The organism is Tropicimonas aquimaris (assembly GCF_042676185.1).
Classification (GTDB): domain Bacteria; phylum Pseudomonadota; class Alphaproteobacteria; order Rhodobacterales; family Rhodobacteraceae; genus Tropicimonas; species Tropicimonas aquimaris.
The window spans coordinates 122,545-176,071 of record NZ_JBHTJT010000002.1 but is presented as its reverse complement, the minus strand read 5'-3'; the positions used below and the strand labels follow the sequence as shown (position 1 = coordinate 176,071).

The following is a 53,527-nucleotide window of genomic DNA, read 5'->3' as shown; positions in this document are numbered from 1 at the left end:
ATCCGCCGCCGTCTCCTGCTCGGATCCGGATGCGCGCACGCGCGCCTGCGCCTTGCGACGATGCAGATTGGCCTTCAATGCCTGTTTCAAACGCTGGTCCCGCTCGGTGCGGGGTCCCGACGTTCCGCTTTTGCTGCCCATGGGGCGCAAATACGCGAGCGCATCTTTCAGGTCCAGCCTCCTGTCGGTCGCCGGAGGTCATATCCTGCGCATTTTGCGAGAATCTGCTTGCGCTCCCCGTCTCGCCCTGTATATCCCCGCCCACGCTTCGGCGCCGCAGTAGCTCAGTGGTAGAGCGCACCCTTGGTAAGGGTGAGGTCGGGAGTTCAATCCTCCCCTGCGGCACCAGAAAACAAGACCTTCCCTGAACAACCGTGAATAGATTTCGAGGCTCGATTGCGATCGGGGCAACGTCAATACTACGTTCCGGTGTGCGATGCCGTCGGCGGGGCGCTCACCGGTCAGTCCATGGGGCCCGGCAGGTCCGCACGGGCAGAGTGCTCTAGTCGGCCGCGACGGGCGAGGAAGCGGGCGACCAGCAGGCAGAGCGCTGCCCAGACCGCGCCGATGATCCAGCCAGCCAGAACGTCTGTCGGCCAGTGCACGCCAAGGTAAACCCGGCTTATCCCGACCAGCATGGCAAGAGCCGCCGCCAGCGACAGCACATAGGCCTTGAGCCGGAACCCGGGCAGGCTGCGCGCAACGATTACGCCGAGGGTGAAATAGACCACCGCCGCCATCAGCGTGTGGCCGGAGGGGAAGCTGGGCGTCACGACGAGGCTGCCGTGCGACACGAGTTCAGGGCGCGCGCGGTCGAAATAGCCCTTGGCGAAGCTGGACAGCAGCATCCCGCCGCCGGTCGAGACCAGCAGGAACAGAGCGGTGCCGAACCGGCGCTTGAGCAGGAAGTAGCCCGTGGTGCCGATGATCGCCAGCGTCAGCACGGCGATGCCTCCGAGCGCCGTCAGGTCTCGGCCCATCTCCTGCAGCCACCACGGGCCGCGCGGCAGGTCGGGATTGATGGGATCCCGCAGGAGCAAAAGCAGCGAAGTGTCGAGGCTGCGGGTATTGCCGTTGAACACCTCGTCCACCAGTTCGGCGAAGGACCAGGCACCGCCGATGATCATCACCAGCAGGGCCAGCGAGGTCAGCTCGACGTTGTGCCAGATCCACCGCAGCGGAGAGGTGAAATGGCTGTGTTTCAAATGACTCCTCCCACGGTGGCGCGCCGAACCCGGGGAGGCGGGTCGGCCGGTTACCTCGGTTGAGTGCGCTCTTTCGGGCCAAGGATCAACCAGGCAATGAAACCGAGGATCGGCAGGAGCACGATGACCAGCGTCCAGAGGACCTTGGTTCCGGTCGAGGCGGTGCTGGTGAGGGTTTTGTAGATCGCATAGATATCCGCGATCATGACAATCAGGCCAAACAGGAATTCCATCGGTATTCTCCGTGGTAGCGTGCGCAGCTGCATGCGGAGTTGGGGTGCAGGCCGCTGAAATGGTTCACTTAATCTGGTTTGGTGCAGCGGCTCAGCTGCGTAGCGCCTCGATCAGTTCGTCCTTCGTCATGGTCGAACGGCCGGAGATGTCGAGTTCCCGTGCGCGGTCCATCAGCTCGTCCTTCGTCCATTCCTCGTAGGGCGGCGACTTTCCGCCCTTTTCGGACGGTGACATCTCGGGGTTGGATTGCGCGTTGGCGATCGCCGCGGCCTTGGACTTGCTATAGCCCTTGTCACGGAGCGCCTCGTATGTGTCGTCGTTCTTCACAGAGGGGCCATGGTCGTTGGCCATCGTCTCACTCCCTTTATTGCGGTGTGGCAGGGGCGGTTGCTTCCGGCGGAGTCATCTGCGCCCCGCCGTCAGGGTCGATCTCATTGTCGGCGGCATTGAACAGGTTGGTGAGGAAGAAGAGCGCGCCGAGCACCACGGCGACGGCAATACCGATGAGGGCAGGGCGGTGCCTGCGCGTCTCCTTGGGGGCGTTGGTGTCGGGAGGGGACATGAATTTCTCCTGGATGTGATCTCCGTCTTCCGATGGGTAACGCACAAGACGGTATCGGGTTCCCCGGCAGGTGCATCGGGCCATTTGCGCGGCGTTAGGCGATCTGGAAGGAGAGCGTTCCCAGACGGCGGCACCGCGAGGCGCAATTAGGGCCTGCCCGGTCCGGATTTGGCAGGCGCAGGAGGCAGGCCACCATCCCGACGGTTTGTCTGGGCGGTGGCCTGAACAGCACCATGACCGACCAGATCAGACGCGTCCCGCTCTTGGTGAGTGCAACTTTCGCAATTGGGACCTAACCAAAGGCGTCTCACCGGCTCGAACGCTGGATCAGTTCGTCGCGCGGTTGCGGGCGGGTGCGGGCTTGCGCGCCCGATCCTTCCAACCAGGGCAAACGGGTTGTGAATCCTTCGCGGCGTGAGGTCTGCCGCAACACCCAGGCACAGGGAACACTGGCGAGCGACAGCGCTTCCAGCTTGGGGTGGCAGATGGGCTGCACTTTGCCCAAGACGGTTCGATCGTCGCCTTGGCGCAGAAACCCGGGCTTTCCCCTCAACCCGCTATCGGGCGGTGGGGGAGGATGCGTTGCAGAAGCGTCGCGAGGTCTTCTGTGGTGAAGGGGATGGGGAGGCGGGTCCAGCCGGGGGGGAGGTCGACGCGGTCACCGGCGCCGGTGACAATCGCGGGCAGGCCCCTGCCGGTGAGCAGGCTGCGAAGCCGATCGTTGCCGATCTCCTCGGACGTGCCGTGGAGCATCACCGCGTCCCAGGCGCTGTCTGCGGCCTCAAGGGCCGCGCAGGCGGCCTCAACTGAAGCGACGATCATTACCTGGGGCAGTTCGAAGACGCCCCTGACAATCTCCGCGATGTCTTCGGCAATCACGATATCGCGTTCGAGAAGGATGAGCTGCATCGGAACCTGAGTGTCAGTGGAACGATGAGGTCTGTGGAACAATAACACGAGGCGCGCATTAAACTGTGACATAGCTGGAGGGACTTCAAGATCAAAACGGATTGCAGGAACTGCCCGCTGAGACGGCTTGAGGTGTTCCATCCGATGAGCACCTCGGAAGTCGATTTCATGCGGAAATTCAAGATGGGCGAGATGGCCGTGGAGGCCGGCACGCCGATCCTGTCGGAGGGTGGCAATGCTCCGCAGATTTACACCGTTCTGAGCGGGATGGGCCTGCGGGCGAAGCTCACCGAATGCGGGCGGCGGCAGGTGATCAACTTCGTCTTTCCCGGAGATTTCATAGGTTTGCAGGCAGGCGTCATGGGCGAGATGACGCATTCGGTGGAGGCGAGCACGGAGATGACACTCTGCGTGTTCGACCGCAAGGCCATCTGGCAGGTATTTCGTGAGCACCCGGAGCGGGCCTTCGACCTGACCTGGCTGGCCGCCATCGAGGAGCATTTCCTCGGCGAGACGCTGTTGACGCTGGGCCAACGGGACGCGTTGCAGGCAGTCGCCTGGGCACTGCACCGGATCGCGCGGCGGGGGCTGAGCCTTGGGCTGATGGAGGCGGGCGTCATGCCGCTGCCCTATCGCCAGCAGGATCTGGCCGACGCGCTCGGCCTGTCGTTGGTGCACACCAACAAGACGCTGGGCAAGCTGCGCGACCGGCAGCTTGCCACCTGGGCCGAGAGCGTGCTGCGCATTCACGACGTGGGTGGGCTGGCGGAGTTGGCGATGGTGGAGAATGACGCGCCTATGCGGCGGCCGTTGATCTGAGACGGCCGGAGCCTTGGTGTCGTTGCGGGGCTCAGGCGCGGCGCCACTCCGGGCCGATGCGGTCGAAGCGTCGCAGGTCGGCGGTTCGGAAAGCAGGGGCGAACCAGGCCATACGGCGCACCTCCACGCCTGCGTCGTCGAAATCCAGCACAGCGAAGTCGTTCGGCTGGCCACGCACCCGGCGGGACAGACTGGTGCCGACCTGCACCTGCAGCAGGTTGCGGTCCTGTTGGCGGGTCACGAAAGGGTCGGCCCGCCATTGGTGCAGATGCCCGGTCAGGATCACTTGAGCGCCGCATTCCGCCAGCGCGCCGGCGGCGGCTGTGGCGTGACGCATCAGGGCCTTGCCGGAATCGGGGAGCTGGTTGAACGGGTGGTGGGCGATCACGACGCCGATGCCACCCGCCTCGCCGAGTGTATCGCAAGCGCGGCGCACGTTGCGGAGACCGATACGGCCGCGCTGCCAGGTGTGCGGATTCACGGTGTTCAGCCCGACCAGCGTCAGCGGCCCGAGCCGCCGCACCGGGCAAAGATCCTCGCAGATGACCTCGCGATAGCGCGCATAAGGGCGAAAGAATCTGTCCCAGAGCTTGTCCAGCGGAACGTCGTGGTTGCCGGGCACGCTGATCCAGGGGGGCGCGAGGCTGTCGAGGAAGGCGCGCGCGGCGCGGAACTGGTGGCGTCGCGCGCGCTGTGTGAGGTCTCCCGAGACGGCGACGATATCGGCTCCTGCGCCGTTGATCGCGTTCCGCAGGGGCTCCAGCAGATCGGGGTGCTCGGTTCCGAAATGCAGGTCTGAGATATGCACGATGCGGTGCATCAGCCGCCGTTTCCGCTCGGGACGATCACGCGCAGGGTCCGGACGGCGTGGCGGATCTGCAGCGGGCTTGCCAGAGCTTGCCGCTCTCCGTCCAGTGCCAGTAGATTCCGGTGGCGGGCTGGGCGGATGACGATCTCTCGCCCGGTGCGCAGGTCGAAATCCTCTGCCTTGCGGGGGCGACGAAGCGCCAGGCGCAGCGCCGCACGAAGCATCGCAATCCGGCTCTCGTTGCGCGACGTGAGCAGCACGAACTCGCCGCGCTCGATCGCTTCGGAGCCGTCCACGCCGAACTGACGGAGCTGGTAGGCGCTGTTGCAGACGAAGGCGAGCGCGGTGCGCAGGTGCAGCTCGGCGCCGTCGATGCGGATCGCGAGGTCGAGCGGGCGCTGCCGGCCAGCCAGTACCGAAAGCACCGAGCTGTAAGCCGCAAGCCGGCTGCGGCCCCAACGGCGATACATGCCCTCGCGCTCGCGCAGGATCGCGGGATAAACGCCGAGGCTGGCGTTGTTGAGAAAAACCCGGCCGTTGACCGTGCCGATGGGCACTTCGCGGATCACGCCGTCGCGCAGGGCGGCAACCGCGTCCTCGGGCTCTTCGGGGATGCCGAGGCCGCGAGCGAAGAAGTTGAACGTACCCTCGGGAAGAATGCCCAGTTCGGCGCCCGCGCCGTGGACGACGCCGGCAAGCGCCGCGATGGTGCCATCGCCACCGGCGGCGATCAGGCGGCCGTAGCCATCGTCAAGGCACTCGCGGGCGGCTTGGACTAGGTCGCTGCCGCGCGTGACGCGGCGCAGGTCTGCACGGACCCCCTGCGCCTTCAGCAGCCTCTCAAGGCGCTCGAAACGCGCGCTGCCGCCGGCGTCCTTGCCGGCGCCGTCGTTGAGGATGACGCAGCTGCGCGGCGCCGTCCGGTCGGCATTTGGCTTGATCGGCTCGCGGCGACTCCTGCTGGAGAAATGGACCTGACGGCGCCCGTCCTGGCCGAGCAGCTGGGGTGCGGCGGGCGCCATTGAAGGCGCCGCGCCAAGGTCCTGCACGGGACGGGTCACTCGCTCCAGCGCTCCATGCCGTTCAGTTCGTCCTCGGTGTAGCCCACTCGGACCTCCTGGACATCCATGGTGTCGCTGCCGACGAGCTCCAGATCTGAGAAGGGCAGGGCGACCGGTTTCTCGCCGATGCCGAGGAACCCGCCGACATCGACGACCACGCGGTTGATCCGACCATCGTCGGTCAGCAAGATCTGCGAGATCTCGCCGACTCGCTCGCCGTCGCCGCCGATCACCCGCATCCCGTCGAGTTTCTCTGCGGTCAGCGGCCCGTCGTCGAAAATCACGGCGCCAGGCGTAGTGACCATGGGCTCGGTGCCTTCGGCACCCGCCGTGGCGCCGGGTTCGGCGGCTTCGGTGTCTACGGCCGGTGCAGTGTCGGCGGTGTCAGACATCGGATCCTGCACCGTCGCGGTGTTGGCAGGCGTCTCGGCCGCGCCGGTTTCGGGGGGCGGCGTCGGGACGGTGCCGGAGTCGGGCATCGTGGACTGAGCCGTGTCGGCTGGAGTGCTTTGGGTCTGCATGTGGCTCTCGGCATAGACGGGCAGGGCCGTCATCATGACGAGGGCTGTGGTGGTGAGGATGTTCCGCATGTCAGCCTCCTTTGTGGCGTCTCCTCCGGCGGCGCGATTGCCATCAGGAGGTGACAGACCAAACGGCCGGCGCGCGGAAACGTTCCGGACGGCGTGGCGGCAGAAGCGGAAATCCGCGCGGCGGTGGCAGCGGGATGCCGCCGGCACCGCCACACGCCGGGACGGCTTGCCCGGGTCAGCTTGCGCGGGCGATGCCCCCGTCTTCCGAGGCTTCGGAGGGCACCAGCGCGCGCACCAGGTCTTTCACCGAGAGCACCCCCACCTGCGCACCATTCTTCATCACCCGGTAGGAGAGCGTCGTGTCGCCTCCCGACAGCCCGATCACCGACTCGAGGTTGGCGTTGTGGTCGACTTCGCCGGCGAGCACCGTGCGGGTGTCCGTCGCTGGCGCCATCACCGAGCGGACCCGCAGCACGCGGGCGCGGTTGATGTCGGAGATGAAGTCCGTGATGTAGGGATCGTTGGGGTGCAGCAGGATCTTTTGCGGCTCGCCTTGCTGGATCACGGCGCCGTCCTTGAGGATCACCAGGTGATCGGCCAGTTTCAGCGCCTCGTCGAGATCGTGGGTGATGAAGACGATGGTCTTGTGCAGCTCTTCTTGCAGTTCGAGTAGCAGGTTCTGCATGTCGGTGCGGATCAGCGGGTCGAGCGCGGAGAAAGCCTCGTCCATCAGCATGATGTCCGCGTTCGAGGTCAGCGCCCGGGCGATGCCCACGCGCTGCTGCATCCCGCCCGAGAGCTGGTGGGGGTGCTGCTCGTCGAGCCCCTCTAGCCCGACCCGGTTGAGCCAGGTGCGGGCCTCGTCCTCCCATTTCGCGCGAGGCAGGCTGCGGACGGAGAGCGGGGTGCCGGCGTTCTCCAGGATCGTGCGGTGCGGCAGGAGGGCGAACTTTTGGAACACCATGGACATCCGCTCGCGCCGTACCTGGCGGAGCTGCCTCTCGTCGAGCGTCAGGACGTTCTCGCCGTTGACCCAGACCTCGCCGGCCGTGGGGTCGATCAGGCGATTGATGTGACGGATCAGGGTCGACTTGCCGGAGCCGGACAGGCCCATGATCACGGTAATCTTGCCGGCGTGCATGTCGACGTTGATGTCCTGCAGTCCGAGCACGTGGTCATAGGTTTCCAGCAGCTCCGTCTTGTCGACCCCGGCGCGCACATGTTCCAGCGCCGCGGCGGGATCTTCGCCGAAGATCTTGTAGAGCTTGCGGATCGAGATCTTGATTTCTTCTGTCATCGGAACCTGCTCACATCTGGTGGGTGCTGTTGACGCGTGCCAGTGCGGCCTTGGTGGTCCGGTCGAGGATCACCGCCAGCAGCACGATGCCGAGGCCGGAGACGAGGCCCACGCCAAGCTCCAGGTTGCGGATCCCGCGCAGCACCAGCACGCCGAGTCCGGGCGCCGAGACCAGCGAGGCGATGACGACCATGGCGAGGCTCATCATGATGGTCTGGTTCACGCCGGCCATGATGTTGGGCAGCGCCAGCGGGATCTGCACCTCCCAGAGTTTTTGGCGCGCGGTCATGCCGAAGGCGTCGGCTGCCTCGATCACCTGCTTGTCGACCAGCCGGATGCCGAGGTTGGTGAGCCGTATCACCGGCACGATGGCATAAAGAATGATCGCGATGCCGTAGAGCTTGGGCTCGGTCACCGAGAACAGGAAGATCAACGGGATCAGGTAGACGAAGGTTGGCAGCGTCTGCAGCATGTCGAGGATCGGGATCGCCGCGCGCTGAAAGCCGTCGCTCCGGGACATGGCGATGCCGATGGGCACCCCGAGCAGCACGCATATGAAGGCGCAGACGAAGATGATCGCCAGCGTGTCCATCGCGTAACTGTAGTAATCGATGAAGGCGAGGAAGCCGAGGCAGGCGGCCACGAAGACCACCAGCGCCGCCGAGCGGGTCACGAGCTGGACCACCAGCAGCAGCAGCGGGATCATGATCCACCAGGGCGTGGTGTCGAACAGCCAGAGCGCGCCTTCGAGCGCCCAGGAGAGCGGTTGCGTCAACGGGTCGAGCACGAAGCTGAGGCTGTCCTTGATCGAGAGGAAGCCGTCTTCCAGCCCGCGGGTCACCTCGCGCGATTGCGGAAATGCGGGGCAGGCGTCGTTGAGCGCGTTCATCGAGGGGAACGGCAGTTGCCAGATCGAGCTGTCGGTCTCTGCGCCGCCGGTTTGACCGATCAGGTCGGCCATCGACATCGGTGCGGAGGAGGAACCGGCATCGCACCAGTCACGCAATCCGAGCGTGTCGAACAGGGAATCGTAGGTTGCCATGAGGCCTCCGTCTTGCGCCAGCCGGGGAGGGGCGCCGAAAAGGGGGACGGGGCGGCGCAAGCGCCACCCCGCCTCGTTTCTTGGGCTGGCGTCAGTTCAGCAGGCCGGCCAGCTTTTCGCTCGCCTCGTCGTTCAGCCAGGAGGCCCACTTGTCCTTGAAGGTGGTCAGGTAGTAGACGGCCGCCTCCTCGCCGGAGGCGCTGTTGGCGTCCATCCAGGCCAGGGTCGCGTTCATGTCGTCGACATCGAAGCTGACATTGGCCAGCAGCTCGGCGATTTCCGGCTCACGCTCGGCGAAATCGGTGGTGACGACGGTGACCACGGGTGCGGCAGGGAAAGCCGAGGGTTTCGGGTCCGCATTGTCGGCGTTCTGGTTGGCGGCGTGGACATCGGCGTCGTACTCGCCGAGGTCGACCGCGACCATCTCGTACTTACCGAGCAGCGCCGTCGGCGCCCAGTAATATCCGAACCAGGGCTCTTCGTTCTCGTAGGCCGAGGCCATCGAGGTCGCCAGCGTCTCGCCGGAGCCGTGGTTGAACACCTCGATGCCGTTGGCCTCGAGGCCAAAGGCGGGGATCAGAAGGCGGGGATCAGGTTGTCGTTGACGATCCGGCAGCCCCATCCGTCGGGGCAGTTGTTGAACTGCCCGCCGACCAGCTCCGGATTGGCGAGCACGCCTTCGATGGTGGTCAATTCGGGGTGCGCCTCGGCCAGGTAGGCCGGGATCCACCAGCCCTCCACCCCGCCGGGCTCGAGCACTGCGCCGAGTTCCCGGACCTTGCCCTGCTCCTTGAGCTTGTCATAGGCGTCGCCGGCGGAATTGACCCAGAGCTCGGAGACGGTGTCGGGCTCGTTGTTCTCGGCCAGTGACGTGACGGCGGGCACGGTGTCGGAAGGCACCAGCGAGACGGTGCAGCCGTAGCCCTGCTCCATGATGAACTTCTCGATCTGCGAGACGACCGAGGCGGAGGCCCAGTTCATCTGGGCAATCGAAACCTCGCCGCAATCGGCATGGGCAAGGGTGGGAACGGCCAGCGCCAGGGTGGCGGCGCCGAGGGAGGTGGCGAATTTCATTAGATGCTCCATTTGGCATTGAAATGCCCCCACGTGCCCGATCGGGAGTGTGAACCGGTCGGGCCGCCGGGACGGATGCAGGCGGCAGCGTGGACCTCGGGCCGGGCTTCGCAGAGGGTTCGCAAACCACGCTGATCCGCCGCTGCCGCGGGGCGATCAACTCGTTTGCGGATCGGCTTTCGCCGGGTAGTGCGCGTTTGATATGGGCGCTGCGCTTCGACTGGGTACGAGGTCACGAACGGCCGGATAACGGAGCTCGGGCGGAAAGCCAACCGGAAGAGCAACATTTGCGACATGTGGTGTCGTTTTTCTTCTTCTCCATGCGGAGTTCGAGTGGGCGCAGCGCGTCTATGAGCAAGCTTCCGCGATGAGGCTCGTGAGGACGTGGAGGGAGCGCCGGGCCGTGTGAAGAAAATCTCGTGGCGCAGGGAACAAGATCCCGGGTCGTGCGTTTGGGCAGGTGGATCCCCTGCGATGGACATGATGAACGCTCCGAAATTGCTTGCCGAGAACCCGCTGGCGGGGCTTGCCCCTGACACAACCGCGTCGTCTCCCGATGGCGGGACCGCGCGCCTTGGCCGGTCAGGCGCGGTGCCGTACTGTTCCTTGCAGAGGCCGGGGGAGCCCGGGTGCTGAGGGCGGCCCCGCCCGCGCAGGCCCCCGTTCTCGGGGCGAAGGGGGCGAAGCTGTCCGGGGAATCCGGGTCCGGCCTGCTTGGCTGGGATCGCAAGGGCCTGACCTTTCGCATCGTTTCCATGCTGTCGCTGGTGCTGCTGCCGCTGGCGCTCGTGGCCGCATGGCAGTCTCAAAGAGCCACGCAGGCGGCGACGGAGAGCTATCGCGCGAGCCTGCTGGCCAAGACCGCCGCCGCCACAGCGCCGGAACGCGACGCCATCCTGAGCGCCTTCGCCACCGCCGCCACCCTCGCCGAGACGCTGTCCCTGCAGCGCCCGGACATGGACGAATGCGTCGCGCTGATGCAGCAGATCGCGGGCGCGAACCCGCGCTTCGCCTTTGTCGGACACACGGAGTCCGACCAGCTCAATCGGTGCAACGACAAGGACGCACTTTACGATTTCTCGGACAATGAGGCGTCGCGCCGCCGTTTCGCCAATCCCCGCGCGGACGTGACCTTCAACCCCTCGGGCGCGGCGACGAAACAGGCCGTGGTGGTCGTGAGCCAGCCGGTGCACCTGGCCGACGACAGTTTCCAGGGCTTCGTCTCGATCTCCTTCCCTTCGTTGCCGCTGGTGCTGTCAAGGCCCGACGAGACCGAGGACCCGGACTTCCAGATCCTGACCTTCAACGCCTTGGGCGAGGTGCTGACCGCCGATGTCGCGCCGGAGGACCTCGTCCAGCTGCTGCCCCGGGACCGGGACCTGAAGAGCCTCGCCGGGCCGGGCCGCTTCGTCTTTACCGAGCCGAGCGTCGCCGGGCCGATCCGGGATTTCGCGGTGGTACCGCTCTATGGCGACCGGGCCTATGCGCTCGGCAGCGCGCCGGCCGGGGCGGTGCCGGTCAATCGGCAGCTCTACGGCGGGGCGGCGCTCTATGCGCCGATCCTGATGTGGCTGGTCAGCCTGCTGGTCGCGGTGCTGGTGCTGCGCCGCCAGGTGATCGCGCCGACCCGGCAGCTCCGGATGCGGATGCGCAGCTTTGCCGACGGGCGGGCCATTCTCTCGGGCGAGACGATGGCGCGGGCACCGAGCGAGCTGCGGGAGATCGGCGAGACCTTCGACTCGATGGCGGAGAAGATCCTGCATGACGAGGCCGAGCTGGAGGACCGGGTGCACGAGCGCGAGCTGCTGCTGCGGGAGGTGCATCACCGGGTGAAGAACAACCTTCAGTTGATGTCGTCGATCATCAACATGCAGATCCGGCAGAGCAACGGCCCGGAGGCGGAGGAGGCGCTGCGACGGGTGCAAGGGCGGCTGAGCAGCCTCGCCAAGTTTCACCGCGAACTCTACCAGAGCTCGTCGCTCGTAGGGCTGCGGGCCGATCAGCTCCTGGAGGACCTCGCCCAGCAGTTGATTGCCGTGGCGCAGGAAACTGAGCAGCGGATCGAGCTGCAGCTCGAGCTAGAGCCCGTCGCCATGTCGCCCGACCAGGTGAGCCCGCTGGCGATGCTGGTGACCGAGGCGATGACCAATGCCATCAAGTACGCGGGCACCCACAACGGCGCGCGACCCTTCGTGCGGCTGACGTTGCGGGTTTCCGGGCCGCAGGACACGCAGGTTGCGACGGTCAGCGTCGAGAACTCGGTGGGCCCGGAGTCTGCGGACCCTTCCGCATCCGGTGGCTCCGGGTTGGGCACGCGGCTGATCAACGCCTTTGCGATGCAGCTCGGCGCCGAAGTCGAGCAGGGGCGCGACGACCGAGTGTTTCGGCTGGCGGTAACCTTTGCGCTGGAACCTTTTCGACTCGAGGAGGGAACCGGCGCGGCGTTTTGAACGTTGAGGGGATGTCTGGGCGGGTAGTGGGTGAGAGAGGGCTGGCATGTCGAGAGAAGCTGACGACCAGATCGCGCCCGTCGGGGACATGCGCGATCTTCGTGTCCTGATCACGGCCGAAGAGGCCTATCCGGCCTATGAGCGGGCCTTTCTCGACGCAAAGCGCGAGATATGGGCCTGCTTCCGCGTTTTCGATCCCGACACAGCGTTGCGCAGCGAGGAAGGGAAGGCCATCGGGGAGACCTGGTTCGATCTGCTGGTGCATGTGCTGAAACGCGGGGTGGCGATCCATTTCGTGCTCTCGGACTTCGATCCTATCCTCGCCCGGAAGCTGCACCGGGTCTCGTGGGAGTCGCGGCGGTCCTTCGAGCAAGCGGCCCGGGCGGCCGGGCCAATGGCGCGGTTGCGCATCGTCAACGCGTTGCACCCGGCGCGGGTCGGCCTGTTGCCCCGGCTTCTGCTGTGGCCGATGCTGATCAAGGAACTTCGGCGGGCGGCCCGGGACCTGAACGGGCAGCCGGCAGAGGAACGGGCGCGGCAACTCTCGGACAGCCCCGGCCTGCGCAAATGGCTCAAGGAAGAGACCGGCGGCCGCCTGTCGGCGCGCAAATGGCCGCCACCGCCGCTGGTGCCGGGCACCCACCACCAGAAGATCGCCGTCTTCGACCGGGAGCTGCTGTGCATCGGTGGGCTCGACCTGGATGAACGGCGCTATGACGACAAGAACCATCAGCGGCGACGCGACGAGACCTGGCACGACGTGCAGGTGATGTGCCGCGGCCCCATCGTGACCGAGGCGCAGCGCCACCTCGAGAGCTTCCGTCAGGTGGTGGAAGGCCGGGCCGAGGCGCCGCCTACAGGGCGGCTCCTGCGCACCATGTCACGGCGCCGCAACTTTCCGCTGCCATTCCTCGGCCCTCGACCGCTGGTGGGGGAGTTGGCGCAGGCGCATCTGGAGGCGTTCGGAGTGGCTCGGCGGCTGATCTACCTCGAAACGCAGTTCTTCCGCGACCGCCGGATCGCCGATGCGCTGGCGGCGGCAGCGCAGGCGCAGCCCGACCTGGGGCTGATCCTTGTTCTGCCTGGCGCGCCGGAGGACGTGGCTTTCGAGGCCGCGTCGGGACCGGACGCGCGTTTTGGCGAATACCTGCAGGCGCGTTGTATCCGGCAGGTGGAGGAAGCTTTCGGTTCACGCGCGGCGATTTGTTCACCGGTGCGCCCCGCGAAGTCCCCGGCGCATGGGCGCGACACGCTCTGCGGCGCGCCGATCATCTATGTCCATGCCAAGGTCGCCTGTATCGACGACGAACGGGCGCTGGTCTCGTCGGCCAATCTGAACGGGCGGAGCCTGTGGTGGGACACCGAGGCCGGGGTGGCGCTGGACGATCCTCGCGACGTGCAGCACCTGCGGCAGCGGGTTATGCGGCACTGGCTGCCAAAAGGCGCGGGCGATGCCTTTTTCGACCTGGAGGGCGCAGCGGAGGCTTGGCGCAAGCTGGCCCACGACAACGCCGCGCAGGATCCCGAGTCGCGAGCCGGGTTTCTAGTGCCCTACGATCCGCGCCCGGCCGAGGATTTCGGCTATCCGCTACCCGGCGTGCCCGACGCGATGGTCTGAGCCGGGCCCCGTCCGGCCAGCAATGGAACACCCGAGCCGTTGCCGCGTTGTATGGCATGACGAAACATATGTCCCATCCCCCCGCCGAACCGCCCGAGGACAGCGCGGCCCGCCATCGGTCCGAAGAAGCCTCGGTGATGGACGCCGCCCGCCTGTCGGCGAGGCTGATCTACGAGGTGATCCGTCGCGACGGCGGCGAAGAGCTGGAGCGGCCGGCGACTTCGCTGATCTGGTCGGGGCTGGCGGCAGGGATGCTGATAAGCCTGTCCGTTCTTGGCGAGGCGGTGCTGGGTAGCCACCTGCCTGTCACCGACGGCGCCTTCCTGGTCGAGAACCTTGGCTATTCTCTGGGCTTCCTCGTGGTGATCTTCGGGCGGATGCAGCTCTTTACCGAGAACACGATCACCACGGTTCTGCCGGTAATGCACCGCGGCAGCCGTGCTTGCCTGATGCAGATGCTCCGCCTCTGGGGCATCGTGCTGAGCGCCAACGTGGTCGGCGCGGCGATTGCTGGGTGGTTCTTTACCCTCGATGGCGTGTTGGAGCCCAAGGTCGGGGCCGCGATACACGCGCTGTCGGAGCATGCGGTGGGCATGGGGCCGGCGCAGGCTTTCCTCCGGGCGATCCCGGCGGGTGTGCTGGTGGCCTCCATCGTCTGGATGATGCCGACCGCGCAGGGCAACGCTTTTCTCGTCATCACGGCCTTCACCTGGCTGATCGCGGCGGGCGATTTCACCCATATCATCGCAGGGTCGGTAGAGATAACGCACCTGATGTGGCTGGGCGAGCTCGGGCTCGCGGAGGCGCTCAGCGGGTTCTTCCTGCCGGTGCTGGCCGGCAACATCATCGGTGGCACGGCGATCTTTACCCTGCTCGCCTGGGGGCAGGTGAAACGGGAGGTCGCACTTGGAGCGGAGGCAGAGGGAGGCGGTTGATCGTACGTTCCCGCTCGCCGCGCCGGATCCTGCGTGCGTGGGGGGGGGCTCAGCCGAGCATCATTCCGAGGGCGAAGCCTGCCACTGGCAGGGCACCGAACACCAGCCAGCGGGCCCTGTCGCCATCGACCACCAGCCCGCCACCGCTTGCCAGACTGCCGAAGCTGCCGTGCGGTGTGGCGTCGATGCCGGGGACGGGCATGTCGAGGTTGTCGTCTCGGTTCCCCGGCTCCTCGGCTTGCGACTTCTGCATCTCCGCGCCACGGTCTGCCAGCCGGTGATCCAACCAGTCGGGAAAGATCATGTTGGCAAAGACAAGCTGCAGCACAGAGGTGCCCACAAGGTATTCCCGCCGTCCCTCGCGCACCGCGCGCATCACCGCCTTTGAGGCAATCTCGGGCTGAAAGACCGGCGATGCCGGCCGCGGTTTCTTCGACAGCCGGTTGCGGGCCCAGTCGAATTGCGGCGTGTTCATCGAGGGTAACTGAACGAGGCTGACTGTGACCCGCGCCCCTTCCCGGATCAGCTCCGACCGGATCGCGGAGGAGAAGCCGTTCACCCCGTGCTTGGCCGTGCAATAGGCCGATTGATAGGGCACCGCGCGGTAGGAGAGGCCGGAACCGATGTTGACGATCCGCCCCCGGTTGCGCGCTTCCATCAGCCTGATCGCGGTTCGGGTCCCATTGACCACGCCGAGCAGGGTGGCATCGACGATGCGGTCGAACTCGCAGGCGGGCATCCGGGCGAAGGGTGAGAAGCTCGTGAGCATCGCGGCGTTGACCCACACTTCGACCGGCCCGAGCGCCGCTTCGATTTCGGCGCCTGCGCGTTCCACGGCCTCGGCGTCCGAGACATCGCAGCTCCGGGTCAGGACCTGCGCGCCATAGGTGGCCTCGAGCTGTTGGAGCCGGTCTTCACCGCGGGCGATGATGCCGACGCGGTAACCCGCGTCGATGAGGCAGGAGACAACGGCGCGCCCGGCACCGGCGCTGCCGCCGGCCACCACGGCTGTCTTTCGGGACTCTTCCACGCGGCGCTCCTTGGTCGCTTCCAATCTCCTCAAAGGGCAAACGCCCTCCGAGGCTTGAGGTTCCGTCGAATGGGGATGTGGGAGCCGTCACGCCCGAATGGCGATTCCGGAGCTGGCGTGCGCAGCTATGCAGCCAGAGCGACGTGCCGGGTCGGCTTCAGGCTCGGAAAGCTTCCACGCAGGGAAGGGGCGAGATGACGTTCGAAACGGACCTCGGGATCCGGCAAGGAGCCCTGCCATCCCCGCACGCCTGTTGCCGCGCGCCCCGATCGGGAGCGCGCGGCGTGTTCTCCGGCGTGCCGGATTACTTCTCGAGCTTGAGGAAGTAGTCGTAGATTTCCGGCACGTTACCGTCGCCCAGGCCGGCATCGAAAGCCGCCTGGAGGTTGTGCGAGGTGCCTTCGGCGATCTCGGCGCGGGTGCCGAGGTCTTCGACCATCTTGAGGAAGTAGCCGAGGTCCTTGTTGGCGTTGGCGATGGAGAAGCCGAGGTCGCTCACGCCGTCGACAGCATAGTTCTTGCAGAAGTTCATGAAGGGCGAGGCGGACGGGCCGGTCGACATGATGTCGAAAAGCTGCTGGCGGTCGACGCCGGCCTTGGTGGCGACGGCGAAGGCCTGGCTCATGGTGCAGACGGTGGTCATGCCCATGAAGTTGTTGATCAGCTTGGTGGTGTGGCCGGCGCCGAGCGCGCCGAGGTAGAAGACGTTCTCGCCCTGCTCGTCGAGCACCGGCTTGACCTTGTCGAAGGTCTCCTTGTCGCCGGCGGCCATGATGTTGAGCAGGCCATCCTTGGCGTGGGCCGGGGTGCGGCCCAGCGGGGCGTCGACCATGCCGGCGCCCTTGGCGGCGAGATCGGCGCCGATCTTGCGGGTGGAGGCCGGGATGGAGGTGCCGAAGTCGATCAGGACCGCGCCTTCCTTGATGCCGGCGAGGATGCCCTCGTCGCCATAGACCACCTTTTCGACCACGGCCGAGGTGGTGAGGCAAAGCATCACGATGTCGCTGGCCTCGGCCAGTTCCTTGGGTGAGGAGGCCTCCTTGGCGTTGCCGCGGGCAAGTACTGCGGCCACGGCGTCCTTGTTGAGGTCCATGACGACCAGCTCGTAGCCCCTCTTCTGAAGGTTTTCGACCATGTTGCCGCCCATCAGGCCGAGACCGATGAAACCGATGACGGGTTTTGTCATATCTGACTCCTCGAAAGGTTGTTGTGTGGTTGGTTGCGAGCGCTATACCAATTTTTACAAATTTCCCAGAGGCAGATTTGTCTCCGGCATGTTCCGGGGAGGCAACCGTATGCTGGGAAGGTAAACCACGTTTCCCAAGCAATATTTCCTTGTACCACGACGCGCGGACACAGGCGGGCCGATGCAGGGCGTGGCCGGCCTTACCCTGCGGCAAATCGCCCTGAACACCGCAGCGGGGCGAATCTTCGTGGAGCCGGGACGTTCTTATACGACGCACTGGCGTGCGGGCATACCGGCTAGCAGGAGTTCAAGTTTGGACAGGTTTTGGGAGTCTGTCGCGATCGTTCCGGCGGACCGGCCATGGTCCGGCGACGGTGCAGAAACGCGCGCAGATCAAGCCCGGAAGGCGACAGTCTAAAGTGTTTAGGCGATTTGGTGGAGCCAAGGGGAGTCGAACCCCTGACCTCTTGCATGCCATGCAAGCGCTCTCCCAACTGAGCTATGGCCCCGGTAGCGCGGTGTGTATTCACCCGCTCTGGGGAGTTCAAGAAGAAAGTGAACTCCCCGAACCGACTTTTTCAGGAATCGTCGTCGTCAGATCCGACGTCAGCGATATCGTCGAGCGACACGTCGTCCTCGTCGGCATCATCGTCCAGAACGTCGTCACCGAGATCGACATCGGTGTCGTCATCGTCGTCCAGCACGTCGGCATCATCATCGATCAGCACGTCGTCTTCGGCCGGGCTGGCCTTTTCCTTGGCGTCCTTGATCTGGACGCGCGACTTGCTGTTGGTCTCGAGGTTGACGATCTCGCCCGTGTACGGGCTTACGATCGGGGTCCGGCCGAGATCATAGAACCGCTTCCCCGTTGTCGGGCAGAGGCGCTTGACTCCCCATTCTTCCTTGGGCATCGCATGGTCCTTCAGCTGTAGGCGATAAATTGAATGAAGCCCGATGCCACAGGTCCCCGAGCCTGTCAAACTCAAAGAGTCGAGGCGGTAGCGGAGGCGGCGCGTTGAGCGAACATTATCTGCCGGGAGACCCGCCGGTGCGGCTGGTCCTGCGAAAATCCGCGCGTGCGCGTCGGTATTCGCTGCGCGTGTCGCGGCTCGACGGGCGCGTGACGCTGACCATGCCGAGCCACGCGCCGGAGTCCAAGGCGTTGCAGTTTGCACGGGAAAAGGCGGCATGGGTCCGCGCGAAACTTATCGAACGGCCTGACGAGATTGTCGCCGATCTGGGCGCTGTGCTGCCGGTCGAGGGGGCCTGGTTGACGGTCGCGCATGGGGCGAGAGGGGCGGTTCGCCCCGAAGAAGGGCGGATTGAGGTCTCGCCGCGCGCGGCATCGGTGCCCGCGGCCGTGGCCGGCGTTCTGAAATCGCTGGCCCGGGATCGGCTTGCGGCCGATTCGGATCGTTTCGCTCGGGCGCTCGGCCGGCCCTACACGCGGATCACCCTGCGGGACACGCGCTCCCGGTGGGGCTCCTGCTCGGCCGACGGCGCGCTGATGTATTCCTGGCGGCTGATTCTCGCGCCGCCGCGGGTGCTGAGCTATGTCGCGGCGCACGAGGTCGCGCATCTGGCCCACATGAACCACGGGCCGCGATTCTGGGCCACGGTCAAACGGCTCTGGCCGGAGTACGAGGCGGATCGGGCCTGGCTGCGGGAGAATGGCGAGGCGCTGCATCGCTATCGCTTCGGCGATTGACCGCCCTTCAACCGCGTGCTCACATTTGAAGATGCTTCCCGCCACCCGCACCGCAGACGGCCCAGCCACCTTCGCGCCGACCTCGGCTGTGCATGATCGGCTGTATCGGATCATGCGGACGCGGATCATGCACGGCGAGATGCTTCCGGGGCAGGCGCTTACCCTGCGCGGGATCGCGAAGGAATTCGGGGTCTCGATGACCCCGGTTCGGGAGGCGCTGCGACGGCTGGTGGCCGAAGGTGCGCTGACCCTGTCCGCCTCCGGACGGGTGTCCACGCCGGAGCTGACAAACGAACGGATCGAGGAATTGGCGGCGCTGCGGGCGCTGCTGGAGCCGGAGCTTTCATCGCGCGCCCTGCCGCGCGCCCACATGGCCCTGATCGAGCGTTTGCAGACCATCAACAACTCGATCGAGGATTCCGGTGTCCTGAGGTCGGCGCCGGCCTATATCCGGACCAATCTGGAATTCCATCGCACCCTCTACCTGCGCGCACAGGCGCCGGCGATGCTGGCGATGGCGGAGACGGTCTGGCTGCAGCTCGGCCCGACGATGGGCATGTTCTATGACAAGCTCAATAGGCAGGAAGCGCCCTACCACCACAAGTTGATCATCGCGGCGCTGCGTGCGGGCGACGAGCCTTCGCTGCGGCTGGCCGTGCGCACGGATGTCACGCAGGGTCTGCGGTTTCTGGTGCAGTGACGGGGATGCCGCCCACGGCCTCGCGCCAGTGGCGGCGGCACAGCGACACATAGGTCTCGTTGCCGCCGATCTGCACCTGGGCGCCATCGCGCAGGGCACGGCCGTCTGGCCCCATACGGGCGACCATCGTCGCCTTCTTCCCGCAATGACAGATCGTGCGGACTTCGCGCATCTCGTCCGCCAGGGCCAGCAGGGCGGCGGAGCCGGGGAAGAGCTTGCCCATGAAATCCACCCGCAGGCCGTAGCACATGATTGGCACACGCAGATCGTCAACGACCCGGGTCAGCTGCCACACCTGCGTCTCGGACAGGAACTGCGCCTCGTCCAGAAAGACGCAGGCGACTGGGCCGGCATCGAGGCGGCGCGATATGGTCTCGAAGAGGTCGTCCTCCGGGCCGAAGACATCCGCCTCGGCGTCAATCCCGATGCGAGACCCGATCCGGCCAACGCCAGCCCGGGTGTCCACCCCGGCGGTCAGCAGATAGGTTTCCATGCCGCGTTCGCGATAGTTGTACGATGCCTGGAGCAGGATCGTCGACTTGCCCGCGTTCATCGTGGAGTAGTGGAAGTAGAGCTTGGCCATGCGCAGCGATTACCCCGCGATGGCCGCCCGGACAAGCTGGTCCAGGCGGAAGGGGCCGGGTCAGGCGAAAGCTGCCTGTAGCGCGATCTCGACCATGTCGCCGAAGCTGCGCTCGCGATCCTCGCTCGGCAGGGCTGCGCCGGTCAGCAGATGATCGCTGACCGTGAGAACGGCCAGCGCGCGCCGGTTGTAGCGCGCGGCGACCGTGTAGAGCTCTGCCGCTTCCATCTCGACGGCGAGGACACCGTGCCGGGTCATCTGTTCGTTCAGGTCAGGCCGTTCGTCATAGAAGCAGTCGGAGGAGTAGATTCCGCCCACGTGGGTCGTCACGCCCTTGGCTTCTGCGGCTGCGGCGGCCGCCGACAGCAGGGACCAGTCGGCGCAGGGCGCGAAGTTCAGTTCGCGGAATATTCCGGAAGAGGGCGTCGAAAGCGTCGTCGACGTCATCGCCAGAACGACATCACGCACGTTGATTCGCTCCTGCATGGCTCCGGCTGAGCCGATCCGGATCAGGGTTTGGGCGCCGTAATTGCGAATCAGTTCGTTGGCGTAGATGGAAAGGGACGGCATTCCCATGCCGGAACCGTGAATGGTAACCCGGTTGCCTTTCCAGGTTCCGGTGAAGCCCAGCATTCCGCGGACCTGGTTTACGCAAACCGGATCGTCGAGAAATGTCTCGGCTGCCCATTTCGCACGATAGGGATCCCCCGGAAGCAGGACCGTTTCGGCAATCTCGCCCGGCTTCGCCCCGATGTGAATCGTCATCCTCGCCTCCAGTCGAAACGGGCCGCCTGAAGCGACCCGTTATTCCTTGTTTTTCTGAACGTTCGATCAGATCTCGAATGTAGACAGATCTACGCCGGCATCTTCGGCGTCCTTGATCCAGGCCGGTTTACGGCCCCGCCCGGTCCATGTCTGGGACGGTTCTTCGGGGTTGCGATATTTCGGCGGGTTTTTCGATTTGCCCTTCGCGCCGACTGCGGCAAGCATCTTCCCGGCAGCGCCGGTCAGTTCCTCGAGTTTGAACCCATGTTCGCTTGCCGTCTTTTCAAGCGCTTCGAGCGCCAGCTTGCGTTCACGTTTGGCGAGATCGGCGATTGCCGTCTGCACGTCCTTGGCCAACTGTTCCAACTCCGCGCGGGACAAGTTGGAAAGATCGATCGACATTGGTATCTCCCAATTCAAGTTTTTTTATTAAATACACCGAAATCGGAAGATTTCAATTCGTGATAACACCTATGTGCAGTCAACTGTCCAAAAGTCTATTGCGCGGCGATTTCCGGAGGTGCCGCGAGCGTGACGATATCCTTCATGATCACGTTAAGTTCGAAGTCCTTCGGCGTGTAGACCCGCGAAACGCCCATGGCCCTGAGTCTTTTTGCGTCCTCCTCGGGAATGATTCCGCCGACGATCACGGGAATGTGGGTCAGCCCGGCTTCCTGCAATTTCTGCATAAGATCGGACATAAGCGGAACATGGCTGCCTGACAGGATCGACAGCCCGAGGACGTGAGGCGCTTCGCGTTTGGCGGCAGACACGATTTCGTCGGGCGTCAGGCGAATCCCCTCGTAATCGATCTCCATTCCGCAATCGCGGGCCCGGAAAGCGATCTGTTCAGCGCCATTGGAATGACCGTCGAGCCCCGGTTTTCCCATCAGGAACTTGAGCCGGCGACCGAGACGGTCGGAGGCGGCATCGACTGCCGCGCGGATCTCCTCGAGGCCTTCCGTCTTGTTTGAGACCGAGCGGGACACCCCGGTCGGGCCGCGGTACTGGCCAAAGACCTCGCGCATGACACCGGCCCATTCGCCGGTGGTGACGCCCGCCTTTGCTGCAGCGATAGACGGGCCCATGACGTTGTCGCCATTCCGGGCGGCGGCAGACAGATCCTTCAACGCATTGCGAACGGCCTCGGCATCGCGCCCGGCCCGCCAGGCTTCCAGCCGATCGATCTGATCTTGTTCCATGGCCGGGTCGACGACCATGATGCCGCCCTCCTCGTCCACCAGCGGCGACGGTTCGCCTTCGGTCCAGCGGTTGACGCCGACGACGACTGTCTCGCCCTTCTCGATGTGGTTCAGCCGGTCGGCGTTGGAATTCACCAGCTGCGATTTCATGTATTCGATTGCGCCGATCGCGCCGCCCATGCTTTCGAGGTTGGCAAGTTCGGCGCGGGCGCCGTCCTTGAGATGTGCGACCTTCGCCTCGACCGCGGGGTTGTTGTCGAAAAGGTCGTCGTATTCCAGCAGGTCGGTTTCATAGGCCATGATCTGCTGCATTCGGAGCGACCATTGCTGGTCCCAGGGGCGGGGCAGCCCGAGCGCCTCGTTCCAGGCGGGAAGCTGCACGGCGCGGGCGCGCGCCTTTTTTGACAAAGTCACCGCAAGCATCTCGATCAGGATGCGATAGACATTGTTCTCAGGCTGCTGTTCGGTCAGGCCCAGGGAGTTGACCTGAACGCCATAGCGGAAGCGGCGGTATTTCGGGTCCTCGACGTCGTAGCGGTCGCGGCAGATCTCGTCCCACAGGTCGACGAAGGCGCGCATCTTGCACATCTCGGTGACGAAGCGGATGCCGGCGTTGACGAAGAAGGAAATGCGCCCGACCAGTTTCGGGAAGTCGTCCTCCGCCACCTTGTCCTTCAGCCCGTCGAGCACCGCCTGCGCCGTGGCAAGTGCGAAGGCCAGTTCCTGCTCGGGCGTCGCCCCGGCTTCCTGCAGGTGGTAGGAGCAGACGTTCATCGGGTTCCACTTGGGGATCTCCCGATAGCAATATTCCGCGACATCGGTGATCAGTTTCAGCGATGGTTTCGGCGGGCAGATGTAAGTGCCGCGCGACAGGTATTCCTTGATGATGTCGTTTTGCACCGTTCCCTGGAGCTTGGCGATCTCAGCGCCCTGTTCCTCGGCCACGGCGACATAGAGAGCGAGGAGCCAAGGCGCGGTCGCGTTGATCGTCATCGAAGTGTTCATTTGTTCCAGTGGGATCTGGTCGAACAGGGTTCGCATGTCTCCGAGGTGGGAGATCGGCACGCCGACTTTGCCAACCTCGCCGCGCGCGAGCTGGTGGTCGCTGTCGTATCCGGTCTGGGTCGGCAGGTCGAAGGCCACCGAAAGGCCGGTCTGCCCCTTGGCGAGGTTTGTCCGGTAGAGCGCGTTGGAGGCGCTTGCGGTGGAATGCCCGGCGTAGGTGCGGAACAGCCAGGGGCGATCTTTCTTCGTCTCGGACATCGGAGGGCCTCGCGACTCATTGGTGGGCAACAAAATTCCGTTCAGGCGGTGATATGCGAAACAATGTGCCCCTGTCAATTCGCTGCGGCGCGGCGCGCGACGCTTGGGAGCAATGCATGCGCAGCGTGAACGAATCCCGTTGAAAAGCTAATGACCGGACGAAGGTTGCCAATCCATGAGACATAAAATTTCAAAATGAAGCAATATAGGATTGCAATGTTGCTAGCGTGTTCGTATCAACGCTTTCAATCCGCTGCGATTCTGCAATGCGGCAACTCGGATCAAGGAGGCTTGGATGGCCCTGGATGATATGACCCACGCAACCTACGACGCCCCTGAGAAGGAGCTCTACGAGATCGGCGAAATGCCTCCGATGGGCTACGTGCCGCCAAAGATGTACGCTTGGGCGATCCGGCGCGAACGCCATGGTGAACCCGACAAGTCGTTCCAGGTGGAAGTCGTCGACACACCCACGCTCGACAGCCACGAAGTCCTCGTTCTCGTGATGGCGGCCGGGGTCAACTACAATGGCATCTGGGCAGGCCTGGGCGTGCCGATCAGTCCCTTCGACGGGCATGGCGCACCGTATCATATCGCCGGCTCCGATGCCTCGGGTATCGTCTGGGCTGTCGGCGACAAGGTGAGGAACTGGAAGGTTGGGGACGAAGTCGTCATCCACTGCAACCAGGACGACGGCGATGACGAGGAGTGCAATGGCGGCGATCCGATGTATTCGCCCAGCCAGCGGATCTGGGGCTACGAGACGCCGGACGGCTCCTTTGCGCAGTTCACCAACGTGCAGGCGCAGCAATTGCTGCCGCGGCCGCAGCACCTGACCTGGGAGGAGAGCGCCTGCTACACGCTGACGCTGGCCACCGCCTACCGGATGCTGTTCGGCCACCATCCGCACGAACTCAAGCCCGGCCAGAATGTCCTTGTCTGGGGCGCCTCGGGTGGCCTTGGGTCCTTTGCCATACAGCTGATCAATGCAGCAGGCGGCAACGCGATCGGAGTCATTTCCGGAGAGGACAAGCGCGAATTCGTGATGGGGCTCGGCGCCAAGGGCGTGATCAACCGCAAGGAATTCGACTGCTGGGGGCAACTGCCGAAGGTGAACACGCCGGAATACGCTGCCTGGTTCAAGGAGGTCCGGAAGTTCGGCAAGGCGATCTGGGAAATTACCGGCAAGGGCGTCAACGTCGACATGGTGTTCGAACATCCCGGAGAGGCAACCTTCCCCGTCTCGACCTTCGTTTGCAAGAAGGGCGGCATGGTCGTGATCTGTGCCGGCACCACAGGCTTCAACTGTACCTTTGACGTCCGTTACATGTGGATGCATCAGAAGCGCCTGCAGGGCTCGCATTTCGCGCATCTCAAGCAGGCTGCAGCAGCAAACCGCCTGATGGTTGAACGCCGTATCGACCCCTGCATGTCGGAAGTGTTCCCGTGGGACGAGATCCCGCAGGCGCACATCAAGATGTATCGCAACGAGCACAAGCCGGGGAACATGGCCGTTCTGGTGCAAGCCCCCCGAACCGGGCTTCGGACCTTCGAGGACGCTCTGGCTGCGCGCCGCTAGATCCTGAAGAAGATTGCGAGGACTCCCGTCAGCCCGTCTAGGCCGGCGGGAGTTTTGATTTGCTGCGGAAGCGCCGATCATCGTCCCGAAACCGCGACGTCGCACGGTGCGCTGGCGCGTCGAATTGTCCCGGGATCCTTCCGAAAACTGCGCGAAGTCTCCTTCCTGTCGCGAAGCTGACAACTTCTGCGAGCGAACGCATGGCCGGTAACGCCCAGCTGCATGGCCAGTGGCTCCCCAAGGTCACTCATGTTGGTAGAATGTAAGGAAATTAATGAAACAAAGCGTTTAGCGCGCTCGGCCTCGCCAGATATGGGGAGGCCAAAGCCGTGAATTATGCAACAGCTGCACTCGTGCTAGGGTTGTTCGGACATTTTGCTGATGCCCCCGGGAGGGGTTCTGATATGACACATTCCTGGATACTGGATGTACTTGCCGACCTGGGGACCTACGCCCGCGCTCACGACCTGAAGGCGCTGGCCGCGCAACTGGACGAGGCAGAGCGTGTTGCTGAAGCCGAGTTGAGATTTGCATCGTCCGCCTGCAGGCCGGCGACTCGGCAACCGAAGGAGTTGAAGTCGGTCGAAGATGGAGGAGAAGCTCGAAGCTCTGTGTGAATTCCTTCAGGAAGCTGCCGACGTGAGTCACCTTCAGGCTGCGACAGAACAACTGCGCACCCATTATCAGATCGCCCATATCGTCTATCACTGGGTCAACTCGGCCGGTGAGCGGTTTGGCGCGGGAACTTATAGCCAGGTCTGGGTCGATCGCTATGTGGAGAAGGATTATCTCCGCATGGACCCGGTGATTCTAGGCTGCCTTCAGCGCTTCAATCCGGTCGACTGGAAAGAGCTGGACTGGTCGAGCCGCGCTGCGCGATCCTTTCTGCGCGAAGCGATCGACTACGGGTTGGGTAACCAAGGTCTGAGCATTCCCATCCGCGGGCCCGCGGGGCAGTTCGCCCTGTTCACGGCCTCTCATAGCTGCGACGACGACGCCTGGGCGGCGTTCGTCGATCTCAACATGAGAGACCTGATCATCATCGCCCACGAATTCAACAAGAAGGCGCTCGAGTTCGAGCAGGGGGGCGATTCGGCGCCTTCGCCCAGCCTCTCTCCCCGGGAGCTCGCGGCGATGACCTATCTTGCCAAGGGACTGAGTCGTGCTCAGGCAGCGCAGGAGATGGAAATCTCCGAGCACACGCTCCGCGTGTATATCGAGGCTGCACGGCACAAACTTGGGGCACTCAACACCACCCACGCGGTCGCACGGGCCCTCAGCCGGGGCCTGATCGTCGTTTGATCGCCATTATTTTGCCGAATTCCTGAACTCAGGTAGCTACAACCCGGTCCGGTGTAGGGGTCTGTTAACTATCTTTCGACAATCCTTTCCCTATCAGACGGAAAGGAGCCTCTCGTCATGCTGCGTTACATCTACGGAAATGCACTGAATCACTTCCCCACCCTCCGCGACACAATGTTCCAGGACCGCGCCGAGCAATTCAGCCGCCGGCTTGGATTGGAAGTAAACGTTAACGAAGACGGGGAAGAGCGCGATCAATATGACGTTCTCAACCCTCTTTATGTGATATGGGAACTGGAAGACGGTACCCATGGCGGGTCGATGCGTTTTTTGCCGACCGTCGGGCGAACGATGATCAACGAGCACTTCTCGCACCTGATGGACGGCGTGAAGATCGAATCGCCGCTGATCTGGGAATGCACCCGCTTCTGCATCTCGCCCCGTGCGGACCGTCGGGCGGCGGCTGCCCTCGTGCTTGGTGGCGGGGAACTGATGGACAATTTCAAGCTGGAGCATTTCTGTGGCGTCTTCGATCCGCGTATGGAGCGTATCTACCGCCTGTATCACGTCGATCCCGACGTGATTGGCAGCGCGGGCGAGGGTAAGGACCGGATCGGCGTCGGCCTCTGGGAAATGAAGCCCGATGCCTGGGCACCGACGCTTGGACGGCTCCGCATCGACAGGGACACCTCCCTGCGCTGGTTTAACCGGTCCTTCAATCGTCCCGAACCGAAGCCGATCGAACTGGCGGCCATCGCCTGACGTACTCGCCGCAACCGGCGGCCTCGCGTTCGCGATATCTGGAACCTCCATGGCGCGGCCTGTAGGGTCGCGCCATGTCCGTGCCCGATCTCACACTTTCCGACGACCAGGCCGAAGCCTGGGACCGCGTGGCCGAGTTGTTGGCCGCGGCGGGCGTGGACCTCGTGAACGAGAGCCTGAGCCCGCGAACCGAGAGAGAGACGGGCGCGCTTGCGATCGTCGGGAAGGCCGGGTCGGGCAAGACCCTCCTGCTAGCGCGTCTCGCCCAGGAACTCGAGACGGCCGGCGTGGATATCGTCTCCGGCGATTGGGAAGGACGGCGGCGCAAGGACCGGCGCACGCTCGCGATCCTGGCCCCGACCAACAAGGCCGCGAGCGTGCTGCGCAGCCGCGGCGTGCCGGCGACCACGATTCACCGCATCCTCTACACGCCGGTTTACGACCCGGAGTACGAGCGCATCGCCGAATGGCTGGCCGGGCAAGGCGAAAGGCCGGAGGTCGAGGGGCTGACCGATGCCGCGCTCGACCGGGCGTTCGCCTTTTACCAGGCCAACAAGTCGATCCCCGGCGCGATGGCCGCAGCAGGGTTGCGCGGTTCGGATTTCATCACAGGCTGGAAGCGGCGCGAGGAGCCGCTCGACATCGGCTTCATCGATGAAAGCTCCATGCTGGACGCCCGCCAGCTCGACGATCTGCGCGAGATTTTCCCGACGCTGGTCCTGTTCGGCGACCCGGCCCAGCTCGCGCCAGTCAATTCCTCCGGCGCGATGGCCTTCGAGACGCTCCCCGAGGAGCGCAAGCTCGTGCTGCACCGGGTCCACCGGCAGGCAGGCGACAACCCGATTCTCGATCTCGCCCATGCGCTGGCCGACCCGGATCTCGATTTCGAACAGTTCGAACGCATGGTCGAGGATGCCGCGCGGGACGATGACAGGGTTCAGATCGGCCAGCGCGTGGACTCTGATCTTATGGCGCGCTCGCCGGTCCTCGTCTGGCGCAACGCGACCCGGGTGCGCCTGATCCAGGCTTTCCGCTCCGCCCACGGCGCGCCGGAGAACAGCCTGCTGCCGGGCGAGCCGCTGATCTGCGACGGAATCGAGCTGCCGCTCAAGCACCGCAAGCGCCGCCTCGATCTCGAGGCGCGCGGGCTGATCAAGGGTGCGCAGGTCGTCTACCTCGGGCCGGGCCGCAAGCCCGGATTCTCGTTGCTGCATGTGCTCGGGGCCGAGGATCCACGCCTGTCCGCGGCCTCCATCATCAAGATCGAGAAGCCGGACGAGGAGGAGCCTTTCATTCCCTTCGCCGCGAACATGGGGGCGGCGTTTCTCCATGGGGCGGCTGTGACAATCCACAAGGCGCAGGGCTCGCAATGGCCCGCAGTGCAGGTTTTCGCGCCAGATCTCTATAGCGCGGCGCGGGCGGGTCGGGTCGAGGCGGGGCAGCCACTCTGGAAGCGCCTTGCCTACGTGGCGATCACGCGCGCAGAGGAAACGCTGATCTGGGTGACGCGATACCGACTGGGCCGCCCGAAGGAGACGCTCGGGACGAGCGATCTGACGGTGGCGGCCAGGCCACTGGCATTGAAGCAGGAGGAGGCGACATGAGCCGCACCATCATGATCACGGGCGCGTCGAGCGGCATCGGCGCGGCGACTGCGCGCCGGTTTCTCGAAGCGGGCTGGCAGGTCGGGCTCTTCGCCCGTCGCAAGGAGGCGTTGGAGGCCGTCGCCGAAGAGCACGCAAACGCCCACGTCCTGTGTGGCGACATCACCGAGCCGGAGCAGGTGGCGCAAGCCTTCGAAAGGCTCGCCGCCTCCACCGGTCGGATCGACGCGCTGTTCAACAACGCGGGGCTCTTCACGCCCCAGGCGCCGATCGACGAGGTCCCGATCGAGGATTGGCGACGCGCCGTCGAGGTTAACCTGACCGGCATGTTCGTCGCTGCCCGCGCGGCCTTTGGCCAGATGCGCCGGCAGGATCCGCAGGGCGGGCGGATCATCAACAACGGGTCGATTTCGGCCCATGTGCCGCGCGAGGGGGCTGCGCCCTATACGGCCACGAAACATGCGATCACCGGGCTGACCCGGCAGATCTCGCTCGATGGCCGGCCGTTCGATATTGCCTGCGGGCAGATCGACATCGGCAACGCGCTCACCGACATCATGCAGGAAGTGACCGAGCGGGCGCGGCGGCTGGGCGAGGCGCCGCCCGAGACCTTCGAGGTTGAGCATGTTGCCGACGCAGTGCTCCAGATGGCGTCGTTGCCGCTCCATGCGAATGTTCAGTTCATGACGCTGATGGCGACAAAGATGCCCTATATTGGCCGAGGCTGACGGATCGTCACCCGTCGTGCAGGGCTTCGAATTCTTCGCGGCTCAGGCGCGGCACTCCCAGCGAGCCGAATCCCTCCGGCCCTACGGTGTGCGGGAACAGGCTGAGATAGAGTGCCAGCGTGTTGCGGTCCATCCTGGTCTGGAATTGTGGGCCGGGATGGAAGCTCTCCAACTCCAGGCCGTTGGCCTTGACGATCTGCTGTCCGGCCAGCCCGAGGTGGAACACGCGCACGGGGGCGACGGGCGTGACTTCGATCACGCTGAGGCTGTCGACAAAGGCATCGGCCGGCACGAAGGCCTGCGATGTGCCGAGCGCGGAGAGACAGCCCGAGTTGCGGTAGAGCAGGCGCGCCGGGGCGCCGATCACGAGGTCGGGCAGGGGCCGGTCCGGGCCAAAGGCTTCGGTTGCGATCCGGATGAGGCGAGCGGGTTCGCTGCCGCGATCTCCGCTGCTGGACGGGTAGAGCGTCATCGACCCGATCCATTGCAGGGGCATGAGCCCGTTGCTCGCCGTTTCGATCCGGATGCCCGGCTGGAGGTCCTCGACGGCAATCGCCCCGAACTCGGTCGCAATCAGCGCGCCGCGCCCGAAGGCGGAGAAGGCCTCCTCGAATACAGGCAGAGCGGGGGCCACGCGTGTGAAGGAATCAATCAGACCATCGGGGCTGAGAAACGCGATCTCGTAGCGGCGCGTGACCGGCGCAACGCGGCGAGTCTGCCAGTCCGAACGAACGGGCCTGTTCGTGGTTTCGGCCTTCCGGCCGCTCTGATCCGTGGCGGTCATTGCGACGCCATGTTGGTGCCGTTCCAAGCAATCGATCCTTTCGGTCGGTCGCTTCTGCCGGTCCCCACCAGTATGCAGAAGTTCCTGTTTCGAGTTCGACAATGTTCGCCGGTTCAACGGAGTGTCAAAGAGGTTGCCCCGATAGATGAAGCCTCTGGGCCAATCCGGTTTCCGGCCGAGTTATGTTTCGAAGGAGGCGACGACATTGCCACATTTTGGATCCGGTCGAGGCTGTGCACGGCGCTCCCGAATCCGGCCTGTGACAGCGGACCTCGCCGCGATATCAGGCGCTCAATGCCTGCCGCACATCCACACCGCCGTCCCGATGGGCAATCCAGGCGGCACGGCGCGCACCGCGCTCCCAGGGAAACTGGATATCCAGCGTCCGGGCCGAGGCCTTCGCCGAGGCGATCCAGCGAATGTTCGTCTGCATAGGGCTCTCCTTCTTTCCTGCTCCGGTCGACGGCTGCGCTGTGCGTCGCCTCGTCGTTTCCCGTTCGTAACCAGTTTCGCGGGAGACTGGGGCATTGCTGCGGCAAAGGCAGGGAAATCCGCGGGCTTGCGCAGCGAATGCGTTCTCAGAGCCGAATGACCGAGATCAGGCGGCCGTAATCCGCCTCCTTACAGTGCACCGAGCGACGGTAGGAGTAGAACCGCTCCGGGTCCGAATAGGTACAATGCCGTGTCCAGACAGCCTGGCCAATCCCGGCGCGCCGGAGCCTTTGTAGCCCATACCCCGGCAGATCGAACTGGGCCTTCTCGCCGTTTCCAGCAAAGAATCTCTGGTTAGCGGGGTCATCGGCGACGAATTCGTCCATGAAATCCCAGTCGACCTCATAGGCCCGCTGGCTGATCGTCGGCCCAATGACCGCCGCCGTACGTCCCCTCTCGGCGCCGAGCTTTTCCATCGCGTCGATGGTTGCTTCGAGCACGCCGGACAGGGCCCCGCGCCATCCGGCGTGGGCCGCGCCGATCACCCCGGCCTCGTGGTCCGCGAAGAGCACGGGTTGGCAGTCGGCCGTCAGGATAGAGAGCGCCAGCCCCGGCCGGTCAGTCACGAGCGCGTCGGCCCGCACGCGCTCGGTCACCGGTTCGTCCACGGTAACGACATCGGCGGAATGGACCTGGTTCATGGTGACGAGGCTCTCGACCGGCACGCCCATGGCCTGCGCGACCCGCTGCCGGTTGATCGCAACGATATTTGACTGGTCCGAGGAGCCCTGGCCGCAGTTGAGCCCGGAAAACACGCCCGATGACGCGCCGCCTCGGCGGGTGAAGAACCCGTGGCGGAGGGGCGACAGGCTGTCTGACGTGAGAATTTCCAGCGTCATGGGGCAAATCCGGGAGGTGGTGCCGTGTCCGGGCTATGAATGGCGATTGTCTTGAAGAGCGAACCCATTTCCTGCGGATGCGTCAAGCGCCGATGCGCGGCGACATGGCTCGCCATTTGTGCAGGATCGCCGATATGGCGGGCCAGTGCCTGCGCCCGCGCGGTGATTCCAAGGCGCTCGAGAAAGACGCCCTGGGGCACCATCGGCGTCACCGCCGCGCCCGCGGCTGTCGCAGCGCGCGCGACGGCTTCGAAATCAACGTGGGCGGTCAGGTCGGCCGTGCCGGGGGCCTCCAGCGGGTCGACCGGACGGTGGTCTTTCAGCGCCTGAAAGGTGTCCCCCCGGGAGCGCCAATCCCCGTAGTCGATGAAGATCGCTGCGCCGCCGTGGGCCACGATCCGCTCCGCGATTGCGCCGACGATCCCGGACAGGGCGGGGCAGATCTCGACCACGTCGCCCTCGTCAGTATCCGCAAGCCGATGGGCCAGGGCGTCGCCGGGGAGCGGATCGGACAGGCCGAAGGCGAGCGCCCCATCGACGAGGCCCAGCATGCGCTCCCGCCAACCGTGTCCGCTTCGCTGGAATTGCCGGATCGGCAAGGCATCGAGGAACTCGTTCGCGATTAGGAGAAGCGGTCCCTTGGGAAGGCTGTCTATGTCGCAATGCCAGCGCACCTGGTGTTCCGCCAACGCGTGCCGTTGCTCGCGCTGCAGGCGGGGGCTCGCTTCGATCAGGTGAACGCGCGTGCGCTCTGCAAAGCCCGGCACCGATCTGGTGGCGCGCAGCGCGTCGGCCATCAACGTGCCGCGTCCGGGGCCGATCTCGGCCAGCAACGCGCCTTCGGGCCGGCCCTGTTCAAGCCATGCGCCGGCCAATGCGAGGCCAAGCAGTTCGCCGAACATCTGGCTGATTTCCGGCGCGGTTATGAAATCCCCCGCCGCGCCAAAGACGCGCGCGTTCGTGTAGTAGCCCGCGGTCGGATGCAGCAGGCATTCCGCCATGAAGTCGGCAAGGCTGATCGGGCCGGTCTCGGCGATGCGCCGAATCAGGATCCGCTCCAGCTCGGTCATGCCGGAGCGGGGCGCTGTCTCCGGGCGTGGGCCACCAGCGCAAGGCCGAGCAGAACCATTGGCAGCGACAGGAGCTGTCCAATGGTCACCCCAACAGCGCCCTGGCCGATCACGAAGCCGATCGGATTGTCCGGCGTGACGAATTGCGCGTCGGCTTCGCGGAAGTATTCCACGATGAACCGGGCGATGCCGTAACCGGCGAAGAAGGTGCCGGCGATCAGGCCGGGACGCTTGAGCGTGCTGCGGCGCATCGCCATCCAGAGCAGCAAGAGGCCCAGCACCAGCCCCTCCAGCGCCGCTTCGTAGAGTTGGCTGGGGTGCCGCGCGAGCTCGGTGCCGTAGTAGAACCATTCGCCGGGGACCGGGCAGCCCTGAAACTCGGGAGCGCTGCACATGGTGGGGAACTTCATGGCCCAGGGCACGTCGCTCGGGCGGCCCCAGAGCTCGCCGTTGATGAAATTCGCCACCCGCCCGAAGAAGAGCCCCGGTGGGGCGGCAAGGGCGAGCGCGTCGGCGGCGCTGAGCCGGGGGATCGCGTGGCGCCCGGTGAAGAGCCAGACCGCAATCACCACCCCCAGAAGGCCACCATGAAAGGACATGCCCCCCTGCCAGACGGCGAAGATCTCGGCCGGGTGGGCGAGGTAGTAACCGGGCCGGTAGAACAGAACGAATCCGAGGCGGCCGCCGAGAACAACACCGAGGATGACCCAGGTCAGCAGGTCTTCGACCTGCGCTGGCTTCATCGGCGGCGTGTTGTCCGGCCATAGCGCGGGCCGGCGGACCATCGCCACGATCAGCCGCCAGCCCAGCAGCAGCCCCGCAATATAGGCCAGCGCATACCAGCGCAGCGCGAACTCCATGCCGAAGAGGGTGATGGAGAACAGCTCGGGGCTCGGTTCGGGGAAAGGGATCACTGCGTGCATCGTCACCGCTCTTGCCCGTCGTTTCGAGGCGAAGTCAACCTTGAGGCCGGAGGCCATGCGGGCCATATAGGGAACGGATGTAACGGACGGGTGCCCCATGCAAAGCCGCAACAGGTTTTTCGACGACATGTCCCAGCTGATGACCAACGCGATGGGTGTGGCCCAGGGCGCGCGGGAAGAGGCCGAGACCGCTTTCAAATCCATGATCGACCGCTGGATGGCCGATCGAGACTTCGTCACGCGCGAGGAATTCGACGCCGCCCGCGCCATGGCGCAGAAGGCACGCGAGGAGAACGAGGCGCTGAAGGCGCGCATCGAAGCGCTGGAAGCTGCCGTCAAAAAATAGTGACCGGACCGACAGGCGCCCGCCGGTGAGCGGGCAGCCCTGGACGGCAGGAGATTCGTGCTGCGCCCCCGAGGGGGCGCTTTCCGTTGGGGCGGCGCGCAATCCCATTCGCCGGTGTATGCGCCCACCTCCCAATAGTTCCGCACGAGCGCAACATCTTGCGTGAGCCGCTCTTGCTGTCACAAAAATTCCTCTTTACACGGCGGTCTCTTTGCACGCACCATATCTTGTAAGGGCGGCGGGTAGCCCCGCCGGACCTAGAGCAGGCACCAAGCCCTAGTTGCTGCCAAGAAGGCTGGGGCGACAACAAACGAGGCCCGGCATGTCCCTCTCAGAAGAGTTCCTGACTGAAGACCTTCACCCGATCGACATTGTCGAATCCCTCGCCGAAAGCAACGAGTGGGATTTCGACCGCGTCGCGGATGACCAGATCGCCATGGCGGTCGAGGGCCAGTGGCGCACCTACTCGATCACCCTCGCGTGGTCCGCCTTCGACGAGACGCTTCGGCTGATCTGCACCTTCGAGATGGAGCCTCCCGAGGATAAGCTTCCGAAGCTCTACGAGGCGCTGAACCGGGTCAACGACCAATGCTGGGCGGGCGCATTCACTTACTGGCGCGAGCAGCAGCTCATGACCTATCGCTACGGTCTCGTGCTGGCGGGAGGGCAGGTGGCCAACCCCGACCAGATCGACCGTCTGATCGGCACCGCCGTGATGGCCGCCGAGCGCTACTACCCCGCGTTCCAGCTGGTAATCTGGGGCGACCAGGATCCCGAGCAGGCGATGCAGATCGCGATCGCCGAGGCCTTCGGCCGCGCCTGACCCAACCCGCCCCGGCGGACCGGTTCCCTGTCCGGCCGCCGGGAGATGCGGCGTTGCGGCGGCCGTTCGGCCAGCCTAATCTCCGCCGAAAAGGCGACAGGGAGACATCATGGACATCGAAACAGTGCATCGTCGCGGGCTGGTGCTGATCGGCTGCGGCAAGATGGGCTCGGCCATGTTGCAGGGCTGGCTGGCCGATGGCCTGCCGAAAAACGCCGTGAGCGTGCTGGACCCGAAGCCCTCCGACTGGCTGCAGGCACAGGGCGTCCGGCTGAACGCCGGTCTGCCGGAGAAGCCGGCGGTCGTCCTGATCGCGGTGAAGCCGCAAATGATGGACGCGGTCCTGCCGGAGCTGCGAGAGCTGGCCGGTGGAGAGACACTGTTCCTGAGCATCGCCGCTGGAACGCCCATCGCGCGATTCGAGGAGGCGCTCGGTTCGGACGCGACAGTGATCCGTGCAATGCCCAACACGCCGGCTGCTGTGGGGCGGGGAATCACCGCGATCATCGGCAATGACCACGCCTCCGACGCGCAGATGGACCTGGCGAGCCTGTTGCTCGGCGCGGTGGGAGAGGTTGTCCGGCTGGAGAACGAGGGCCAGATGGATGCGGTGACCGGCCTGTCCGGCTCCGGCCCGGCCTATGTCTTCCACATGGTCGAGGCGCTTGCGGTGGCGGGCGAGGCTCAGGGCTTGCCGGCAGACCTGGCGCTCAAGCTGGCGCGGGCGACGGTTTCCGGCGCGGGCGCGCTGCTCGATGCCTCGGAAGAGACCGCCGAGCAGCTCCGGATCAACGTTACCTCGCCCAACGGCACCACGCAGGCAGGGCTCGAGGTCCTGATGAGCGAGGAAGACGGTCTGCCTGTCCTGATGTGCCGCACCGTCGGCGCCGCCGCGGATCGCAGCCGGGAGTTGCGGAAATGAGCAGCATCAGTTTCGATGAATTCCTCAAGGTCGATATCCGGGTCGGCAAGGTCGTCCGGGCCGAGCCCTATCCCGAGGCGCGCAAGCCGGCCTTCAAGCTCTGGATCGATTTCGGCCCGGAGATCGGGGAGAAGCGCTCCTCGGCCCAGATTACCAAACACTACGATGTCGACACGCTGCCGGGACGGCACGTGATGGCGGTGGTGAACTTCCCGCCGCGCCAGATCGGCAATTTCATGTCCGAAGTGCTGGTGCTCGGCGTTCCGGATGCCGACGGCGAGGTCGTGCTGCTGGCGCCGGATCAGGACGTGCCCATCGGCGGCCGGATGCACTGAACACCGTCACCCGCCGATCCCGTGGCTCCCGTCGTAGCTGCTGACCGGCGGCTGGCTCCAGCCGTCCTTTTCCTCGGGGGCGAAGACCTCGACCAAGAGCGGGTAGCAGGCGGCGGTGTCCGAGGAATGTTCGGACGAGCAATCGCCGCCGGGGCAGGCGGAGAGCGCGCCGAGCAGCGGGATCTCGGCCAGGAACTCGATGTAGTCGCCGGGCCGGACGGGGCTGGCCTTCATGAAATACTGGCCGGTGTCGCGCGTGAAGCCGGTGCACATGAAGACGTTGAGCACGTCGTGGATGTGCCGTTCCGCAACCTCCGGCGCGAGGCCGCTCCGGTTGGTCAACGCCCGCGTCAGGTTGGAATGGCAGCAATGGTGGTAGTGGCCGCCGCTCAAAAGGGCGTTCGTGTAGGGATCGCAGCGGGTGCCTATCACGTCATGCACCGAGCCGCCGAAGGAATCGATTCCGTACCACTCCAGCGTATCCTCCAGGATCGTCGCCATCGGCCGCAGGAACGGAAAGGCGGACCATAGCCTGTCGCCGGTGCTGACGTGGGTGCCATGCAGCGCCCGCGTCTTGCCGGAAAAGAATCGCTCGTCGAGGTTGTCCGCGTTCCAGAGGTTCAGATCGCCGACCTGCGGCCCTTCGACCGAGGTGATGCGAAACGCGGCGCCGGCAGGCACGTCGAAGCATCGCGCGTCGCGCGGCGGCACCAGCGTTTCCGAAACCTTTCGCATACCGGCGCGGCGCTTCCGGTACCTCGCGAGGTCCGGGCGGGGAAGCGTGTCGTCGGGGTAGCAGATCACCGGCTGGACGGCGCGTCGGGTTTCGGCGTCGGCGGGTTCTGTCATGGGAGTCCTGTGGCGTTTCGACCGGGCGAGGGTGGCCGGGTTCGCGACGCGGCGCAAGGGCGCGCGCGGGCTGTCGGCGGTGCCTTCGGCTGTCGCATTGATGGGGCCGGTATGTCATACCTTCGGCAAATTTGCCTCAAGGAGTAGAGAGATGTCGGACATTACCGACTACGGATCCAGCGTGATCAACGATATTTCAGGCCGGTTCGGGCTGTCGCGCGACGCGGTCGAACAGATGGCCCGCGCGGTCGCCAACGGTGGCGGCACCATGGCGCAGTTCAACATCCCCGAGCTGGGCGGCAACGGCCAGTGGATGGCCGGCGGCATGACCATGGTCGGGGACATGTTCAACCACGGACTGAAGGCGCAGGTCGACTCGCTCTGCGGGGCGCTCTCGGCGGCCATGGCGAGTGGCGCGTTCTTCATGGCGCCGCAGACGATCGCCGGTTCCGCCTGGTGGCCGGCGGAATTGGGCGCGCCGGCGTCGGTCGGCGGGCAGAACACCGTCCGCTATGCCTATTTTCCGCAGGCCTGCCGGATCGCCTTCGACCCCGGAAATGGCGCGCCGGTGATCCTGCTCGATACCCTGAACCACTCCATCGGGGGCTTCAGCCAGCAGCAATCCGCGCCCGGCGACCCCTTCGTCGGCATCTCGTTTTCGAGCCAGTTCGGGCAGTTCGCGTTGTCGTCACTGCCGCAGGTCGGCCCGAACATGGCTGCACAACCCCAGACGGTCGCCGCGCCCGCCGAGCCAGGCCCGATGCAATCGACGCCCCAGCCGGACCCGGCGCCAGTTCCGGAACAGGGGAGCGCGAGCTCGGCCGATATCATGGGTATGATCGAGAAACTCGGTGCGCTGCATGCCGCCGGCGTCCTGACCGACGCCGAATTCTCCGAGAAGAAGGCGGAGCTGCTCCAGCGTCTCTGAGACGTCAGCCCGACCTGAAACGAGAAAGCCCGGCCGATTGGCCGGGCTTTGTGTTTCTGGCTTCGGGCCCGTGATCAGTGCAGGCGGGCCTGCGCCATCAGCCGGATCTCAGCAATTGCCTTGCCAGGGTTCAGGCCCTTCGGGCAGGTTTGCGTGCAGTTCATGATCACGTGACAGCGATAGAGCTTGTACGGATCCTCGATGTCGTCGAGCCGCTCGCCGGTGGCCTCGTCTCGGCTGTCGATCAGCCAGCGATAGGCGTGCAGCAGCGCGGCCGGGCCGAGGTAGCGGTCGCCGTTCCACCAATAGGCCGGGCAAGAGGTGGAGCAGGAGGCGCAGAGCACGCATTCATAGAGGCCGTCGAGCTTGGCGCGGTCCTCGGGGCTCTGCAGCCATTCCTTCTCGGGGGCCGGGGTCTTGGTTTCCAGCCACGGCATGATCGAGGCGTGCTGGGCATAGAAATGCGTCAGGTCGGGGATCAGGTCCTTGACGATCGGCATGTGCGGCAGCGGGTAGATCTTGATGTCTCCATCCTGCCCGTCGATGCCCCAGATGCAGGCCAGACGGTTGATGCCGTTGACGTTCATCGCGCAGGAGCCGCAGATCCCCTCGCGGCAGGAGCGCCTGAAGGTCAGGGTCGGGTCGATCTCGTTCTTGATCTTGATCAGGGCGTCCAGAATCATCGGGCCGCAGTCGTCGAGATCGATGAAGTAGGTGTCGAGCCGCGGGTTCTGGCCGTCGTCGGGGTTCCAGCGATAGATCTGGAACTTGCGCACGTTCTTGGCGCCTTCCGGCTTCGGCCAGGTCTTGCCCGTCACGATCTTGGAGTTCTTGGGAAGTGTGAATTGAACCATAGGGTCACCTCAGCAATGTGCATGCGGCGGGTCGGCCGCTGCAAGGCTTGGGTTCGAAGGAGTGGCGAGGGGTGCGCCGCATGTCAGCGCCGCGCCCACTGGCAATAGAGATCGCCCTTGTAGAGGATGGCCGGACTGCGGCCGCAGTCCATGCCGTAGTAGCCGCCCGGCGCCCGGATCGAGCGGACGACCGTCCGCTTCTTCGAGGTCAGGCGACCCTCCGCAGGTGCGAGGCCGACGCGCTTTGCGGCGCAGGCATTGATGTAGTCCGCATCCATGTAGGTCACGCGGTCGTACGGAACGATCCGCACGGACATCTGCGTGGTCCCGGCAGAGGGCTTCTGTTGCTCCAGGTAGGCCGAGCCGCCGACTCCCCGAATGCGCTTGCAGTCCAGAATCGCCGTACGTTGTTCCTCGACGGCGGTCAGGGCGGAAGAAGCCCCGGGAAGGGCAATGCAAAGTGCAAGTGCGGCAGTCAGAAGCTTGACCCGGTTGGACATCAGTAAACCCTCGCTTTCGGTGCAATTCTCGCCAGTTCGATTCCACCTTCGTCGGGGGTGGTCAGCGGGTCAAGGTGCACGGGACGATAGGTCAGTGTGACATCCGGACCGTCCACCACGGCGAGGGTGTGCTTGCGCCAGTTGACGTCGTCGCGATCCGGGTAGTCCTCGTGGGCATGTGCCCCGCGGCTTTCCTTGCGCGCCTCGGCCGAGACGATGGTGGCCATCGCGTTCGGCATCAGGTTGGTCAACTCGAGCGTTTCCATCAGGTCGCTGTTCCAGATCATGGAGCGGTCGGTGACCTTGATGTCGTCCAGCTTGCCGGCCACGACCTTCATCTTCTCGACGCCCTCGGCGAGGGTCTTGTCGGTGCGGAAGACGGCTGCGTCGGATTGCATGGTCTTCTGCATCTCGTCGCGCAGGTCGGCGGTCGGGACCGCACCATCGGCGTGGCGGATCTTGTCGAAGCGGGCGAGCGCCGCATCGAGGCTGGCCTGGTTCAGTTCCGGGTTCGCCTCGTTCGGGTTGACCACTTCGCCGGCCTTGATGGCCGCCGCGCGGCCGAAGACCACGAGGTCGATCAGCGAGTTGGAACCGAGACGGTTGGCCCCGTGGACCGAGGCGCAGCCCGCTTCGCCCACAGCCATTAGGCCCGGTGCGATGCGGTCCGGGTCGCCCTCGACCGGGTTCAGCACCTCGCCCCAGTAGTTGGTCGGGATGCCGCCCATGTTGTAGTGGACCGTCGGCAGAACCGGGATCGGCTCGCGGGTCAGGTCCACGCCGGCGAAGATCTCGGCGCTCTCGGTGATCCCCGGCAGGCGCTCGGCGAGCGTCTCCTTCGGGATGTGGTTGAGGTGCAGGTAGATGTGGTCCTTGTTCGGGCCCACGCCGCGGCCTTCGCGGATCTCGATGGTCATGCAGCGGCTGACCACGTCGCGCGATGCGAGGTCCTTGTAGGTTGGCGCGTAGCGCTCCATGAAGCGCTCGCCCTCGGAGTTGGTCAGGTAGCCGCCTTCGCCGCGGGCGCCTTCGGTGATCAGGCAGCCCGAGCCATAGATGCCGGTCGGATGGAACTGCACGAACTCCATGTCCTGCAGCGGCAGCCCCTGGCGGGCGACCATGGCGTTGCCGTCGCCGGTGCAGGTGTGGGCCGAAGTCGCCGAGAAATAGGCCCGGCCGTAGCCGCCGGTGGCCAGAACGACCATCTTGGCGTTGAAAGCGTGCAGCGTGCCGTCATCCAGTTTCCACGCCAGGATGCCCTGGCATTGGCCGTCTTCGGACATGATGAGGTCGGTCGCGAAATACTCGATGAAGAACTGCGCGTCGTGCTTCACGGACTGGCCGTAGAGCGTGTGCAGGATGGCGTGGCCGGTCCGGTCGGCGGCGGCGCAGGTGCGCTGCACCGGGGGGCCTTCGCCGAATTCGGTGGTGTGGCCGCCGAACGGGCGCTGGTAGATCCGGCCGCTCTCGGTGCGCGAGAAGGGCACGCCGTAATGCTCCAGTTCGTAGACGGCCTTGGGCGCCTCGCGGGCGAGGTATTCCATCGCGTCGGTGTCCCCGAGCCAGTCGGACCCCTTCACGGTGTCATACATGTGCCACTGCCAGCTGTCGGGGCCCATGTTGCCAAGCGACGCGGCAATGCCGCCCTGGGCTGCCACGGTGTGCGAGCGGGTTGGGAACACCTTGGTCACACAGGCCGTCTTGAGCCCTTGTTCGGCCATGCCGAGGGTGGCCCGGAGACCGGCGCCGCCGGCCCCTACGACGACGACGTCGTAGGTGTGATGGGTAATGTCGTATGCGGTCATTGTTTTCTTCTCTCCCAGGGCTCAGCCAGCGATCATGGAGGCGAACAGGATCTTGGCGAGGGCAAATAGGCCCAGTCCGCAGAAGAACCAGCCAAGCGCGGTGGTGATGATCATGCCGGCGAAGTCCCAGCCATGGGGAACGTAGTCCTCGAACACCTTCTTGATGTTGAAGCGCCAGTGGTAGGTCGTGGAGACGATGAAGAGGCCCATGATCACGAAGTTGAACGGGCGGGTCAGACCTTCGATCACGACCTCGTAGGGCGCGCCGACCAGCGGCGCGATGCGGAACAGGAAAAGGATGACCAGCGCGGCCATCATGTAGGAGCTGTAGGTGACTTGAAGCTGATGCTCTGCGCCGTGGGCAATGGAGCCCTTGCCGGCGGCACGCTTGCGATCTGTCAGGTATTGCATGGCGTTCTCCGGGTCAGACGATGAGCAGGATGATCGAGGTCAGCACCGCGCCGACAACCGATCCGATGACGATGCCCCAGCCGAGCTTCTCGGCGGTCTCGAGCTCGAGGCCGACCGCCTCGTCCCAGATCAGGTGCCGGATGCCGCCAAGCATGTGATACCAAAGCGCCCAGATCAGTCCGAACCAGACCAGCTTGGCGAGCCACCACTTGGTGAGCCATGCCATGTTCGCCTCGTAGGCTTCCGGCCCGGCCGCGGCGGCCAGAAGCCACCAGAGGACGAGGATGATGCCGACCGTCAGACCGTTGCCGGAAATCCGGATCAGGATCGAGCTGACCATCAGGATATGCGGCTTATAGATCTGGAGGTGGGGCGACAGGGGACGGTTCCCCCGGTTCACATCTGCCATGAGATCTGGCTCCCTTGGTTTGCGCGGGCTGGATCCCGCATTTGATCCCTTCTGTAATACTTCCGGCGCGCGTGTCACGAGGATGCAGCAAGATTCGGCGCGGTTAATTGGCGCAATCTGTCGATAGGCGGGTGTTTGTGATCACGGATGCGGGGGTGTGATCACAAAGGTGCCGGGCTATGGATACCTTTGTATGCCAAAATCGGTTCCGAGGCGAAAACCCTCCGCGAATCGGTCGAATGGCCTGCAAGCGAGCGAGAAATGTGCTTTTGGATAGGGAAACCACCGTTTCGGAGATGTGTCTGCGTTCCCGTCGATCGCTTCGAATTGTTGACCTTTTCATTGCTTGGGAGAGCAGGAAGACCCTTCGTGATGAAAAGGGACAAAGATCAGCCAACTGTGGGTGATCTGCAGTTCCGGGAATGTCCGGGACCTGTTGCGAAGATCCCCGTGGATCCGGTCGTTGTACATGCTGCCTTGGGGCAGCTCACGCCTCTTGAGTGAGTCGGGACCGGTGAGCCTCCTGCGCCAGGGTCACCTGCCGTCAGAGGACGTAACCGGCACAGCCGGACATTCAGGTTCCCGGGGGCGACAGGATAGAGTGGGCCGCGCGCCGGGTCCCGCCGGCAAGCTTCGTCACCGTCACCTCACATCGGGATGAGGGCCCAGTAGTCCAGATCGAGCAGTACCTCGGGCAGGTATTTTCCGTCCTCGTCCTTGAGCCGGAACGGTTCGCCGCCCTTGGTTGCCACCAGACGGAGCCGGATCGCACCGACGCCCGGCGCGGCGGTTTCTGCCTTCTCCAGCACTTCCGACCAGGCCTTTACCGTGTCGCCGGCGAAACAGGGGTTCGCGTGCGCGCCGGCGTTCAGCCCGACAATCATCTGAGCATTCGCCAGCCCGTTGAAGCTGAGCGCGCGGGCCATCGAAATGACGTGACCGCCATAGATCAACCGCTTCCCGTCCGGACGGAAGGTGGCGTCGAAATGCACCTTGGCGGTGTTCTGCCAGAGCCGTGTGGCGAGCATGTGCTCGGCTTCCTCGATGGTCACCCCGTCGACGTGGTCGATCTGCTCGCCGATCTCGTAGTTGCCCCAACGGTGAGGCTCGCCGGCGAGCGCGAAATCGTAGCCGGAGAAGTTGAGCCCGGTCGGAACCACGAGCTCGGAGGCCGGGACGACGGCGGCCAGCTCGGGCACCACGGTCTCGGGGGCCGGCGCGTCGAGGTCGCCCTTGCGCACCATCACCCAGCGAACATAATCCAGCACCACCTCGTCGCGCTGGTTGCGCCCCATGGTGCGGACGTAAACGACACCGGACTTGCCGTTAGAATTCTGCTTCAGGCCGATCACCTCGCTCTCCGAGCGCAGCGTGTCGCCGGCGGCGACTGGAACCCGGAAGTGGCCTTCGGCATAGCCAAGATTGGCCACCGCATTGAGCGAGATGTCCGGGACGGTCTTGCCGAACACGGTGTGGAAGGTGATCAGGTCGTCCATCGGGGCCGCGCCCAGGCCGCAGGCGCGGGCGAACTCATCCGAGGAGGCCAGCGCGTGACGGGCCGGGTAGAGCGCATGGTAGAGCGCGCGCTCACCGCCCGAGACGGTCCGTGGCACCGCGTGCACGATCGTCTCGCCAAGCCGGTAATCCTCGAAGAAACGGCCGGGATTGGTCTTGGCCATGGTCAGAGCTCTCCCAGCTTCAGGTCGGGGTTGTAGGTGCCGGGCACGTCCTTCACCACCGCCTGACCGCAGCGCATCACGCCCTTGGCGGCGTCGAACGCGCAGGTCGGATCGCCGTGCAGGTGCCAGCCCTTGGAGAGGGCAGCGGTAACCTTGTGGCAGAAGGCCGAGGTGTCGTCCTCGGTCAGGAAGCGATAGACTTTCATGGGCTTATCCAAACGGGTAATAGCCGAGCCAGCTGTGGATCAGGCCGATCACGACCAGCAGCACGACGCTGCCGAGCAGGAACATGCCGTCCTTGGCCAGCGTGCCGGGGGCGGGGGGCGTCCACTCGGGTTCGGCGCGGTTGATGAGAACGGGGGCAAGAAGCGACCAGCCGAGCAGGCCGCCGAAAAGAACGATCGACGCCAGGTCGCCGTTGACCAGCAGGTGCGCGACCGCCCAGAGGCTGAATCCGGCAAGCATCGGATGCCGCATGCCGTTGAGCAGCCGGCCCTTCCTTGGAGCCGGGCTCATCATGAAGATCGCAATCAGCACCAGCAGATTGTTGACATGGGTGAAGAAGGCGGGGGGCGTCCAGACATTCACGAAGGCGGTCATGCGGTAGCCGATCACCATCAGCACGATGGACAGCAGCAATCCGCCCGCCACGACGCCGCGGCCCTTTTCATCGCCGAGCGAAGCGCGGAGATCAGGGGCGACGCGCTTGAGAAGATGCGCGCCCCACCAGAGCGCCACGCCGAGAATTAGCAGTATCCAGCCCATCGGGGCCTCCTCACGTCAGGGATGCAATGGCCTCCGCCTTCGCCAGCGTGGCCTTCGCCGTGACGATATGCAGATTTTCCACGATCTTTCCATCGACGACCGCGACGCCGAGACCTTTGGCTTCGGCTTCCTCGAACGCGGCGATCTGACGGCGGGCGAGGTCGACTTCCTGTGCGCTCGGGGCAAATACGTCGTTCGCGATCTCGACCTGAGCGGGATGGATCAGCGTCTTGCCGTCCATTCCGAGATCGCGGCCTTGCTCGCATTCATGGCGCAGGCCAGCCTCGTCCTTGAAGGCGTTGTAGACGCCGTCGACGCAGACAATCCCGGCGGCGCGGGCGGCCAGCAGGGCCATCTGGAGCGAGGTCTGGAGCGGTAGCCGGTCGGCCCGGAACCGACAGTTCAGCTCCTTTGCGAGGTCGTTCGTCCCCATCACGAAGCCGCCCATGCGCGGCGAGGCGGCGATGGCTTCGGCATTCAGCACGCCGCGGGGCGTCTCGATCATCGCCCAGATCCGGGTCCCGGCACAGGCAGGATGGGCATCGAGCTTCGCGGCGACGGACGCAACCTGGTGTACGCTCTCCACCTTTGGCAACAGCACGGCCTGGGGGCCGATTTCCATGATTGCCGCAAGATCATCCGCGCCCCAGTCGGTATCGGCACCGTTCAGGCGGACGATCTGGCTGCGGTTGCCATAGCCACCCGCGGAGAGCGTCGCCGTCAGCAGGGCGCGGGCGTTGGCCTTTTCTTCCACTGCGACCGCGTCCTCGAGATCGAAGATGATCGCGTCCACCGGCAGCGTTTTCGCCTTCTCCAGCGCGCGTTCCTTGGAGCCGGGGATGTAGAGCACCGAGCGATAGGGGCGGGCGGCAATATCCATGTCTCTCTCCTGTTGTTACGCCTTCGCCTGAGACCATACCTTTGCTGCGGGCGCAAGATATGAAATGCCGCAGCGCGGAATCGCGCAAGAAACGTGCGCGGCGGATCGGCGGCCTTCGCGGGTTGACCGGATGTTAACCTCACGCGCTCCAGGATTGTTTCCGATTCTGGGAGTATCGGACACATGCGTTTCCATTGGGTCAACCGTCGCCGCTGGATGCGGCGCCTGCGCTGGACGGTGCGCCTTCTGTGCCTGCTGATCGCAGTCGTGGCGACTGTGTGGTCGGAAGCGGCGGCCAGCGAACGGGAATCGCTGCTCCCGCCCTGTCAGCAGCTGGAGGTCTGACGAAGGATTGGCGGGCCTCATACGGCGCGCCCAATCGCGCGCCGCAATGCCTTCAACCCGGCTCGGACGGCAGATTCGGAGGCATTGGAAAGGCCAAAGAGGTATGTGCAACCTTGTGCCGCGTCGCCGCGACCTTGCGCGCGCGCGGGCAAATGGCTACGCACGCTGCCGAACAGACAACCAACCCAGGGAAGATTCAGACAATGGCCAGACCCAAGATTGCCCTCATCGGCGCCGGGCAGATCGGCGGCACCCTTGCTCATCTCGCTGCGATGAAGGAACTCGGCGACGTCGTTCTCTTCGACATCGCCGAGGGCGTTCCGGAGGGCAAGGCGCTCGACATCGCCGAGTCCGGCCCGTCCGAAGGGTTCGACGCCAAGCTCAAGGGCACGCAGGACTACGCCGACATCGCCGGCGCCGACGTGTGCATCGTGACCGCCGGCGTGCCGCGCAAGCCGGGCATGAGCCGTGACGACCTTCTGGGCATCAACCTCAAGGTCATGAAATCCGTGGGCGAGGGCATCCGCGACAACGCCCCCGACGCTTTCGTGATCTGCATCACCAACCCGCTCGACGCGATGGTCTGGGCGCTGCAGCAGTTCTCGGGCCTGCCGACCAACAAGGTCTGCGGCATGGCCGGCGTGCTGGACTCTGCGCGCTTCCGCCACTTCCTGAGCCTTGAGTTCGACGTCTCGATGAAGGACGTCACCGCCTTCGTGCTCGGCGGCCACGGCGACACCATGGTTCCGTCGGTACGCTATTCCACCGTTGGCGGCATCCCGCTGCCGGACCTCGTCGAGATGGGCTGGACCACGCAGGAGAAGCTGGACGCGATTGTGCAGCGCACCCGTGACGGTGGCGCCGAGATCGTCGGCCTGCTGAAGACCGGCTCCGCCTACTACGCTCCGGCGACCTCCGCGATCGAGATGGCTGAAGCCTACCTCAAGGACCAGAAGCGCCTGCTGCCCTGTGCCGCCTGGTGCGACGGCGAGCTCGGCCTCAACGGTCTCTACGTCGGTGTGCCGACCGTGATCGGCGCCGGCGGTGTCGAGAAAGTCGTGGACATCAAGCTCTCCAAGGAAGAACAGTCGATGTTCGACAGTTCCGTCGCCGCTGTGCGCGGCCTCGTGGAAGCCTGCAAGGGCATCGACCCGAGCCTGGCCTGACTTCTCTCGCGCGGCGGCATTGGTCGCCGCGCGTTTCCCTATCAGGGGAGGCCGGATGGTCGACACAGGGTTTGTCTACGCGGCAACGGGCGAGATGTACGTTGCGCTCGCGGTTCGATCGGCGCGCAGCCTTCGAGAGGCCATTCCGGATGCCCGAATTCATCTGTTTGCGGATATCGACTGCACCGACGAGGTGTTCGATGCAGTGCATCGTCTCAGCCGCTCCCATTTTCGTCCCAAGTTCGAGGCGTTGCGCTCCTCGCCATTCGAGCGGAGTGTCTACCTGGACGCGGACACCTATGTGAGTGCCGATATCTCGGATATCTTCGACCTGCTCCAGCAGTTCGACATTGCCGGGGCGCATGTGTTCCGACGCAATTCACGGGCCTGCCGCCGCTACTATCGCGATCCGCTCCCCAACAGCTTCCCGCAGATCAACACCGGCGTGCTGGGGTTGAGGCGGAACAAGCGCACGCATGCATTCCTCGAAGCGGTGGAAGGCGAGATGGATGCATCCGATGCCCAGTTCGACCAGGCGGTGTTTCGCGAACTGCTGTTCCACAGCGACCTGAGGCTCGCCGTCTTGCCGCCTGAGTACAACTTCAAGGAGCCGGGCAAGGCCGCCATTCTGAGCAGCGATGACACGGCGCCGCGCGTGATCCACGAGTCCCGCCTGCATGGAACCTACGACCCAGATGTCGGGCTGCTCGAGAGTCTCGAAGCACTCAATGGTCCCGACCTCTTGCGCCATGTTGAGGCCTTGATCGCTGCAGACCGGTATCTGCACCCGGCAGCGACAGGAAAAGTGCGCCCACTGGCCATTTCCAGCAAGCCTGGACTGTTCGACCGTTTTCGCAAGCATCCCCGTGGTTGAGGCACAGGCCCCGTTACCGCGGAACTGCGGACACGCGCGTCATCAACCGGGCGGCGTTCTCCTGTCCCAGCATCTCGTCGAAATGCCGAGCGTCGAACCGGGGGCGGTATCCAGGAAGGAACCGGGCGATCTCCGCTTCGGGATCGATCCTTGCAGTGCTGAGCGCGCCGATCAGGCTGAGCGCAAGGTCCTCCTGCTCCGAGAGGTGAAACAAGTCTCCATGAAAATCGAGGATCGCACGGAGGTCGGGACAGGCGTCCCGTACATGGCGCACCTGCGCCTGTCTTTGCGGGTGCAAAAGCACGTCGATCGCCGCGTCGCCCTGTTCGGCATAGCGCAGGGTCTTGGCGGCCCAGTGTAGCGGCGTCAGCCCGTCGAAATGCAGCAGCGCGGCATGGCGGGCGGTGCGGTAGGGGGGCAGGTGGTTCTCCGCGCCGCGCCCCGCGCGCGGCGAATGGGTGTAGATGCGGAAGTCGCGGTCGGTGGCCGACAGCGCCTTGCCGATCGGATGCCCTGCAAACCCGTTCCATAGAAATCGTGCCTTTGATCCGTAGATCCGCGCTAGGTCATCGTCGGCATCCTTGACCGGCTTGCGGAACACCCCGTCAAAGATCGCGCCACCTTGCGCGCCGGTGCGCCAGACACGTTCGAAATTGCGGATCTTGAGCCAGCCGTCGCCGGGACGCAGCGCCTCCAGTTCCTCTGCAAGGGGGACGGGCAGGTGGAGGAACTCGTCGGCATCGATGTGCAGAAGCCAGTCGACGGACGTTTTGTTGTACCTCCACGTGGCGTTCAGCATTTGGCGTTGCGACTGAAGCGCCGGGCGCTCGCGCCGGCGTGTGCCTTGCCAGTACTCCTCGCCGCAACGGTGGACGGTGCAGTCGGGGATCTGTTCCAGCAGAGCTGCGCCGGGATCTTCCGGGTCGTCGAAGAACAGCGTGACCTCGGCAGCGCCAAGCCCGAGGTGATGGGTGGCGAAAGCCAGAACGAGATCGGCCGGCTCGCGAACCGTTGCCACCACGCCCCAACTGATCTCCTGTGCCACGCTGATCCTCCCGTTTCCAGCCAAGGGGACACCCCGCCCCGTTCATCCTACAGGCCAGTGGTGCAATCTGGTTTGCGAGGCGGCGATTCCGTGGCGGGCTGCCGTATGGTAAGCGAGAGCCGCCGGTTGGCGCCCCCCTCAATTGCCAACCCATGTCCCGCAACTGATTCTGTTAGCCTTCGAGACCTCGGCGCGCTGGACTCCTGCTTTGTGATCACACCTTTTGAGGCTGTGATCACAAATGTCGCTTTTTGCGCTAACAAAGGGCTCTGAAGCGAAAAAACCGTTCACTTGCACACCACGGCATGCCAGTGAGGCAAAAATCGCAGCAAGACGGGACAAGTTCATGAACATCCATGAATACCAGGCGAAAGCTCTGCTTCGCGACTACGGCGCCCCGGTCAGTGATGGCCGCGTCGTCCTCAAGGCCGAGGAGGCCAAGACCGCAGCCGGAGAAATGGACGGACCGCTCTGGGTCGTCAAGGCCCAGATCCACGCCGGCGGCCGCGGCAAGGGGTCCTTCAAGGAAGCCGACGCGGGCGAGAAGGGCGGCGTCCGTCTTGCCAAGTCGGTCGAGGAAGCCGCCGACGAGGCGCGCAAGATGCTTGGCCGTACGCTGGTGACCCACCAGACCGGCCCGGCCGGCAAGCAGGTCAACCGCATCTACATCGAGGATGGCTCGGGCATCGAGCGCGAACTCTACCTCGCGCTGCTGGTCGACCGCGGCACCTCGCGCATTTCCTTTGTCTGCTCGACCGAGGGCGGCATGGACATCGAGGAGGTCGCGGCCTCCACGCCCGAGAAGATCCTGTCTTTCTCCGTCGACCCGGCCACCGGCTACCAGGCGTTCCACGGCCGCCGCATCGCCTTCATGCTGGGCCTCGAAGGCCAGCAGGTGAAGCAGTGCGTCAAGCTGATGGGCACGCTCTACAAGCTCTTCGTGGACAAGGACATGGAGATGCTCGAGATCAATCCGCTGATCGTGACCGACGGCGGCGACCTCAAATGCCTCGACGCCAAGATGGGCTTCGACGGCAACGCCATCTACCGCCACCCCGACATCGCGGCGCTGCGTGACGAGACCGAAGAGGATCCGAAGGAACTCGAGGCCTCGAAGTTCGATCTGAACTACATCGCACTCGACGGCGAGATCGGCTGCATGGTCAACGGCGCCGGCCTCGCGATGGCGACGATGGACATCATCAAGCTCTACGGTTCCGAGCCGGCGAACTTCCTCGACGTGGGCGGCGGCGCGACCAAGGAGAAGGTGACCGAGGCCTTCAAGATCATCACCTCTGACCCGAATGTGAAGGGCATCCTGGTGAATATCTTTGGCGGCATCATGCGCTGCGACGTGATCGCCGAGGGCGTTGTCACCGCCGTCAAGGAAGTGGGCCTGAAGGTGCCGCTGGTCGTCCGTCTCGAAGGCACGAACGTCGAGAAGGGCAAGGAGATCATCAACACCTCCGGCCTGAACGTGATCGCGGCCGACAATCTCAAGGACGGTGCCGAAAAGATCGTTGCAGCTGTCAAGTCGGCGGCCCAATAAGCCCCCGACACCTGCAATCGGGGGCACCTGACCGGTGCCCCCCTATCGAAGAGAGATCACCCCATGCGTGCCGTCGTTCACATAGGCCTTCCCAAGACCGGAACCACCTCGATCCAGGGCTGGTTGCTGGCGAATGCCGACCGTCTGCCCGAACGCGGGGCCGCCTATGACCGGATCAACTATCCGGACCTGAAGCGGCGGCGGGCGCATGTGGAGCTTGGCATCTGCCAGATGGATCGTGCGGGCGTGCTGATGCCGCACAAGGAGACGCGCCGGTTCTACGGGCTCACCGACCTGGAGGCCCAGGCCGAGGTCGCCCGCGTCTACACCGAGGTCTTCGGCAAGGCCGTGAAGCGCGGCAAGGACCTGACGTGGATCTTCTCGAGCGAAGATCTCGGCAGCCTGACCACCACGCCGGAGTTGGCAAAGGCGCTTGACGGCTGGATGGGGCAGTTCTTCTCCGAGGTTCGCTATGTCTGCTACATCCGCCGGCAGGAAGACTGGCTGCTGAGCCGCTACTCGCAGACCCTGCGGCACGGCGCGACGCATACCCTCGACGAGTTCCTCGAGAACGCGAAGCAGCGCAATTACCACGAGATGGGCAAGCTTTGGTGCGACGCTGTCGGCTCCGATCGCTTCGTGCTGCGCCTGCTCGAACCCGATGCCATGAAAGATGGCGACCTGATCGCCGATTTTGCCGATGCGGTCGGCATCGACCATACCGGACTGACCGTACCGCCGCGCAAGAACGAGGCGCTGAGCGTTGCTGCCGCCGAATTCCTGCGGCAGGCCAACGTCAAGTTGCAGCAGGTCGGCGGCCGGCGCGCGGTTACGGATCTGATGCGCGACGCCGAGAGCCGGCTGATGCAACTGCCGTCCGCAGAGCGCAAACTCGTGCTGACGGCGGGTCAGATCGCCAGCATCCGGGAAGCGAACGAGGGCACCAACCGCAAGCTGCGCGAGGATTTCTTCCCACAGCGGTCCGAGATGTTCCCGCCCAAGGCGAAGCCCGCGCCGTCCGATCCGGCCGTCAACCAGCCGACGATCGACGAGCTGTGCGAGGCCGGTCTCGAATTCGTGATTCCGACGCCGGCCTCCGGTGGAGGAAACGCCGGCGGCCGCAAGAAAGGCCTCAAGGGCGGCAAGAAGCGGCGTGCGACCAAGGAAGCGGCGCAATGAACGCCATCTTCCACATCGGCCGGCCCAAGACCGGGTCCACGACGCTGCAGGTGTTTCTCGAACAGAACTGCAAGGCGCTCTCCGGGAGTGGGATCTTCTATGACCGGATCGTTCCGGACATCTCGAGCCAATGGGAGTTTCCCATCGCCGCACTGGCGGAGCTCGAACTCCTGCCGCCCGATCCCTATATCCGGCGGATGCTCGGGTTGGAGGATGTCGCCGACGCCAAGGCCTATGCAGCCGAGATGATGCAGGCGTTCGAGCGGCGGCTGGCCGCGGCGCCAAAGGAAATGCACACCTGGGTCGCCTCGAGCGAGCACGCCTGGCCCTACCTGTTCGATCAGGAGCGCATCGGCACCTTCGACCGGCTCATGAAATCGCATTTCGACGAGGTGACCTACGTCGTTTACCTGCGCCGTCAGGAAGATCTGATCCTGAGCGCCTATTCCGAGGCGGTTCGGCGCGGCGTGGACAAGAGCTTCGAGGATTTCGTGGAGACCTTCCTGAAAAAGGGCCACGGCAATCACTTGAAGAACCTCCGGCAGTGGGCGAACGTCGCGGGCGAGGAACGCCTTGTCGTCCGCCTGCTGGAGCGCGATGCGCTCAAGGGCGGGGATCTGGTGGAGGATTTCTGCGATGTCCTGGGCGCCGACGCTGCCGGAATGGTTCGGCCGGATATCTACAACCCGTCGCTGACCAAGAAGTCGCTGGACACCTTCCTTTTGATCAACCGGTACATCGCCTCGGTCACCACCAAGAACGAGACGCTCCAGTCGCTCCGCACCGAACTGTGCCGAGCCGCCGAGTACTGGGGATCCGGCGGTCCGGCCCTGACGCTGCCCTTGCCGCTTCTCAACCGCATCCGCGAGCAGCTCGGGCCGAGCAACGAGAAACTCCGCGAGAGGTTCTTTCCCGAGCGGGAAGAACTTTTCCCGCCGAAATCCCCGAAGGCGCCGGACGGCGTCGCGCGGGCCCGCACACTTGAGCCTATAAACGATTCCAACTGAGAAGAGACCATCATGGCCGTACTCGTCGACGAAAACACCAAGGTTATCTGTCAGGGCTTCACCGGGAGCCAGGGCACGTTTCACTCCGAGCAGGCGATCGCCTACGGCACCAAGATGGTCGGCGGCGTGACACCGGGCAAGGGCGGCATGGAACACCTCGGCCTGCCGGTGTTCGACTCCGTCCACGAGGCCAAGGCCGTGACCGAGGCGAATGCCTCCGTGATCTACGTTCCGCCGCCGTTCGCCGCCGACTCCATCCTCGAGGCGATCGACGCCGAGATGGAACTGGTGGTCTGCATCACCGAGGGCATCCCGGTGCTCGACATGATGAAGGTCAAGCGCGCGCTGGTCGACAGCAAGACCCGCCTGATCGGCCCGAACTGCCCTGGCGTCATCACGCCGGATGCCTGCAAGATCGGTATCATGCCGGGCCACATCCACAAGCGCGGTTCGGTGGGCGTCGTGTCCCGCTCCGGCACGCTGACCTACGAGGCGGTCGCCCAGACCACCGCCGCGGGCCTCGGCCAGTCCACCTGCGTCGGCATCGGCGGCGACCCGATCAAGGGCACCGAGCACCTCGACGTGCTGGAATGGTTCCTGGCCGATGACGAAACCCACTCGATCATCATGATCGGCGAGATCGGCGGCTCCGCCGAGGAAGAGGCCGCCCAGTTCCTCAAGGACGAAGCCAAGAAGGGCCGTTCCAAGCCCTGCGCCGGCTTCATCGCCGGCCGCACGGCGCCTCCGGGCCGCCGCATGGGCCATGCGGGCGCCATCGTCGCCGGCGGCAAGGGCGGCGCCGAGGACAAGATCGAAGCCATGCGCTCCGCCGGCATCGTCGTGGCGGAAAGCCCGGCCAGCCTCGGCGAGGCTGTGCTCGAAGCCATCGGCTGACGCCATGAGACAACGCGCGGCCATCCGGACAAGTCTGCTAGGACTCCCGTCATCCGACGGGCGGATCGGTCGCGTGGGTTTTCGGCGGCTCCTGTCATGCCTGGCAGGGGCCGCTCCGCTGTCTCCTCATCAGGGCAATGGTCGCGGTGGCGCGCCGGCGTCCGAAGGAAGTCGGGGCCATGACGCCTTTGCCGTGCGAACCGGCAACGGGCAATGCAGCCGCGGCGTGTTCCCGCCGATAGGTGCGCAGCCCCTGTCTGGGCGGTTATCCACCGAGCGAGCCTTTCTGGATTTGCGAGGCGTCCATGCCTAGCTTCTTCGACATCTATCTCAAGACCCTCCGCAATCCGTGCGGTCTCAATAATAACCAATGGGTGCCAACATGACCGAGCACAGCAAGAACGACATCTTCCACGCTTCCAGCTTCCTGCAGGGACACAACGCCGAATACGTCGAGCAGCTCTACGCTCGCTACGCGGCCGATCCGGCATCGGTGGACGAGGCCTGGGTGGAGTTCTTCCGGCAGCTGGGCGACGGAGAGGCCGAGGTGCGCGCCGAGGCGAAAGGCCCCTCCTGGGCCCGTCAGAGCGGCTTTGTCGCCGACGAGCTGACCGCCGCGCTCACCGGTGAATGGCCGGTCGAGGAGGTCAAGGACGCCGGCAAGAAGATCAAGGCGAAGGCCAGGGAAAAGGGCGTCGAGGTCACCGACGACCAGGTTAAGCGCGCGGTGCTGGACTCGATCCGGGCGCTGATGCTGATCCGCGCCTACCGGATCCGTGGTCACCTGGTGGCCGATCTCGATCCGCTTGGGATGCGTGACCAGACCCCGCACCCGGAGCTCGACCCGGCCTCCTACGGCTTCTCCGAGGCCGACATGGACCGGCCGATCTTCATCGAC

General features: G+C 64.9%; 58 protein-coding genes, 2 tRNA genes and 1 pseudogene (1 of these 61 cut by a window edge). 25 read left to right on the top strand and 36 right to left on the bottom strand.

Annotated features, from left to right (window positions below; all coding sequences use genetic code 11):
• Positions 1-273 precede the first annotated feature (273 nt).
• A tRNA-Thr gene (locus tag ACFQ2S_RS00875) sits at positions 274-348 on the top strand.
• Between the two features lie 113 nt (positions 349-461).
• On the opposite strand, the gene ACFQ2S_RS00870 is transcribed toward ACFQ2S_RS00875, so the two are convergent.
• The 5 genes from ACFQ2S_RS00870 to ACFQ2S_RS00850 all read right to left on the bottom strand — a co-directional run bounded on the left by ACFQ2S_RS00870 (position 462) and on the right by ACFQ2S_RS00850 (position 2,910).
• Positions 462-1,205, bottom strand: a complete 744-nt coding sequence (locus ACFQ2S_RS00870; protein WP_386071929.1) for a phosphatase PAP2 family protein — start codon at positions 1,203-1,205, stop codon at positions 462-464.
• A 50-nt stretch (positions 1,206-1,255) separates the two neighbouring features.
• Entirely contained in the window at positions 1,256-1,438 is a 183-nt protein-coding gene (locus ACFQ2S_RS00865) for a PLD nuclease N-terminal domain-containing protein (RefSeq protein WP_386071928.1), read from the bottom strand.
• Positions 1,439-1,529: 91 nt separating this feature from the next.
• Positions 1,530-1,790 (bottom strand): DUF7218 family protein, encoded by a 261-nt coding sequence (locus tag ACFQ2S_RS00860; protein WP_386071926.1) that lies wholly within the window; start codon positions 1,788-1,790, stop codon positions 1,530-1,532.
• Between the two features lie 13 nt (positions 1,791-1,803).
• Positions 1,804-2,001 (bottom strand): hypothetical protein, encoded by a 198-nt coding sequence (locus ACFQ2S_RS00855; protein ID WP_386071925.1) that lies wholly within the window; start codon positions 1,999-2,001, stop codon positions 1,804-1,806.
• A 549-nt stretch (positions 2,002-2,550) separates the two neighbouring features.
• A complete protein-coding gene (locus ACFQ2S_RS00850; RefSeq protein ID WP_386071924.1) occupies positions 2,551-2,910 on the bottom strand; it encodes a hypothetical protein in 360 nt (119 codons plus the stop codon).
• 90 nt (positions 2,911-3,000) lie between these two features.
• Between ACFQ2S_RS00850 and ACFQ2S_RS00845 the strand changes: the two genes are divergently transcribed.
• Complete coding sequence (locus ACFQ2S_RS00845) at positions 3,001-3,729, top strand: Crp/Fnr family transcriptional regulator (protein ID WP_386071982.1); 729 nt, start codon at positions 3,001-3,003, stop codon at positions 3,727-3,729.
• Positions 3,730-3,760: 31 nt separating this feature from the next.
• Here the strand turns inward: ACFQ2S_RS00845 and ACFQ2S_RS00840 are convergent, their stop codons facing one another.
• The 7 genes from ACFQ2S_RS00840 to ACFQ2S_RS00810 all read right to left on the bottom strand — a co-directional run bounded on the left by ACFQ2S_RS00840 (position 3,761) and on the right by ACFQ2S_RS00810 (position 9,541).
• On the bottom strand, positions 3,761-4,549 hold the full coding sequence (locus tag ACFQ2S_RS00840) for a metallophosphoesterase family protein (protein WP_386071922.1): 789 nt from the start codon (positions 4,547-4,549) through the stop codon (positions 3,761-3,763).
• Positions 4,549-5,598, bottom strand: coding sequence for a diacylglycerol/lipid kinase family protein (locus ACFQ2S_RS00835; RefSeq protein ID WP_386071920.1), 1,050 nt, complete (start codon positions 5,596-5,598; stop codon positions 4,549-4,551). Before ACFQ2S_RS00835 ends, ACFQ2S_RS00840 begins: the two co-directional genes overlap by 1 nt.
• A complete protein-coding gene (locus tag ACFQ2S_RS00830; RefSeq protein ID WP_386071918.1) occupies positions 5,595-6,188 on the bottom strand; it encodes a PRC-barrel domain-containing protein in 594 nt (197 codons plus the stop codon). Before ACFQ2S_RS00830 ends, ACFQ2S_RS00835 begins: the two co-directional genes overlap by 4 nt.
• A gap of 175 nt (positions 6,189-6,363) precedes the next feature.
• Entirely contained in the window at positions 6,364-7,425 is a 1,062-nt protein-coding gene (locus ACFQ2S_RS00825; RefSeq protein ID WP_386071916.1) for an ATP-binding cassette domain-containing protein, read from the bottom strand.
• A gap of 10 nt (positions 7,426-7,435) precedes the next feature.
• On the bottom strand, positions 7,436-8,467 hold the full coding sequence (locus ACFQ2S_RS00820; RefSeq protein WP_386071914.1) for an ABC transporter permease: 1,032 nt from the start codon (positions 8,465-8,467) through the stop codon (positions 7,436-7,438).
• Between the two features lie 91 nt (positions 8,468-8,558).
• A complete protein-coding gene (locus ACFQ2S_RS00815; RefSeq protein ID WP_386071912.1) occupies positions 8,559-9,089 on the bottom strand; it encodes a glycine betaine ABC transporter substrate-binding protein in 531 nt (176 codons plus the stop codon).
• Entirely contained in the window at positions 9,044-9,541 is a 498-nt protein-coding gene (locus ACFQ2S_RS00810) for a glycine betaine ABC transporter substrate-binding protein (protein WP_386071910.1), read from the bottom strand. Before ACFQ2S_RS00810 ends, ACFQ2S_RS00815 begins: the two co-directional genes overlap by 46 nt.
• Positions 9,542-10,170: 629 nt before the next feature.
• Between ACFQ2S_RS00810 and ACFQ2S_RS00805 the strand changes: the two genes are divergently transcribed.
• From ACFQ2S_RS00805 to ACFQ2S_RS00795, 3 genes are all read left to right on the top strand, one after another.
• Positions 10,171-11,991: a sensor histidine kinase gene (locus ACFQ2S_RS00805; protein ID WP_386071909.1), complete on the top strand. Its 1,821-nt coding sequence runs from the start codon at positions 10,171-10,173 to the stop codon at positions 11,989-11,991.
• A 46-nt stretch (positions 11,992-12,037) separates the two neighbouring features.
• A complete protein-coding gene (locus ACFQ2S_RS00800; RefSeq protein WP_386071907.1) occupies positions 12,038-13,609 on the top strand; it encodes a phospholipase D family protein in 1,572 nt (523 codons plus the stop codon).
• A 68-nt stretch (positions 13,610-13,677) separates the two neighbouring features.
• Entirely contained in the window at positions 13,678-14,544 is an 867-nt protein-coding gene (locus ACFQ2S_RS00795; protein ID WP_386071905.1) for a formate/nitrite transporter family protein, read from the top strand.
• Positions 14,545-14,593: 49 nt separating this feature from the next.
• Here ACFQ2S_RS00795 and ACFQ2S_RS00790 read toward each other — a convergent pair whose 3' ends face one another.
• From ACFQ2S_RS00790 to ACFQ2S_RS00775, 4 genes and pseudogenes are all read right to left on the bottom strand, one after another.
• Complete coding sequence (locus ACFQ2S_RS00790; RefSeq protein ID WP_386071903.1) at positions 14,594-15,574, bottom strand: SDR family oxidoreductase; 981 nt, start codon at positions 15,572-15,574, stop codon at positions 14,594-14,596.
• Between the two features lie 304 nt (positions 15,575-15,878).
• Positions 15,879-16,775: pseudogene (locus ACFQ2S_RS00785) on the bottom strand (NAD(P)-dependent oxidoreductase); the annotation flags it as partial.
• Between the two features lie 418 nt (positions 16,776-17,193).
• Positions 17,194-17,269: transfer RNA gene (locus ACFQ2S_RS00780), tRNA-Ala, on the bottom strand.
• Between the two features lie 69 nt (positions 17,270-17,338).
• Positions 17,339-17,671 carry a TIGR02300 family protein gene (locus ACFQ2S_RS00775; RefSeq protein WP_386071901.1) on the bottom strand — a complete coding sequence of 111 codons (333 nt, stop codon included), beginning with the start codon at positions 17,669-17,671 and terminating at the stop codon, positions 17,339-17,341.
• A gap of 104 nt (positions 17,672-17,775) precedes the next feature.
• Between ACFQ2S_RS00775 and ACFQ2S_RS00770 the strand changes: the two genes are divergently transcribed.
• Both ACFQ2S_RS00770 and ACFQ2S_RS00765 read left to right on the top strand, forming a co-directional pair.
• Positions 17,776-18,468, top strand: coding sequence for a M48 family metallopeptidase (locus ACFQ2S_RS00770; protein ID WP_386071900.1), 693 nt, complete (start codon positions 17,776-17,778; stop codon positions 18,466-18,468).
• A 31-nt stretch (positions 18,469-18,499) separates the two neighbouring features.
• Positions 18,500-19,168, top strand: coding sequence for a GntR family transcriptional regulator (locus tag ACFQ2S_RS00765; RefSeq protein ID WP_386071898.1), 669 nt, complete (start codon positions 18,500-18,502; stop codon positions 19,166-19,168).
• On the opposite strand, the gene ACFQ2S_RS00760 is transcribed toward ACFQ2S_RS00765, so the two are convergent.
• The 4 genes from ACFQ2S_RS00760 to ACFQ2S_RS00745 all read right to left on the bottom strand — a co-directional run bounded on the left by ACFQ2S_RS00760 (position 19,137) and on the right by ACFQ2S_RS00745 (position 22,981).
• Positions 19,137-19,751, bottom strand: coding sequence for a thymidine kinase (locus tag ACFQ2S_RS00760; RefSeq protein WP_386071897.1), 615 nt, complete (start codon positions 19,749-19,751; stop codon positions 19,137-19,139). The two genes, ACFQ2S_RS00765 and ACFQ2S_RS00760, sit on opposite strands and share 32 nt — an antisense overlap.
• A 60-nt stretch (positions 19,752-19,811) precedes the next feature.
• Positions 19,812-20,516 carry a purine-nucleoside phosphorylase gene (deoD, locus tag ACFQ2S_RS00755; protein ID WP_386071896.1) on the bottom strand — a complete coding sequence of 235 codons (705 nt, stop codon included), beginning with the start codon at positions 20,514-20,516 and terminating at the stop codon, positions 19,812-19,814.
• A 66-nt stretch (positions 20,517-20,582) separates the two neighbouring features.
• Complete coding sequence (locus ACFQ2S_RS00750) at positions 20,583-20,918, bottom strand: H-NS histone family protein (protein ID WP_386071895.1); 336 nt, start codon at positions 20,916-20,918, stop codon at positions 20,583-20,585.
• Between the two features lie 95 nt (positions 20,919-21,013).
• Complete coding sequence (locus tag ACFQ2S_RS00745) at positions 21,014-22,981, bottom strand: methylmalonyl-CoA mutase family protein (protein WP_386071893.1); 1,968 nt, start codon at positions 22,979-22,981, stop codon at positions 21,014-21,016.
• Positions 22,982-23,276: 295 nt separating this feature from the next.
• On the opposite strand from ACFQ2S_RS00745, the gene ccrA reads away from it, so the two are divergent.
• The 5 genes from ccrA to ACFQ2S_RS00720 all read left to right on the top strand — a co-directional run bounded on the left by ccrA (position 23,277) and on the right by ACFQ2S_RS00720 (position 28,956).
• On the top strand, positions 23,277-24,560 hold the full coding sequence (ccrA, locus tag ACFQ2S_RS00740) for a crotonyl-CoA carboxylase/reductase (protein ID WP_386071892.1): 1,284 nt from the start codon (positions 23,277-23,279) through the stop codon (positions 24,558-24,560).
• Between the two features lie 588 nt (positions 24,561-25,148).
• Positions 25,149-25,862, top strand: coding sequence for a helix-turn-helix transcriptional regulator (locus ACFQ2S_RS00735; RefSeq protein ID WP_386071890.1), 714 nt, complete (start codon positions 25,149-25,151; stop codon positions 25,860-25,862).
• Positions 25,863-25,979: 117 nt separating this feature from the next.
• Entirely contained in the window at positions 25,980-26,624 is a 645-nt protein-coding gene (locus tag ACFQ2S_RS00730; protein ID WP_386071888.1) for an acyl-homoserine-lactone synthase, read from the top strand.
• Between the two features lie 74 nt (positions 26,625-26,698).
• Positions 26,699-28,228, top strand: coding sequence for an ATP-dependent DNA helicase (locus ACFQ2S_RS00725; RefSeq protein ID WP_386071886.1), 1,530 nt, complete (start codon positions 26,699-26,701; stop codon positions 28,226-28,228).
• Positions 28,225-28,956, top strand: a complete 732-nt coding sequence (locus tag ACFQ2S_RS00720) for an SDR family oxidoreductase (protein WP_386071885.1) — start codon at positions 28,225-28,227, stop codon at positions 28,954-28,956. Before ACFQ2S_RS00725 ends, ACFQ2S_RS00720 begins: the two co-directional genes overlap by 4 nt.
• Before the next feature lie 7 nt (positions 28,957-28,963).
• On the opposite strand, the gene ACFQ2S_RS00715 is transcribed toward ACFQ2S_RS00720, so the two are convergent.
• The 5 genes from ACFQ2S_RS00715 to lgt all read right to left on the bottom strand — a co-directional run bounded on the left by ACFQ2S_RS00715 (position 28,964) and on the right by lgt (position 33,064).
• Entirely contained in the window at positions 28,964-29,740 is a 777-nt protein-coding gene (locus ACFQ2S_RS00715) for a Hint domain-containing protein (protein WP_386071883.1), read from the bottom strand.
• Between the two features lie 283 nt (positions 29,741-30,023).
• Positions 30,024-30,173 (bottom strand): hypothetical protein, encoded by a 150-nt coding sequence (locus ACFQ2S_RS00710; protein ID WP_386071881.1) that lies wholly within the window; start codon positions 30,171-30,173, stop codon positions 30,024-30,026.
• A 145-nt stretch (positions 30,174-30,318) separates the two neighbouring features.
• Positions 30,319-31,071: a peptidoglycan editing factor PgeF gene (gene pgeF, locus ACFQ2S_RS00705; protein ID WP_386071879.1), complete on the bottom strand. Its 753-nt coding sequence runs from the start codon at positions 31,069-31,071 to the stop codon at positions 30,319-30,321.
• Positions 31,068-32,141 carry a class I SAM-dependent methyltransferase gene (locus ACFQ2S_RS00700; RefSeq protein WP_386071877.1) on the bottom strand — a complete coding sequence of 358 codons (1,074 nt, stop codon included), beginning with the start codon at positions 32,139-32,141 and terminating at the stop codon, positions 31,068-31,070. The genes pgeF and ACFQ2S_RS00700 overlap by 4 nt, the downstream gene beginning before the upstream one ends.
• Positions 32,138-33,064, bottom strand: coding sequence for a prolipoprotein diacylglyceryl transferase (gene lgt / locus ACFQ2S_RS00695; protein ID WP_386071875.1), 927 nt, complete (start codon positions 33,062-33,064; stop codon positions 32,138-32,140). Before lgt ends, ACFQ2S_RS00700 begins: the two co-directional genes overlap by 4 nt.
• A gap of 97 nt (positions 33,065-33,161) precedes the next feature.
• On the opposite strand from lgt, the gene ACFQ2S_RS00690 reads away from it, so the two are divergent.
• The 4 genes from ACFQ2S_RS00690 (at position 33,162) to ACFQ2S_RS00675 (ending at position 35,490) form a co-directional block, all read left to right on the top strand.
• Positions 33,162-33,410, top strand: coding sequence for an accessory factor UbiK family protein (locus tag ACFQ2S_RS00690; protein ID WP_089235247.1), 249 nt, complete (start codon positions 33,162-33,164; stop codon positions 33,408-33,410).
• A 322-nt stretch (positions 33,411-33,732) separates the two neighbouring features.
• On the top strand, positions 33,733-34,233 hold the full coding sequence (locus tag ACFQ2S_RS00685) for a type III secretion system chaperone family protein (RefSeq protein ID WP_089235246.1): 501 nt from the start codon (positions 33,733-33,735) through the stop codon (positions 34,231-34,233).
• Positions 34,234-34,342: 109 nt separating this feature from the next.
• Positions 34,343-35,155: a pyrroline-5-carboxylate reductase gene (gene proC, locus ACFQ2S_RS00680; RefSeq protein WP_386071873.1), complete on the top strand. Its 813-nt coding sequence runs from the start codon at positions 34,343-34,345 to the stop codon at positions 35,153-35,155.
• Complete coding sequence (locus ACFQ2S_RS00675) at positions 35,152-35,490, top strand: tRNA-binding protein (RefSeq protein ID WP_386071871.1); 339 nt, start codon at positions 35,152-35,154, stop codon at positions 35,488-35,490. The genes proC and ACFQ2S_RS00675 overlap by 4 nt, the downstream gene beginning before the upstream one ends.
• 6 nt (positions 35,491-35,496) lie before the next feature.
• On the opposite strand, the gene ACFQ2S_RS00670 is transcribed toward ACFQ2S_RS00675, so the two are convergent.
• On the bottom strand, positions 35,497-36,339 hold the full coding sequence (locus tag ACFQ2S_RS00670; RefSeq protein ID WP_386071869.1) for an urea carboxylase-associated family protein: 843 nt from the start codon (positions 36,337-36,339) through the stop codon (positions 35,497-35,499).
• Between the two features lie 151 nt (positions 36,340-36,490).
• Here ACFQ2S_RS00670 and ACFQ2S_RS00665 point away from each other — a divergent pair, with 151 nt between their 5' ends.
• A complete protein-coding gene (locus ACFQ2S_RS00665) occupies positions 36,491-37,267 on the top strand; it encodes an SHOCT domain-containing protein (RefSeq protein ID WP_089235242.1) in 777 nt (258 codons plus the stop codon).
• Positions 37,268-37,341: 74 nt separating this feature from the next.
• Here the strand turns inward: ACFQ2S_RS00665 and ACFQ2S_RS00660 are convergent, their stop codons facing one another.
• The 9 genes from ACFQ2S_RS00660 to ACFQ2S_RS00620 all read right to left on the bottom strand — a co-directional run bounded on the left by ACFQ2S_RS00660 (position 37,342) and on the right by ACFQ2S_RS00620 (position 44,570).
• Positions 37,342-38,121, bottom strand: coding sequence for a succinate dehydrogenase iron-sulfur subunit (locus ACFQ2S_RS00660; protein ID WP_089235241.1), 780 nt, complete (start codon positions 38,119-38,121; stop codon positions 37,342-37,344).
• 83 nt (positions 38,122-38,204) lie between these two features.
• Complete coding sequence (locus ACFQ2S_RS00655; RefSeq protein WP_089235240.1) at positions 38,205-38,621, bottom strand: hypothetical protein; 417 nt, start codon at positions 38,619-38,621, stop codon at positions 38,205-38,207.
• Positions 38,621-40,426: a succinate dehydrogenase flavoprotein subunit gene (gene sdhA, locus ACFQ2S_RS00650; RefSeq protein WP_386071866.1), complete on the bottom strand. Its 1,806-nt coding sequence runs from the start codon at positions 40,424-40,426 to the stop codon at positions 38,621-38,623. The genes ACFQ2S_RS00655 and sdhA overlap by 1 nt, the downstream gene beginning before the upstream one ends.
• A 21-nt stretch (positions 40,427-40,447) precedes the next feature.
• A complete protein-coding gene (locus tag ACFQ2S_RS00645) occupies positions 40,448-40,837 on the bottom strand; it encodes a succinate dehydrogenase, hydrophobic membrane anchor protein (protein WP_089235238.1) in 390 nt (129 codons plus the stop codon).
• A 13-nt stretch (positions 40,838-40,850) separates the two neighbouring features.
• The gene (sdhC, locus tag ACFQ2S_RS00640; RefSeq protein ID WP_386071865.1) at positions 40,851-41,246 is read right to left on the bottom strand and encodes a succinate dehydrogenase, cytochrome b556 subunit; all 396 of its coding nucleotides are present in this window, start codon (positions 41,244-41,246) and stop codon (positions 40,851-40,853) included.
• A 647-nt stretch (positions 41,247-41,893) separates the two neighbouring features.
• Entirely contained in the window at positions 41,894-42,925 is a 1,032-nt protein-coding gene (locus ACFQ2S_RS00635; RefSeq protein WP_386071864.1) for a MaoC family dehydratase, read from the bottom strand.
• Between the two features lie 2 nt (positions 42,926-42,927).
• Positions 42,928-43,131, bottom strand: a complete 204-nt coding sequence (locus ACFQ2S_RS00630) for a DUF1737 domain-containing protein (protein WP_386071862.1) — start codon at positions 43,129-43,131, stop codon at positions 42,928-42,930.
• Between the two features lie 4 nt (positions 43,132-43,135).
• Positions 43,136-43,690 carry an NnrU family protein gene (locus ACFQ2S_RS00625; protein ID WP_386071861.1) on the bottom strand — a complete coding sequence of 185 codons (555 nt, stop codon included), beginning with the start codon at positions 43,688-43,690 and terminating at the stop codon, positions 43,136-43,138.
• A gap of 10 nt (positions 43,691-43,700) precedes the next feature.
• The gene (locus ACFQ2S_RS00620) at positions 43,701-44,570 is read right to left on the bottom strand and encodes an HpcH/HpaI aldolase/citrate lyase family protein (RefSeq protein ID WP_386071859.1); all 870 of its coding nucleotides are present in this window, start codon (positions 44,568-44,570) and stop codon (positions 43,701-43,703) included.
• Between the two features lie 183 nt (positions 44,571-44,753).
• Between ACFQ2S_RS00620 and ACFQ2S_RS00615 the strand changes: the two genes are divergently transcribed.
• From ACFQ2S_RS00615 to ACFQ2S_RS00605, 3 genes are all read left to right on the top strand, one after another.
• Positions 44,754-44,915, top strand: a complete 162-nt coding sequence (locus ACFQ2S_RS00615) for a hypothetical protein (RefSeq protein WP_386071857.1) — start codon at positions 44,754-44,756, stop codon at positions 44,913-44,915.
• 203 nt (positions 44,916-45,118) lie between these two features.
• Positions 45,119-46,081, top strand: coding sequence for a malate dehydrogenase (gene mdh, locus ACFQ2S_RS00610; protein WP_386071855.1), 963 nt, complete (start codon positions 45,119-45,121; stop codon positions 46,079-46,081).
• A 55-nt stretch (positions 46,082-46,136) separates the two neighbouring features.
• A complete protein-coding gene (locus tag ACFQ2S_RS00605) occupies positions 46,137-46,955 on the top strand; it encodes a putative nucleotide-diphospho-sugar transferase (protein ID WP_386071853.1) in 819 nt (272 codons plus the stop codon).
• Between the two features lie 13 nt (positions 46,956-46,968).
• Here ACFQ2S_RS00605 and ACFQ2S_RS00600 read toward each other — a convergent pair whose 3' ends face one another.
• Positions 46,969-48,000, bottom strand: coding sequence for a glycosyltransferase family 2 protein (locus tag ACFQ2S_RS00600; RefSeq protein ID WP_386071852.1), 1,032 nt, complete (start codon positions 47,998-48,000; stop codon positions 46,969-46,971).
• A gap of 346 nt (positions 48,001-48,346) precedes the next feature.
• Here ACFQ2S_RS00600 and sucC point away from each other — a divergent pair, with 346 nt between their 5' ends.
• The 5 genes from sucC to ACFQ2S_RS00575 all read left to right on the top strand — a co-directional run.
• Positions 48,347-49,549 carry an ADP-forming succinate--CoA ligase subunit beta gene (gene sucC, locus ACFQ2S_RS00595; RefSeq protein WP_089235230.1) on the top strand — a complete coding sequence of 401 codons (1,203 nt, stop codon included), beginning with the start codon at positions 48,347-48,349 and terminating at the stop codon, positions 49,547-49,549.
• Positions 49,550-49,612: 63 nt separating this feature from the next.
• Entirely contained in the window at positions 49,613-50,728 is a 1,116-nt protein-coding gene (locus ACFQ2S_RS00590; protein WP_386071851.1) for a hypothetical protein, read from the top strand.
• The gene (locus ACFQ2S_RS00585; RefSeq protein ID WP_386071849.1) at positions 50,725-51,735 is read left to right on the top strand and encodes a hypothetical protein; all 1,011 of its coding nucleotides are present in this window, start codon (positions 50,725-50,727) and stop codon (positions 51,733-51,735) included. Before ACFQ2S_RS00590 ends, ACFQ2S_RS00585 begins: the two co-directional genes overlap by 4 nt.
• A gap of 12 nt (positions 51,736-51,747) precedes the next feature.
• Positions 51,748-52,629, top strand: a complete 882-nt coding sequence (gene sucD, locus ACFQ2S_RS00580) for a succinate--CoA ligase subunit alpha (RefSeq protein WP_089235227.1) — start codon at positions 51,748-51,750, stop codon at positions 52,627-52,629.
• Positions 52,630-53,011: 382 nt separating this feature from the next.
• Positions 53,012-53,527, top strand: partial view of a 2-oxoglutarate dehydrogenase E1 component gene (locus ACFQ2S_RS00575; protein WP_386071847.1) — the 5' end (the start) only. It continues 2,436 nt past the right edge of the window; the window shows 516 of its 2,952 coding nt (coding positions 1-516); it begins with the start codon at positions 53,012-53,014; its stop codon lies beyond the right edge, outside the window.

Bases quoted from the DNA above. Each gene is read 5' to 3' on its own strand.
- ACFQ2S_RS00865 (WP_386071928.1), bottom strand. From the start codon at position 1,438: ATGGAATTCCTGTTTGGCCTGATTGTCATGATCGCGGATATCTATGCG.
- ACFQ2S_RS00860 (WP_386071926.1), bottom strand. From the start codon at position 1,790: ATGGCCAACGACCATGGCCCCTCTGTGAAGAACGACGACACATACGAG.
- ACFQ2S_RS00855 (WP_386071925.1), bottom strand. From the start codon at position 2,001: ATGTCCCCTCCCGACACCAACGCCCCCAAGGAGACGCGCAGGCACCGC.
- ACFQ2S_RS00850 (WP_386071924.1), bottom strand. From the start codon at position 2,910: ATGCAGCTCATCCTTCTCGAACGCGATATCGTGATTGCCGAAGACATC.
- ACFQ2S_RS00840 (WP_386071922.1), bottom strand. From the start codon at position 4,549: ATGCACCGCATCGTGCATATCTCAGACCTGCATTTCGGAACCGAGCAC.
- ACFQ2S_RS00830 (WP_386071918.1), bottom strand. From the start codon at position 6,188: ATGCGGAACATCCTCACCACCACAGCCCTCGTCATGATGACGGCCCTG.
- ACFQ2S_RS00825 (WP_386071916.1), bottom strand. From the start codon at position 7,425: ATGACAGAAGAAATCAAGATCTCGATCCGCAAGCTCTACAAGATCTTC.
- ACFQ2S_RS00820 (WP_386071914.1), bottom strand. From the start codon at position 8,467: ATGGCAACCTACGATTCCCTGTTCGACACGCTCGGATTGCGTGACTGG.
- ACFQ2S_RS00815 (WP_386071912.1), bottom strand. From the start codon at position 9,089: ATGGGGCTGCCGGATCGTCAACGACAACCTGATCCCCGCCTTCTGATC.
- ACFQ2S_RS00810 (WP_386071910.1), bottom strand. From the start codon at position 9,541: ATGAAATTCGCCACCTCCCTCGGCGCCGCCACCCTGGCGCTGGCCGTT.
- ACFQ2S_RS00800 (WP_386071907.1), top strand. From the start codon at position 12,038: ATGTCGAGAGAAGCTGACGACCAGATCGCGCCCGTCGGGGACATGCGC.
- ACFQ2S_RS00795 (WP_386071905.1), top strand. From the start codon at position 13,678: ATGTCCCATCCCCCCGCCGAACCGCCCGAGGACAGCGCGGCCCGCCAT.
- ACFQ2S_RS00775 (WP_386071901.1), bottom strand. From the start codon at position 17,671: ATGCCCAAGGAAGAATGGGGAGTCAAGCGCCTCTGCCCGACAACGGGG.
- ACFQ2S_RS00765 (WP_386071898.1), top strand. From the start codon at position 18,500: ATGCTTCCCGCCACCCGCACCGCAGACGGCCCAGCCACCTTCGCGCCG.
- ACFQ2S_RS00760 (WP_386071897.1), bottom strand. From the start codon at position 19,751: ATGGCCAAGCTCTACTTCCACTACTCCACGATGAACGCGGGCAAGTCG.
- deoD (WP_386071896.1), bottom strand. From the start codon at position 20,516: ATGACGATTCACATCGGGGCGAAGCCGGGCGAGATTGCCGAAACGGTC.
- ACFQ2S_RS00750 (WP_386071895.1), bottom strand. From the start codon at position 20,918: ATGTCGATCGATCTTTCCAACTTGTCCCGCGCGGAGTTGGAACAGTTG.
- ACFQ2S_RS00745 (WP_386071893.1), bottom strand. From the start codon at position 22,981: ATGTCCGAGACGAAGAAAGATCGCCCCTGGCTGTTCCGCACCTACGCC.
- ccrA (WP_386071892.1), top strand. From the start codon at position 23,277: ATGGCCCTGGATGATATGACCCACGCAACCTACGACGCCCCTGAGAAG.
- ACFQ2S_RS00735 (WP_386071890.1), top strand. From the start codon at position 25,149: ATGGAGGAGAAGCTCGAAGCTCTGTGTGAATTCCTTCAGGAAGCTGCC.
- ACFQ2S_RS00730 (WP_386071888.1), top strand. From the start codon at position 25,980: ATGCTGCGTTACATCTACGGAAATGCACTGAATCACTTCCCCACCCTC.
- ACFQ2S_RS00725 (WP_386071886.1), top strand. From the start codon at position 26,699: ATGTCCGTGCCCGATCTCACACTTTCCGACGACCAGGCCGAAGCCTGG.
- ACFQ2S_RS00720 (WP_386071885.1), top strand. From the start codon at position 28,225: ATGAGCCGCACCATCATGATCACGGGCGCGTCGAGCGGCATCGGCGCG.
- ACFQ2S_RS00715 (WP_386071883.1), bottom strand. From the start codon at position 29,740: ATGACCGCCACGGATCAGAGCGGCCGGAAGGCCGAAACCACGAACAGG.
- ACFQ2S_RS00710 (WP_386071881.1), bottom strand. From the start codon at position 30,173: ATGCAGACGAACATTCGCTGGATCGCCTCGGCGAAGGCCTCGGCCCGG.
- pgeF (WP_386071879.1), bottom strand. From the start codon at position 31,071: ATGACGCTGGAAATTCTCACGTCAGACAGCCTGTCGCCCCTCCGCCAC.
- ACFQ2S_RS00700 (WP_386071877.1), bottom strand. From the start codon at position 32,141: ATGACCGAGCTGGAGCGGATCCTGATTCGGCGCATCGCCGAGACCGGC.
- lgt (WP_386071875.1), bottom strand. From the start codon at position 33,064: ATGCACGCAGTGATCCCTTTCCCCGAACCGAGCCCCGAGCTGTTCTCC.
- ACFQ2S_RS00690 (WP_089235247.1), top strand. From the start codon at position 33,162: ATGCAAAGCCGCAACAGGTTTTTCGACGACATGTCCCAGCTGATGACC.
- ACFQ2S_RS00685 (WP_089235246.1), top strand. From the start codon at position 33,733: ATGTCCCTCTCAGAAGAGTTCCTGACTGAAGACCTTCACCCGATCGAC.
- proC (WP_386071873.1), top strand. From the start codon at position 34,343: ATGGACATCGAAACAGTGCATCGTCGCGGGCTGGTGCTGATCGGCTGC.
- ACFQ2S_RS00675 (WP_386071871.1), top strand. From the start codon at position 35,152: ATGAGCAGCATCAGTTTCGATGAATTCCTCAAGGTCGATATCCGGGTC.
- ACFQ2S_RS00670 (WP_386071869.1), bottom strand. From the start codon at position 36,339: ATGACAGAACCCGCCGACGCCGAAACCCGACGCGCCGTCCAGCCGGTG.
- ACFQ2S_RS00665 (WP_089235242.1), top strand. From the start codon at position 36,491: ATGTCGGACATTACCGACTACGGATCCAGCGTGATCAACGATATTTCA.
- ACFQ2S_RS00660 (WP_089235241.1), bottom strand. From the start codon at position 38,121: ATGGTTCAATTCACACTTCCCAAGAACTCCAAGATCGTGACGGGCAAG.
- ACFQ2S_RS00655 (WP_089235240.1), bottom strand. From the start codon at position 38,621: ATGTCCAACCGGGTCAAGCTTCTGACTGCCGCACTTGCACTTTGCATT.
- sdhA (WP_386071866.1), bottom strand. From the start codon at position 40,426: ATGACCGCATACGACATTACCCATCACACCTACGACGTCGTCGTCGTA.
- ACFQ2S_RS00645 (WP_089235238.1), bottom strand. From the start codon at position 40,837: ATGCAATACCTGACAGATCGCAAGCGTGCCGCCGGCAAGGGCTCCATT.
- sdhC (WP_386071865.1), bottom strand. From the start codon at position 41,246: ATGGCAGATGTGAACCGGGGGAACCGTCCCCTGTCGCCCCACCTCCAG.
- ACFQ2S_RS00635 (WP_386071864.1), bottom strand. From the start codon at position 42,925: ATGGCCAAGACCAATCCCGGCCGTTTCTTCGAGGATTACCGGCTTGGC.
- ACFQ2S_RS00630 (WP_386071862.1), bottom strand. From the start codon at position 43,131: ATGAAAGTCTATCGCTTCCTGACCGAGGACGACACCTCGGCCTTCTGC.
- ACFQ2S_RS00625 (WP_386071861.1), bottom strand. From the start codon at position 43,690: ATGGGCTGGATACTGCTAATTCTCGGCGTGGCGCTCTGGTGGGGCGCG.
- ACFQ2S_RS00620 (WP_386071859.1), bottom strand. From the start codon at position 44,570: ATGGATATTGCCGCCCGCCCCTATCGCTCGGTGCTCTACATCCCCGGC.
- ACFQ2S_RS00615 (WP_386071857.1), top strand. From the start codon at position 44,754: ATGCGTTTCCATTGGGTCAACCGTCGCCGCTGGATGCGGCGCCTGCGC.
- mdh (WP_386071855.1), top strand. From the start codon at position 45,119: ATGGCCAGACCCAAGATTGCCCTCATCGGCGCCGGGCAGATCGGCGGC.
- ACFQ2S_RS00605 (WP_386071853.1), top strand. From the start codon at position 46,137: ATGGTCGACACAGGGTTTGTCTACGCGGCAACGGGCGAGATGTACGTT.
- sucC (WP_089235230.1), top strand. From the start codon at position 48,347: ATGAACATCCATGAATACCAGGCGAAAGCTCTGCTTCGCGACTACGGC.
- ACFQ2S_RS00590 (WP_386071851.1), top strand. From the start codon at position 49,613: ATGCGTGCCGTCGTTCACATAGGCCTTCCCAAGACCGGAACCACCTCG.
- ACFQ2S_RS00585 (WP_386071849.1), top strand. From the start codon at position 50,725: ATGAACGCCATCTTCCACATCGGCCGGCCCAAGACCGGGTCCACGACG.
- sucD (WP_089235227.1), top strand. From the start codon at position 51,748: ATGGCCGTACTCGTCGACGAAAACACCAAGGTTATCTGTCAGGGCTTC.